General features: G+C 74.9%; 44 protein-coding genes. 28 read left to right on the top strand and 16 right to left on the bottom strand.

Annotated features, from left to right (window positions below; all coding sequences use genetic code 11):
- The coding region (locus PKA89_RS01540) for a cation:proton antiporter (protein ID WP_324415885.1) at window positions 1–1138 on the top strand (1138 nt) is incomplete at its 5' end.
- 7 nt (window positions 1139–1145) lie between these two features.
- On the opposite strand, the gene PKA89_RS01535 is transcribed toward PKA89_RS01540, so the two are convergent.
- From PKA89_RS01535 to PKA89_RS01525, 3 genes are read right to left on the bottom strand one after another with little or no spacing between them, the layout of a single operon-like run.
- Window positions 1146–2180, bottom strand: coding sequence for a dihydroorotate dehydrogenase-like protein (locus PKA89_RS01535; protein ID WP_324415883.1), 1035 nt, complete (start codon window positions 2178–2180; stop codon window positions 1146–1148).
- The gene (nifJ, locus tag PKA89_RS01530) at window positions 2177–5746 is read right to left on the bottom strand and encodes a pyruvate:ferredoxin (flavodoxin) oxidoreductase (RefSeq protein WP_324415881.1); all 3570 of its coding nucleotides are present in this window, start codon (window positions 5744–5746) and stop codon (window positions 2177–2179) included. The genes PKA89_RS01535 and nifJ overlap by 4 nt, the downstream gene beginning before the upstream one ends.
- Complete coding sequence (locus PKA89_RS01525; RefSeq protein ID WP_324415879.1) at window positions 5746–7383, bottom strand: NAD(P)-binding protein; 1638 nt, start codon at window positions 7381–7383, stop codon at window positions 5746–5748. The genes nifJ and PKA89_RS01525 overlap by 1 nt, the downstream gene beginning before the upstream one ends.
- Before the next feature lie 116 nt (window positions 7384–7499).
- Between PKA89_RS01525 and PKA89_RS01520 the strand changes: the two genes are divergently transcribed.
- The 3 genes from PKA89_RS01520 to PKA89_RS01510 are packed head-to-tail and all read left to right on the top strand — an operon-like array spanning window position 7500 to window position 9021.
- Window positions 7500–8162 (top strand): Maf family protein, encoded by a 663-nt coding sequence (locus tag PKA89_RS01520; protein WP_324415877.1) that lies wholly within the window; start codon window positions 7500–7502, stop codon window positions 8160–8162.
- Window positions 8163–8221: 59 nt separating this feature from the next.
- Window positions 8222–8707 (top strand): hypothetical protein, encoded by a 486-nt coding sequence (locus PKA89_RS01515; RefSeq protein ID WP_324415875.1) that lies wholly within the window; start codon window positions 8222–8224, stop codon window positions 8705–8707.
- Window positions 8704–9021: a transcriptional regulator gene (locus tag PKA89_RS01510; protein ID WP_324415873.1), complete on the top strand. Its 318-nt coding sequence runs from the start codon at window positions 8704–8706 to the stop codon at window positions 9019–9021. The genes PKA89_RS01515 and PKA89_RS01510 overlap by 4 nt, the downstream gene beginning before the upstream one ends.
- Window positions 9022–9158: 137 nt before the next feature.
- Here the strand turns inward: PKA89_RS01510 and PKA89_RS01505 are convergent, their stop codons facing one another.
- Both PKA89_RS01505 and PKA89_RS01500 read right to left on the bottom strand, forming a co-directional pair.
- A complete protein-coding gene (locus PKA89_RS01505) occupies window positions 9159–10715 on the bottom strand; it encodes an acyl-CoA carboxylase subunit beta (RefSeq protein WP_324415871.1) in 1557 nt (518 codons plus the stop codon).
- A complete protein-coding gene (locus PKA89_RS01500) occupies window positions 10712–11899 on the bottom strand; it encodes an acyl-CoA dehydrogenase family protein (protein WP_324415869.1) in 1188 nt (395 codons plus the stop codon). The genes PKA89_RS01505 and PKA89_RS01500 overlap by 4 nt, the downstream gene beginning before the upstream one ends.
- Before the next feature lie 100 nt (window positions 11900–11999).
- Between PKA89_RS01500 and PKA89_RS01495 the strand changes: the two genes are divergently transcribed.
- Window positions 12000–12443: a MerR family DNA-binding transcriptional regulator gene (locus PKA89_RS01495; protein ID WP_324415867.1), complete on the top strand. Its 444-nt coding sequence runs from the start codon at window positions 12000–12002 to the stop codon at window positions 12441–12443.
- A gap of 31 nt (window positions 12444–12474) precedes the next feature.
- On the opposite strand, the gene PKA89_RS01490 is transcribed toward PKA89_RS01495, so the two are convergent.
- Complete coding sequence (locus tag PKA89_RS01490) at window positions 12475–13395, bottom strand: PfkB family carbohydrate kinase (RefSeq protein ID WP_324415865.1); 921 nt, start codon at window positions 13393–13395, stop codon at window positions 12475–12477.
- 34 nt (window positions 13396–13429) lie between these two features.
- The gene (locus tag PKA89_RS01485; protein WP_324415863.1) at window positions 13430–14290 is read right to left on the bottom strand and encodes a tryptophan 2,3-dioxygenase family protein; all 861 of its coding nucleotides are present in this window, start codon (window positions 14288–14290) and stop codon (window positions 13430–13432) included.
- A gap of 165 nt (window positions 14291–14455) precedes the next feature.
- Between PKA89_RS01485 and PKA89_RS01480 the strand changes: the two genes are divergently transcribed.
- Window positions 14456–16609 (top strand): EAL domain-containing protein, encoded by a 2154-nt coding sequence (locus PKA89_RS01480; RefSeq protein ID WP_324415861.1) that lies wholly within the window; start codon window positions 14456–14458, stop codon window positions 16607–16609.
- A gap of 30 nt (window positions 16610–16639) precedes the next feature.
- Here the strand turns inward: PKA89_RS01480 and PKA89_RS01475 are convergent, their stop codons facing one another.
- Entirely contained in the window at window positions 16640–17668 is a 1029-nt protein-coding gene (locus tag PKA89_RS01475; protein WP_324415859.1) for a hypothetical protein, read from the bottom strand.
- Between the two features lie 77 nt (window positions 17669–17745).
- On the opposite strand from PKA89_RS01475, the gene PKA89_RS01470 reads away from it, so the two are divergent.
- Genes PKA89_RS01470 through PKA89_RS01460 form a run of 3 tightly spaced genes read left to right on the top strand, consistent with a single transcriptional unit; the run spans window position 17746 to window position 21100 of the window.
- On the top strand, window positions 17746–18708 hold the full coding sequence (locus PKA89_RS01470; protein WP_324415857.1) for a PfkB family carbohydrate kinase: 963 nt from the start codon (window positions 17746–17748) through the stop codon (window positions 18706–18708).
- On the top strand, window positions 18705–19712 hold the full coding sequence (locus PKA89_RS01465) for a LacI family DNA-binding transcriptional regulator (protein WP_324415855.1): 1008 nt from the start codon (window positions 18705–18707) through the stop codon (window positions 19710–19712). The genes PKA89_RS01470 and PKA89_RS01465 overlap by 4 nt, the downstream gene beginning before the upstream one ends.
- Window positions 19709–21100, top strand: a complete 1392-nt coding sequence (locus PKA89_RS01460) for an FGGY family carbohydrate kinase (protein ID WP_324415853.1) — start codon at window positions 19709–19711, stop codon at window positions 21098–21100. Before PKA89_RS01465 ends, PKA89_RS01460 begins: the two co-directional genes overlap by 4 nt.
- Before the next feature lie 13 nt (window positions 21101–21113).
- Here the strand turns inward: PKA89_RS01460 and PKA89_RS01455 are convergent, their stop codons facing one another.
- The 3 genes from PKA89_RS01455 to PKA89_RS01445 form a co-directional block, all read right to left on the bottom strand.
- Window positions 21114–21611 carry a GDYXXLXY domain-containing protein gene (locus PKA89_RS01455; protein WP_324415851.1) on the bottom strand — a complete coding sequence of 166 codons (498 nt, stop codon included), beginning with the start codon at window positions 21609–21611 and terminating at the stop codon, window positions 21114–21116.
- Complete coding sequence (locus PKA89_RS01450) at window positions 21608–22876, bottom strand: DUF2157 domain-containing protein (protein ID WP_324415849.1); 1269 nt, start codon at window positions 22874–22876, stop codon at window positions 21608–21610. The genes PKA89_RS01455 and PKA89_RS01450 overlap by 4 nt, the downstream gene beginning before the upstream one ends.
- Before the next feature lie 282 nt (window positions 22877–23158).
- Complete coding sequence (locus PKA89_RS01445; protein WP_324415847.1) at window positions 23159–24100, bottom strand: EamA family transporter; 942 nt, start codon at window positions 24098–24100, stop codon at window positions 23159–23161.
- A 40-nt stretch (window positions 24101–24140) separates the two neighbouring features.
- On the opposite strand from PKA89_RS01445, the gene PKA89_RS01440 reads away from it, so the two are divergent.
- A complete protein-coding gene (locus tag PKA89_RS01440) occupies window positions 24141–24626 on the top strand; it encodes a MarR family transcriptional regulator (RefSeq protein WP_324415845.1) in 486 nt (161 codons plus the stop codon).
- 57 nt (window positions 24627–24683) lie between these two features.
- Window positions 24684–26486: a biotin carboxylase N-terminal domain-containing protein gene (locus PKA89_RS01435; protein ID WP_324415843.1), complete on the top strand. Its 1803-nt coding sequence runs from the start codon at window positions 24684–24686 to the stop codon at window positions 26484–26486.
- A 22-nt stretch (window positions 26487–26508) separates the two neighbouring features.
- Here the strand turns inward: PKA89_RS01435 and PKA89_RS01430 are convergent, their stop codons facing one another.
- The 3 genes from PKA89_RS01430 to PKA89_RS01420 all read right to left on the bottom strand — a co-directional run bounded on the left by PKA89_RS01430 (window position 26509) and on the right by PKA89_RS01420 (window position 28532).
- On the bottom strand, window positions 26509–26751 hold the full coding sequence (locus PKA89_RS01430; RefSeq protein WP_324415842.1) for a hypothetical protein: 243 nt from the start codon (window positions 26749–26751) through the stop codon (window positions 26509–26511).
- Window positions 26748–27023 carry an antitoxin gene (locus tag PKA89_RS01425; protein WP_324415841.1) on the bottom strand — a complete coding sequence of 92 codons (276 nt, stop codon included), beginning with the start codon at window positions 27021–27023 and terminating at the stop codon, window positions 26748–26750. Before PKA89_RS01425 ends, PKA89_RS01430 begins: the two co-directional genes overlap by 4 nt.
- Window positions 27024–27113: 90 nt before the next feature.
- Complete coding sequence (locus PKA89_RS01420) at window positions 27114–28532, bottom strand: NAD(P)H-quinone dehydrogenase (RefSeq protein ID WP_324415840.1); 1419 nt, start codon at window positions 28530–28532, stop codon at window positions 27114–27116.
- Between the two features lie 167 nt (window positions 28533–28699).
- Between PKA89_RS01420 and PKA89_RS01415 the strand changes: the two genes are divergently transcribed.
- From PKA89_RS01415 to PKA89_RS01400, 4 genes are read left to right on the top strand one after another with little or no spacing between them, the layout of a single operon-like run.
- Window positions 28700–29845, top strand: coding sequence for an ABC transporter substrate-binding protein (locus tag PKA89_RS01415; protein ID WP_324415839.1), 1146 nt, complete (start codon window positions 28700–28702; stop codon window positions 29843–29845).
- Window positions 29838–30731: an ABC transporter permease gene (locus tag PKA89_RS01410; RefSeq protein WP_324415838.1), complete on the top strand. Its 894-nt coding sequence runs from the start codon at window positions 29838–29840 to the stop codon at window positions 30729–30731. Before PKA89_RS01415 ends, PKA89_RS01410 begins: the two co-directional genes overlap by 8 nt.
- On the top strand, window positions 30728–31579 hold the full coding sequence (locus PKA89_RS01405; RefSeq protein WP_324415837.1) for an ABC transporter permease subunit: 852 nt from the start codon (window positions 30728–30730) through the stop codon (window positions 31577–31579). Before PKA89_RS01410 ends, PKA89_RS01405 begins: the two co-directional genes overlap by 4 nt.
- On the top strand, window positions 31576–32658 hold the full coding sequence (locus PKA89_RS01400; RefSeq protein WP_324415836.1) for an ABC transporter ATP-binding protein: 1083 nt from the start codon (window positions 31576–31578) through the stop codon (window positions 32656–32658). Before PKA89_RS01405 ends, PKA89_RS01400 begins: the two co-directional genes overlap by 4 nt.
- Here the strand turns inward: PKA89_RS01400 and PKA89_RS01395 are convergent.
- Window positions 32645–33832, bottom strand: coding sequence for a low temperature requirement protein A (locus PKA89_RS01395; RefSeq protein WP_324415835.1), 1188 nt, complete (start codon window positions 33830–33832; stop codon window positions 32645–32647). The genes PKA89_RS01400 and PKA89_RS01395 overlap by 14 nt on opposite strands.
- 170 nt (window positions 33833–34002) lie before the next feature.
- On the opposite strand from PKA89_RS01395, the gene PKA89_RS01390 reads away from it, so the two are divergent.
- The 8 genes from PKA89_RS01390 (at window position 34003) to PKA89_RS01355 (ending at window position 43065) form a co-directional block, all read left to right on the top strand.
- On the top strand, window positions 34003–34842 hold the full coding sequence (locus PKA89_RS01390; protein ID WP_324415833.1) for a purine-nucleoside phosphorylase: 840 nt from the start codon (window positions 34003–34005) through the stop codon (window positions 34840–34842).
- Window positions 34843–34853: 11 nt separating this feature from the next.
- The gene (locus PKA89_RS01385; protein WP_324415830.1) at window positions 34854–36530 is read left to right on the top strand and encodes a phospho-sugar mutase; all 1677 of its coding nucleotides are present in this window, start codon (window positions 34854–34856) and stop codon (window positions 36528–36530) included.
- A 204-nt stretch (window positions 36531–36734) separates the two neighbouring features.
- On the top strand, window positions 36735–37724 hold the full coding sequence (gene deoC, locus PKA89_RS01380) for a deoxyribose-phosphate aldolase (RefSeq protein WP_324415828.1): 990 nt from the start codon (window positions 36735–36737) through the stop codon (window positions 37722–37724).
- A gap of 55 nt (window positions 37725–37779) precedes the next feature.
- On the top strand, window positions 37780–39228 hold the full coding sequence (locus PKA89_RS01375; protein WP_324415826.1) for an aldehyde dehydrogenase family protein: 1449 nt from the start codon (window positions 37780–37782) through the stop codon (window positions 39226–39228).
- Window positions 39225–40133 carry an aldehyde dehydrogenase family protein gene (locus PKA89_RS01370; protein WP_324415824.1) on the top strand — a complete coding sequence of 303 codons (909 nt, stop codon included), beginning with the start codon at window positions 39225–39227 and terminating at the stop codon, window positions 40131–40133. The genes PKA89_RS01375 and PKA89_RS01370 overlap by 4 nt, the downstream gene beginning before the upstream one ends.
- A 116-nt stretch (window positions 40134–40249) precedes the next feature.
- Window positions 40250–40774 (top strand): maleylpyruvate isomerase family mycothiol-dependent enzyme, encoded by a 525-nt coding sequence (locus PKA89_RS01365; RefSeq protein ID WP_324415822.1) that lies wholly within the window; start codon window positions 40250–40252, stop codon window positions 40772–40774.
- A gap of 108 nt (window positions 40775–40882) precedes the next feature.
- Window positions 40883–42406, top strand: a complete 1524-nt coding sequence (locus tag PKA89_RS01360) for a DUF222 domain-containing protein (RefSeq protein WP_324415820.1) — start codon at window positions 40883–40885, stop codon at window positions 42404–42406.
- Window positions 42403–43065, top strand: a complete 663-nt coding sequence (locus PKA89_RS01355; protein WP_324415818.1) for a Type 1 glutamine amidotransferase-like domain-containing protein — start codon at window positions 42403–42405, stop codon at window positions 43063–43065. Before PKA89_RS01360 ends, PKA89_RS01355 begins: the two co-directional genes overlap by 4 nt.
- A 24-nt stretch (window positions 43066–43089) precedes the next feature.
- Here the strand turns inward: PKA89_RS01355 and PKA89_RS01350 are convergent, their stop codons facing one another.
- Window positions 43090–43719 (bottom strand): maleylpyruvate isomerase family mycothiol-dependent enzyme, encoded by a 630-nt coding sequence (locus PKA89_RS01350; protein ID WP_324415816.1) that lies wholly within the window; start codon window positions 43717–43719, stop codon window positions 43090–43092.
- Between the two features lie 102 nt (window positions 43720–43821).
- Here PKA89_RS01350 and PKA89_RS01345 point away from each other — a divergent pair, with 102 nt between their 5' ends.
- From PKA89_RS01345 to PKA89_RS01325, 5 genes are all read left to right on the top strand, one after another.
- The gene (locus PKA89_RS01345; protein ID WP_324415814.1) at window positions 43822–44295 is read left to right on the top strand and encodes a MarR family winged helix-turn-helix transcriptional regulator; all 474 of its coding nucleotides are present in this window, start codon (window positions 43822–43824) and stop codon (window positions 44293–44295) included.
- A gap of 53 nt (window positions 44296–44348) precedes the next feature.
- Window positions 44349–45020, top strand: a complete 672-nt coding sequence (locus PKA89_RS01340) for an ATP-binding protein (protein ID WP_324415812.1) — start codon at window positions 44349–44351, stop codon at window positions 45018–45020.
- A 245-nt stretch (window positions 45021–45265) separates the two neighbouring features.
- Window positions 45266–46252 carry a hypothetical protein gene (locus tag PKA89_RS01335; RefSeq protein WP_324415810.1) on the top strand — a complete coding sequence of 329 codons (987 nt, stop codon included), beginning with the start codon at window positions 45266–45268 and terminating at the stop codon, window positions 46250–46252.
- A complete protein-coding gene (locus PKA89_RS01330; protein WP_324415808.1) occupies window positions 46249–46881 on the top strand; it encodes a DUF4129 domain-containing protein in 633 nt (210 codons plus the stop codon). Before PKA89_RS01335 ends, PKA89_RS01330 begins: the two co-directional genes overlap by 4 nt.
- Window positions 46878–47892: DUF4350 domain-containing protein (locus PKA89_RS01325; RefSeq protein ID WP_324415806.1), on the top strand; the 1015-nt coding region annotated here is incomplete at its 3' end. The genes PKA89_RS01330 and PKA89_RS01325, both read left to right, overlap by 4 nt.

The raw sequence follows: 47892 nt of genomic DNA, 5'->3' as shown, positions 1-47892 counted from the left end.
GCTCGCCTACCGGGCACCGGTCCTGCAGTCCGCCCCGTCGCGGCTCGCGGAGCGCATCAACTGGTCGAGCGTCACCTTCGTCCTCGAGAACGCCGTCTTCCTCCTCATCGGCCTCCAGGTCTGGAGCCTCGTGTCGGACACCCGCGACGGCGAGCTCGGCACCGGCCGCACGCTGGCCGTCGCCGCCGCCGTCCTCGTCACCGTCCTCGTGCTCCGGCCCCTCTGGCTGGTCGCGCAGTCGGCCGTCCAGGTCCTGCGCGGCCGCGCCGACCGCCGGGCCATGCTCGGCTGGTCGCTCGTCAGCGGCTGGGCCGGGATGCGCGGCGTCGTGACGCTCGCGGCCGCCCTCACCCTCCCGGAGGACGCCCCGATGCGGCCCGAGCTCGTCCTCATCGCGCTCGTCGTCACCGTCGGGACGCTGCTGCTGCAGGGGACGACCCTGCCGGCGCTCGCCCGCGCGCTCGACGTGCGCGGGCCGGACCCGCGCGAGGACGCGCTCCAGGAGGCGACCGTCCTCGGGGCGACGACCGGCGCCGGGCTCCGGCACCTCGAGGCCGACCCCGAGGCCGACGCGGCGGTCGTCGAGGTGATCCGCGGTCAGGCGAGCGACCGCGTCAACCGGGCCTGGGAACGGCTGGGCACCCTCGGTCCGGGCGACCGCGAGAGCCCGGCCGAGGCGCGGGCCCGGCTGCGGGCCGAGATGATCCGCGCCGAGCGTGAGGAGCTCCTGCGCATCCGGAGCGCCGGCACCGTCGACCACGCCGTGCTGACGAGCGTCCTCGGCCAGCTCGACGCCGAGGAGACCGCCCTCGCCTGGAGCGCGACGCGGACGGCCGGGGTGCGTGAGTCCGAGCTGCTGCGTCCCCCCGACCGCGTCGCCGGGGCGTGCGCCCACCTCGCCGACGACGCCGCGCCGACGCCCCCCGCGGAGGCCGACGGCTGCCCGGAGTGCCGCGCCGAGGGCCTCACCTGGGTCCACCTGCGCTCGTGCACGACGTGCGGGCACGTCGGGTGCTGCGACTCCTCGGTGGGCAAGCACGCGACCCGCCACTTCCACACCTCGCAGCACCCGGTCATGCGCTCGATCGAGCCGGGCGAGGCGTGGCGCTGGTGCTTCGTCGACGAGGTGCTCGGGTGACCCGGGCTCAGGGCGGACCGGCCGCGGCGCCGAGCTCGCCGTAGGTGCGCCGCGCCGCCTCGAGAGCCGCCACGTACCCCGCCCGCTCGTGGGCCTGCGGGTCGGTCGTCGCCGGGACCGCGAGCCGGCCGCGCACCTGCTCGAGGCTCGTCAGGCCGTGGCGGCGCATCCAGTCCTCGAGGCCGTCGAGGAGGACCCTGACGTGCCCCGTCCCGTGCCGGACCAGCGCGGACGCGGTCATCACGACGTCCGCCCCCGCGAGCAGGTAGGCCGCGACGTCGGCGGCGTCCTCGACACCGGTCGTCGCCGCGAGCGAGGCCCGCACCCGGTGGCGGAGGATGGCCACCCAGGTGCGGGCGAGCCGGGCCTCGGCGGGCGTGGAGAGCGCGAAGCCGGTCGTGACCGTCATCGCCTCGGGGTCGACGTCCGGCTGGAGGAAGCGGTTGAAGAGGACCAGCCCGTCGGCCCCGGCCCGGTCGAGGCGGGCGGCCATCTCGCCGGTCGCGCTGAAGTACGGGCTGAGCTTGACCGCGACCGGCACGGACACGACCGCACGCACCTCCTCGAGCACCTCGACGTGCCGGTCCTCGACGTCGCGCCCGCTCGTCGCCGGGTCGCCCGGCACGACGTGCACGTTGAGCTCCACCGCCGCGGCCCCGGCGTCGGCCAGCCGGCGGGCGAAGCGCGGCCACCCGGCGGCGGTGCTCCCGTTGAGGCTCGCGACGACCGGCACGTCGACGGCGCGGGCGCACTGCTCGACGAGCCGCAGGTGCCGGGTCACCCCGCCGGTCTCCGCCGTCGGCACGGCCGGGAAGTACGAGGCGGCCTCGCCGTGCACGTCCTCGGTCACCTCGGCGAGCGCGTGGTCGCGCAGCTGCTCACGCGCGACCTCCTCCTCGAAGAGCGAGGGCAGGACGACCGCCCCGATCCCGGCGTCCGCGAGGGCCCGCACCCGGTCGACACCGCTCGTCGCGGGCGACGAGCTCGCGACGAGCGGGCTGCGCAGCTCGAGCCCCAGGTAGCGGGTCGAGAGGTCGGTCACGGCGTCCTCCTCGGGTCCGCCGGGAAGCGCTCGGCGCCCCGGGTCGCCATCTCCTCGTAGGTCTGCCAGCGCTGGTCGACCGCCGCCTGTGCGAGCCCGAGGAGCCGGTCGGCCTCGGCGGGGTCGGCGTTGCGGACCATCCGGTAGCGCAGCTCGCGGTAGAGGTAGTCGGCGAGCGGGATGCGTGGCCGGGGAGAGTCGAGCTGGAACGGGTTCCCGCCGGCGGCCCGCACCAGCGGGTCGTAGCGCACGAGCGGCCAGTGCCCGGAGGCCACGGCCCGGTACTGCTGGTCGAGCCCGTCGCGCATCTCGATGCCGTGGGCGATGCAGTGGCTGTAGGCGATGACGAGCGACGGCCCGTCGTACGCCTCGGCCTCGCGCAGCGCGGTGAGCGTCTGGTGCGGATCGGCCCCCATGGCCACGCGGGCCACGTAGACGTTGCCGTAGGCGATCGCCTGGAGCGCGAGGTCCTTCTTCGCCGTGTGCTTGCCGGCGGCGGCGAACTTCGCGACGGCGCCGACCGGCGTCGACTTCGACGCCTGCCCACCGGTGTTGGAGTAGACCTCGGTGTCGAGGACGAGGACGTTGACGTTCCGGCCACTGGCGAGGACGTGGTCCAGGCCACCGGACCCGATGTCGTAGGCCCAGCCGTCGCCGCCCACGGCCCAGACGGTGCGGCGCAGCAGGTGGTCCACGACGCTGCGCAGGTCGGCCGCGTCCCGGCCCGGCATCCCGGCGAGCCGGCGGCCGAGCTCGGCGACCCGCTCGCGCTGGGCCTCGAGGTCGACCTCGCGGACCTGCTCGGCCGCGAGGACCGCGTCGACGAGGTCCGCGCCGACCTCCTCACGCAGTCCGGCGAGGCGCTCGCGGGCCATCGCGGTGTGCAGGTCGGCGGCGAGCCGCAGGCCGAGGCCGAACTCGGCGTTGTCCTCGAAGAGGCTGTTCGACCACGCCGGGCCGCGGCCGCGGGCGTCGACCGTCCACGGGGTGGTCGGCAGGTTGCCGCCGTAGATCGAGGAGCAGCCGGTGGCGTTGGCGACCGTGAGCCGGTCGCCGAAGAGCTGGGTGAGCAGCTTGAGGTAGGGCGTCTCGCCGCACCCGGAGCAGGCCCCGGAGAACTCGAAGAGGGGCTGGAGGAACTGGGTACCGCGCACCGTCCCGAAGTCGAGCCGGCGCCGGTCGTTGACCGGGAGGGTCTCGAAGAACGCGACGTTCTCGCGCTCGCGCTCCAGGACCGGCGCGAGCGGCTCGAGGTTCACCGCCTTGCGCTCGGGACGGCCGGCCGGGTGCACCGGGCAGGCCTCGACGCACAACCCGCAGCCGGTGCAGTCCTCGGCGTACACCTGGAGCGTGTAGCGCGTGCCGGGCAGCCCGGCGGCGACGAGCGGGGCGGACCGGAAGCCCGCGGGGGCCGCGACCAGGGCGTCGGGCTCGGCGAAGCGCGAGCGGATCACGCTGTGCGGGCAGACGAACGAGCAGGTTCCGCACTGGATGCAGGTCTCGGGGTCCCACTGCGCGACGAGGTCGGAGATGCGGCGCTTCTCGTACGCGGTGGTGCCGGACGGGTAGGTGCCGTCGACCGGCAGTGCGCTGACCGGCAGCTCGTCGCCGCGGCCGGCCATCATCGTCGCGGTGACGGTGCGCACGAACTCCGGCGCGTCGGACGGCACCGGGTCCGGCACTGGGCGGCTCGAGGTGACCCGACCCGGGACGGGCACCTCGTGCAGCGCGGCGAGCGTCGCGTCGACCGCTGCCTCGTTGCGGCGGACGACCTCCTCGCCACGGCGGCCGTAGGTGCGCCGGACCGCCGCCTTCACCCGGTCCAGGGCCTCGGTCCGCGGCAGCACGCCGGAGACCGCGAAGAAGCAGGTCTGCAGGACGGTGTTGGTGCGGCCGGGCAGGCCCGCCGCCCGCGCCACCGCCGTCGCGTCGACGGTGAACAGGCGCAGGTCCTTCGCGAGCACCTGCTCCTGGACCGGGCCGGGCAGGACGTCCCAGAGCTCGTCGGGCGGCTGCGGCGCGTTGAGCAGGACGGTGGCCCCGTGGTCGGCGACCCCGAGGACGTCGACCTTCTCGAGCAGCCCGAGCTGGTGGCAGCCGACGAACCGGGCGCGCGAGACGAGGTAGGGGGCGCGGACCGGGCTCGGTCCGAAGCGCAGGTGCGAGACCGTGAGCCCGCCCGACTTCTTCGAGTCGTAGACGAAGTACGCCTGCGCGTGCACCGACGGGTCGGACCCGAGGATCTTGATCGTGTTCTTGTTCGCGCCGACCGTGCCGTCGGACCCGATGCCGTAGAACACCGCGCGGAAGGTCCGGGGGTCCTCGATGTCGAGGGTCGTGTCGACGTCGACGCTCGTGCCGCCGACGTCGTCCGTGATGCCGACGGTCAGCCGGCGCCGGGGCTCCGGCCGGGCCAGCTCGGCGAGGACACCGGCGACCATCCCGGGCGTGAACTCCTTGGAGGACAGGCCGTACCGGCCACCCACGACCCGCGGCAGGGTGGCCCGCTCGCCGCGGTCGTGGGCCTCGGCCAGCGCGGCCGTGACGTCGAGGAAGAGCGGCTCGCCCTCCGACCCGGGCTCCTTGGTGCGGTCGAGGACGGCCACCGCGCGGACCGTCTCCGGGAGGGCGGCGAGCAGCTCCGTGGTGGGGAAGGGCCGGTACAGCCGCAGCTGCAGGACGCCGACCCGCTCGCCGGCCGCGACGAGGTGGGCCACCGTCTCGCGGGCCGTCTCGGCGCCCGAGCCCATGAGGACGAGGACCCGCTCGGCCTCGGGATGCCCGGAGTAGTCGGCGACCCGGTAGCCGCGTCCGGTGTGCGCCGCGAGCTCGTCCATCACCGCCTGGACCACCCCGGGCACGGCGGCGTGGAAGGGGTTGACCGTCTCCCGGGCCTGGAAGTACACGTCCGGGTTCTGCGCGGTGCCCCGCACCGCCGGCCGCTCGGGGCTCATCGCCCGCATCCGGTGCTCGCGCACCAGCCCCTCGGGGACGAGCGCCCGCAGCACCTCGTCGTCGAGCAGCTCGACCGTGTTCAGCTCGTGGCTCGTGCGGAACCCGTCGAAGAAGTGGACGAACGGGACGCGGGTGCGCAGCGTCGCGGCGTGGGCCACGAGGGCGAGATCGTGGGCCTCCTGGACCGAGGCCGAGGACAGCAGCGCGAAACCGGTCTGCCGCACCGCCATCACGTCGGAGTGGTCCCCGAAGATGGACAGGCCCTGGGCCGCGATGGACCGGGCCGCGACGTGGAACACCGTCGAGGTCAGCTCGCCGGCGATCTTGTACATGGTCGGGACCATGAGCAGCAGGCCCTGCGAGGCGGTGAAGGTGGTCGCCAGGGCACCGCCCTGGAGTGCCCCGTGCATCGCGCCCGCCGCCCCGCCCTCGCTCTGCATCTCGACGACGGTCGGCACGGTGCCCCACACGTTGGGCCGGGCGTGGCTCGACCACTCGTCGGCGAGCTCGGCCATCGCCGACGACGGTGTGATCGGGTAGATCGCGCACAGCTCGGTGAGGCGGTACGCCGTCGTGACCGCGGCCTCGTTGCCGTCGACGGTGGCGCGCATCAGGCCCGCACCTCCGGGACCATCTCGATCGCGTGGACCGGGCACTGGCGCGCGCACGTGCCGCACCCCGTGCACCGTGCGTCGTCGATCTCGTAGCGCAGCCCGGGGCCGAGCTTGACGACCGCGTCCTCGGGGCACGCCCCGAGGCAGCCGTCGCACTCGAAGCAGTTGCCGCAGGAGAGGCACCGGCCGGCCTCGAAGCGGGCCTCGTCGGCGGTGAGCCCGGACACCACCTCCTGGAAGGCGTGGACGCGCTCGGCCGGGTCCAGCACGGGCTGGTGGCGCTGCTCGTGCAGCCCGAGGTACCAGAGGTGGAGCAGGTCGAGGGAGGCCCGCGGGTGCGGCGCCGGTCGCGTGTGCACCTCGCCGCGCAGCCACGCGTCGATGCTGCGGGCCGCGCGCTTGCCGTGCCCGACGCCGACGGTGACCGTGCGCTGGCTCGGCACGGCGTCCCCGCCGGCGAAGACGCCGGGTGCGCCGGTCATGAGCGTCGAGGGGGTGACGACGACCGTGTCGCCGTCGAAGCGGACCCCGGGGACGGCGCGCAGGAAGGCGGTGTCGGACTCCTGGCCCAGGGCGAGGATGACGGTGTCGGCGGCGAGCGTCTCGAACCGCCCGGTGCCGTGCGGCCGGCCGTCGGTGTCGAGCTCCTGGACCTCGACGGTCAGGTCGTCCTCACCCATCGAGGCGATGGTGCGCAGCCAGCTGACGCGGATGCCCTCCTGCTCGGCGTCGACCGCCTCCTCCTCGTGGGCGGGCATCTGCTCGCGGGTGCGCCGGTAGACCACGACCGTGTCATCGGCGCCGAGGCGGCGGGCGACCCGGGCCGCGTCGAACGCCGTGTTGCCACCGCCGTAGACGGCGACCCGGCCCGAGATCGCGTCGCGCCCACCGGTGGCGACGTCCCGGAGGAAGGACACCGCGTCGAGGACGCGGCGGGCGTCCTGGTTCGGGATGTCGACCCGCTTGGACAGGTGCGCGCCGACGGCGACGAAGACCGCGTCGAACCGGCCGTCCCGTCGCTCGGCCTCGAGGTCGACGACACGGTGACCCTGCTCGATGACGACGCCGAGGTCGCGCAACCGGTCGACCTCGGCGTCGAGGACGTCGCGGGGCAGCCGGTAGGCGGGGATTCCGTAGCGCATCATCCCGCCGGGCTCGGCGCCGTGGTCGCGGACGACGACCTCGTGCCCCAGCCGGGCGAGGTGGTACGCGGCGGAGAGCCCGCTCGGCCCGGACCCCACGACGAGCACGCGTCGACCGGTGCGGCGGACCGGCCGCTCGAAGCGCCAGCCGCGGTCGACGGCGAGGTCGCCGAGGTGGCGCTCGACGGCGTGGATCGAGACCGCGCCGTCGAGGTCGGCACGGTTGCAGGCCGACTCGCACGGGTGGTAGCAGACGCGACCGTGCACGGCCGGGAACGGGTTGTCGGCGGTCAGCCTCCGCCACGCCTCCTCGTCGCGGCCGTCGCGCGCGAGCCCCAGCCAGCCCTGGATGTCCTCGCCCGCCGGACAGCCCGCGTTGCACGGCGGCAGGAGGTCGACGTACTCGGCCCGCCGGCGGCGGACCGGGCCGGACCTCGTGCGCCCCAGCCCGATCGGTGCCGGCGGGGTGAGGTCGAGCTCTCGGTCGGTCACCTCGTGAACCTCCTCGCCGGCTCCCGGCGGAGCCTGCCGAAATACTACGCTCTGTAGTTGACGCTCGGCCCCCGACCACGACGAGGCGCCGGTCACAGCCGGACTAGGTTCTTCCCATGCCCTCCCCCACCGTCGTCCTGCTCCTCGCCTCGGCCTCGCCGGCCCGCCTCACCACCCTGCGGGCCGCCGGCGTCGAGCCCCTGGTGCTCGTGTCCGCCGTGGACGAGGACGCCGCCGTCGCGGCCGCGGAGGCCGAGCACGGCCCGCTTCCCGCCGAGGACGTCGCGCTCCTGCTCGCCCGCGCCAAGGCCGACGACGTGGCGGCCCGGGTGGCCGCCCACGGCGAGCCGGACGCCGACCTGCTGCTCGGCTGCGACTCCGTCCTCGAGCTGGACGGAGAGGTGCACGGGAAGCCGGTCGACGCCGCCGAGGCGGTCGCGCGGTGGCACCGGATGCGGGGGCGCTCCGGGGTGCTCCACACCGGGCACTGGCTGCTCGACCTGCGCGACCCGGCTGACGGCGGCACCGGCGGGATGGTCGGCGGCACGGCCTCGACGACCGTGCACTTCGCCGACCTCGCGGACGCCGAGGTCGAGGCCTACGTCGCCACCGGCGAGCCACTGCGGGTCGCCGGCGCCTTCACCATCGACGGGCTCGGCGGTCCGTACGTCCGCGGCATCGAGGGCGACCCGGGCACCGTCGTCGGCGTCTCGCTCCCCCTGCTGCGCGAGCTCGTCGGCGAGCTCGGGGTGGCGTGGCACGACCTGCGGCTCGGATGACCGAGGGGCGCATCGGCAAGAACTTGACACTTTGGAAAGTAGTTGCCTAGGGTCGAGCCATGGACACGACCGAGGGGACCGCGACCGACGACCTGACGCCGCAGGAGGCCCGTGAGCGGCTGGCCCGCGCCGAGGAGGCCGACCGGCGCCGCGGGGGTGACCGCCGCGTTCACGGCCTGGCCACGGCCGGGTTCGGCCTGCTCATGGGCGGCTACCTCACCCTGTCCCGTCTCGGGCAGGGAACGAGGTGGGAGACACCGTTGATGGCTGCCTACGCCGCGCTCCTCGTGCTGCTGACCCTCTGGCAGTCGAGGGCCACGCGCAGCTGGCCGCGTCGCGCCCGGGTCGTCTGCTTCACCGGCCTCGGCGGGACCCTCGTCCTCTTCATGGCCGGGGTCATGACCTTCAACTACCGCGAGCACCAGCGCGAGCTGGCCGTGCTCGCGACCGGCGAGGACCCGCTGCTGCTCGTGCTGGCCGGCGCGCTGGCCGCCCTGCCGATGGTCCTCGCCGGCATCGTCGTCCGGCGCGGGACCCGGGCATGAGCGCCGACGGCACGACGCGCCCGGCGCACGCACGGCACCGGCTCGACGACGTGCTCCACGCGCCGGTGCGGTTCAGCATCGCCGCGACGCTGGCGGGGGTCGACGAGGCCGAGTTCGCCCTCGTCCGCGACGAGGTCGAGGTCTCGGACTCGGTGCTCTCCAAGCAGGTCTCGACGCTCGAGCAGGCCGGCTACGTGCGCGTCCGCAAGGGGTACGTCGGCAAGCGGCCACGCACCTGGCTGTCGCTGACCCGGGCCGGCCGGGCGGCGTGGACGGCCCACCTCGCCGCGCTGCGCGAGATCGCCGGCGCCTGACCACCCCTCCCCGCCCCCCACTCGCGAGCTACCCCGCAGTATGTGTCGTGATGACGGCACTTACTGCGGGGTAGCAGGCGGCGGAGCGGGCGGGGTAGCGGGCGGGGTAGCAGGCGGCGGGGCGGGCGGCGGGGCGGTCAGACCGGGGGGACGTCCCGGCGCTTGGTCGCGAAGTGCCGGTCGCGCCGGGCCGCGTAGCGCAGCCGGTGCAGCAGCTCGGCCCGCAGCGCCTCGGGCTCGACGACCTGGTCGACGACGAGGTCGGCGGCCAGCCGCTCGAGGTCGACGTCCTCGAGGTACTCGGCGCGCCGGGCGGCGACGAAGGCGTCGCGGGCCTCCGGGCCCTCGGCGGCCTCGACCTCCGCGATCTTGTTGGCGTACACGGCGTTCACCGCGGCCTCCGGTCCCATCACCGCGATCCGCGCGGTGGGCAGCGCGATCGTGGCGTCGGGGGCGAAGCCCGGCCCGCCCATCGCGTACAGGCCTGCGCCGTAGGCCTTCCGGACGACGACGCAGAACTGCGGCACGGTCGCCGAGGCCACGGCGGAGACCATCTTCGCGCCGTGCCGGATGATGCCGCCGCGCTCGACCTCGGAGCCGATCATGAAGCCGGGGACGTCGGCGAGGTAGACGAGCGGGATGGAGAAGGCGTCGCACAGCCAGATGAACCGGGCGGCCTTGTCGGCGGAGTCGGTGAAGAGGACCCCGCCCTTGACCGCGGAGTTGTTCGCCACGACACCGACGCTCTCGCCGGCCATCCGGGCGAAGCCGACGACGAGCTCGGGGGCGAAGAGCGGCTTGAGCTCGAAGAAGCTGTCGTCGTCGACGAGGCCGTCGATCAGCTCGTGGACGTCGAACGGCTGGCTCTCGCGCTCGGGCACGCTGGCCCGCGTCAACGGAGCCGACGGCTCCTCGGCGTGGTAGCCCGGCGCCGGGGTGCGCCACGAGTCCGGGACGTAGGAGAAGTACAGCCGTGCCAGCTCGATGGCCTCGGCGTCGTCGGCGGCGAGCAGGTCCCCGACCCCGGAGACGGTGCAGTGCATCCGCGCGCCGCCCATCTCCTCGAGCGAGACCTTCTCGCCGACGACCATCTCGGCCATCCGCGGGCTGCCGAGGTACATCGACGCGTTGCCCTCGACCATGATGACGAGGTCGCAGAAGCTCGGGATGTACGCGCCGCCCGCGGCCGACGGCCCGAAGAGGCAGCAGATCTGCGGCACCTTGCCGGACAGCGCGACCTGGTTGTGGAAGATGTGCCCCGCTCCGCGCCGGCCGGGGAACATCTCGACCTGGTCGGTGATGCGGGCACCGGCGGAGTCGACGAGCCAGAAGACCGGGAGCTCCTCGCGCAGGGCGGTCTCGGTGGCGCGGACGATCTTCTCGACCGTGCGGGCACCCCAGGAGCCGGCCTTGACCGTGGGGTCGTTGGCGATGACGACGACCGGCCGCTCGTCGACCGTGCCCCGGCCGGTGACCACGCCGTCCGCGGGCAGGCCGGCGGAGAGCGCGTTGGCGTAGCGGCCGTCCTCGACGAAGGACCCCTCGTCGAGGAGGAGGGCGAGGCGGTCGCGGACGTAGAGCTTGCCCTGGCTCGCGAGCTTGGCCGCGGCCTTCTCGCTCGGTGCCGCGCTGGCGGCGTGCGCGGCCTCGAGCCGGGACCGCACGTCGGCGACGCGAGGGTCGGTGTCGCTCATGCGGACAGGCCCAGCCCCTTCGCGAGGACCATCCGCTGCACCTCGGAGGTGCCCTCGCCGATCTCGAGGATCTTCGCGTCGCGGTAGAAGCGGGCGACGGGGTACTCCTCCATGAAGCCGTTGCCCCCGAAGACCTGGGTCGCGATGCGGGTGGCGGTGACGGCGGCCTCCGAGGTGTACAGCTTGGCCTTGGCGGCCGCCTGCGTGACCTCCGCGGCCGAGCGCCGGCCGGACTCGTGCTCGTCCTTGAGCCACGCGGCCCGGTAGGTGAGCAGGCGGGCGGCGTCCTCCATGACGGCGAGGTCCGCGACCGGGAAGGCGACGCCCTGGTTGGCCCCGATCGGGCGTCCGAACGCGGTGCGGCTCCTCGCGTACGCGGCCGCCTCCTCGCGCATCCGGGTGATGAGCCCGAGGGCGAGGGCACTGATCGCGATGCGTCCGTCGTCGAGCGTCTTGAGGAACTGGTGGAAGCCGCGGCCCCGCTCGCCGAGGAGGTTCTCACCAGGCACCCGGCAGCCGGCGAAGGAGAGGCCGTGGGTGTCGGAGATGTTCCAGCCCATCTTGTGGTACGCCGGCTCGACCGTGAATCCCGGTGTGCCGGAAGGGACCATGATCGCCGAGATCTCAGGACGCCCGTCGTCGAGGGTGCCGGTGCGGGCCGTGACGGTGACGACGGACGTGATCTCGGTGCCGGAGTTCGTGATGAACGCCTTCGCGCCGTCGAGGACCCACTCGGTGCCGTCGAGCACCGCCTTCGTGCGTGTGGCGCCGGCATCCGACCCGGCGTCCGGCTCGGTGAGGCCGAAGCCGGCGAGCGCCCTGCCGGCGACGAGGTCGGGGAGCCAGCGCTCCCTCTGGGCGTCGCTGCCGTAGGTGAGGACCGGGTTGATGCCGAGGCCGACGCCGGCCGAGAGCGTGATGCCGATCGACTGGTCGACCCGGCCGAGCTCCTCGATGGCGATGCACAGGCTGGTGAACGCGCCGCCCTCGGAGTGCTCGAGCGAGCCGCCGTACGCCTCGGGCACCACGAGCCCGAAGAGGCCGAGCTCCCCCATCCGCGGCACGAGGTCGGCCGGGAAGTGGTGCTCGCGGTCCCACTGCGCCACGTGCGGCTCGACGGCCTCGGTCGCGAACTCGCGGACCACCGCCCGGAAGTCCTCGTGGTCCTTGCCCAGCTCGTACATGGTGCGCCCCTTCGCGCTCGGGGTCCGGCTCCGGGTCGCGGTGGCCGGCGGATGGTCACGTTCTTGACGTTGACGTCAACGTAAAGCAATACTCGGGCCCGTGGCAACCCCGACGACGACCCGCACCGGCGCCCGGAGCGCTGGCGGCGACGCCGGCTCCGACGACGCCGCGCGCACCTGGAGCATCGCCGAGGTCGCCGACGAGTTCGGGGTCACCCACCGCACGGTGCGCCACTACGAGGACCTCGGGCTCATCTCCCCCGAGCGCCGGGGCACCACCCGCGTCTACCACCGCCGCGACCGCACCCGGCTCGGGCTCGTCCTGCGCGGTCGGCGGCTCGGGTTCCCGCTCGAGGAGATCCGCACGATCATCGACCTCTACGACGCCCCGCGCGGGCGGCGCAGCCAGCTCGAGTACGTCCTCGGCCAGATCGACGAGCGCCGCGCCGACCTCGAGCAGCGCCGGCGCGACCTCGAGGCCGCCCTCGCCGAGCTCGACGGCTTCGAGCGTCGGTGCCGCGACGACCTCTCCCGGATGGCCTGAGCGACCGACCGGACGGCCCGTCCACGCCGGGTCAGCGCGCGAGGAACGCGTCGATCTCGGCGGCCGTCGGGGCGGTGTCCGGCCCGCGCCGGGTCACCTTGAGCGCGCCGGCGGCGTTGGCCCGCGCCGCGGCGTCCGCCCAGGTGAGCCCGGCCGCGCGACCGGCGAGGAGCACGCCGGTGTGGGTGTCACCGGCGCCGTTGGTGTCGACCGGGCGCTGGGGGTGACCCGGCAGGACGACGGTCGCGCCGTCCTCGCGGACGAGGCACCCCCGCGGACCGTCACGGACGACGACGACCGCGCCGCCCGGAAGGAGACCGGCGACGACCTCGGCGGACTCGGCCATCCCGCGGACCCCGGCGAGGTGCTCGGACTCCTCGGCGTTGCCGGTCCAGACACCGGTGCGGGCGAGGACGGCGTCGCGCACCCGGGGGGCGAGCTCGGCGAACGTCGCTCCGGGGTCGAGGACGACATGGACGCCGGGCGGGAGGCCACCGAGCCACTCGAGCAGGGGGTCGCGGGTGCGGCCCACGAGGGAGTAGCCGCTGACGCACACGAAGTCGCCGGCCACCGGCTCGCTCGCGTCGAGGGACGCGACGGAGATCTCGCGCTCGGCCCCCTGCGTGGTGACGAAGGTGCGCTCGGCCGTCGGCTCGACGAGGACGACGCAGATGCCCGTGTCGAGGTCGGCGACCGCCGGTGCGGACACGGCGACCCCGTCCACGGCGAGCGCCGCCCGGACCAGGTCGCCGTTCGGCCCGGTGCCGATCGCCCCCGCGTGCACGGCCTCGGCGCCGGAGCGGGCCGCGGCGAGGAGGATGGTCACCGCTCCCCCGGCGTACCGGCGCGAGGAGGTGGCCATGACGTTCCCGCCGCGGCGGGGCAGCCCCGGCACCTCGACGACGACGTCGACGAGGGCCTGGGCCGTGTGGATGACGCGGGGACCGGCCATCCGCCGACCCTATCCGGGGGCCGGAACCGGCCGGTCAGCCGACGCTCGTGCGCACCTCGTAGAGCTCGGGGAAGAAGGTGAGGTCGAGGGCCCGGCGCAGGAAGTCGACGCCGCTCGACCCGCCCGTGCCGGTCTTGTGCCCGATCGTCCGGGTGACCACCTGCAGGTGCCGGAAGCGCCACTGCTGGAACAGGTCCTCGACGTCGACCAGCTCCTCGCACGTCTCGTAGACCCCCCAGTGCTCGTCCGGGGCGGCGTACACCCGGGCGAAGACGCCGACGAGGTCGGGGTCGAGCCGGTACGGCGCGCGGACGTCACGCTCGAGGACGGCGGTCGGCACGGCGTACCCCCGCCGCGCGAGCAGGCGCAGGAACTCGTCGTAGAGGGTCGGCTCGCCGAGCAGCCGCTCGAGCGCTCCTCGTGCCCGTTCGTCGTGCTCGAAGACCCGGACCATCTCGGCGTTCTTGTTGCCGAGGAGGAACTCGACCGCGCGGTACTGGTCGCTCTGGAAGCCCGAGCTCGTCGCGAGGAACGGCCGGATCTCGGCGTACTCGCTCGGGGTGAGCGTCGCGAGGACGTCCCACATCTCGACGAGCTGCCGCTGCACGTGCTTGACCCGGGCGAGCCGCTTGAGCGCGGGCGCGAGCTCGTCGGACGCCAGCAGCGCTCGCGCGGAACGCAGCTCGTGGAGCAGCAGCTTGAGCCACAGCTCGGAGACCTGGTGCTGGACGATGAACAGCAGCTCGTCGTGCTGCGGCGGCTCGCTGCGCGGGTGCTGCGCCGAGAGGAGGGTGTCGAGGTCGAGGTAGGCCCCGTACGACATCGCCTGGCTGAAGTCGCGGGAGATGCCCTCCTCGAGGGTGCGCTGGGCCCGGTCGACCGCGTCGTCGCTCATGGCGGCCATCGTGCCACCGTGCCGCCGGCGGGGCCGCGGCACCCGGCCCCATCGGCCGAACGGCCCCTCCGCCGGTGAAGCGACGCGCGTGCCGGCACCGCCTGCCTAGCCTGCTCGCGCAGGGTTCCCCCGGGTTCCGCCCGACCGACCGACCCGAGACCTCGCATGCCTGCCTCATCCCCGACGCGCCTCCGGACGACGGCCACCGTCCTCGGCACGCTGCTCGTCGTCCTCGTCGAGATGGCCCTGCTCACCGGGGTGTGGCACCTCGGCGACGGCCTGGAGCGGGAACGGGAGGCCACCGCGGCCGTCCGCGGTACGCTGGCCGCCACGTCCTCCCCGGCCACGCCCGCGGACGTCGCCGCCCTGCGCGGCTCCGTCGACGCCCTCGTGGCCACCGGCACCGACCGGGGCCGGCCCCTCGCCCGGCTGGTCGACGCGGCCGACCACCTGGCCGCCGCGCCCGGCGACGCCGAGTCCCTCGCCGCGGCCCGGACTGCCACCGCCGCGCTGGGCGCCGACCTCGACCGCGCCCGCACCCGGGTCGCCCTCACCGCGGCCGCCATCCACGCGGCACTCCTCCTCGTGGCCTCCGTCGGGTGGTTCGTCTGGTTCCGGCGGATCGTCGACCGGCACCGCGCGGTCGAGCGCCGACTCACCGCCCAGCAGGTCGTCGACCAGGGCGAGCGCCGGCTCCTCGAGCTGGTGCGCTACAGCGCCGACCTCCTCGTCGTCGTCGAGCAGGACGGCACCCTGAGCTTCGTGAGCCCGTCGACCCGGGCGGTCCTCGGCCGCGACCCCGAGCCCTACCTCGGCGCCGGCCTCTCCCGCCTCCTCGGTGACGAGGCCATCCCGGTCATCCGTCTCATGGAGTCCGGCCGGGCCGGCGTCCACCCGGCGACCGCACGGGTCACGCACGCCGACGGCCGCCGGCTCGTGCTCGAGGGCACCGCCAGCAACCTGCTCCACGAGGAGGCCGTCGGCGCCTGGGTCCTCGCCCTGCACGACGTCACGGACCAGCAGGCGCTCGCCGAGCAGCTGAGCCACCAGGCCTTCCACGACCCCCTGACCGGGCTGGCCAACCGCGCCCTGTTCACCGACCGCCTGGCGCACGCCCTGCAGCCGCGGACCGAGCCGGTACCGACCGCCGTGCTCTTCCTCGACCTCGACGACTTCAAGAACGTCAACGACTCCCGGGGCCACTCCGTCGGTGACCGTCTGCTCGTCGTCGTCGCGGACCGGCTCCGCGGCACGGTGCGGCCGTCGGACACGGCGGCGCGGCTCGGCGGCGACGAGTTCGCCGTCATCGTCGAGCAGGCCGACGCCGCGGAGGCCACCGCCCTCGCCGAGCGGATCCTCCTCGCGATCTCGGCGCCGATCGAGGTCGAGGGGACGGTCTGGGCCGTCCACGGGAGCGTCGGCGTCGCGACCGCCGCCTCGGGCCAGACGAGCACCGAGGAGATGCTCCGCAACGCCGACGTGGCCATGTACTGGGCCAAGGAGGCGGGGAAGAACACCGTCGCCCGGTACGACGACGCCCGGCACGCGGCCTCGCTCGACGTGCGCGCCCTCGAGCACGAGCTCGCCCGGGCGATCGACGGCGACGAGCTGGTCCTGCACTTCCAGCCGACGGTCGACCTCGACACCGGGCGGGTCGCCGGCTTCGAGGCACTCGTCCGCTGGCAGCACCCCCAGCGCGGGCTGCTGCCCCCCTCGGACTTCATCCCGCTCGCCGAGCGCACCGAGCTCGTCGTGCCGCTCGGCTCCTGGGTGCTGCGCGAGGCCTGTCGGGCCGGCGCGACCTTCGGTGCGGGCCCGGACGTGCCGACCGTCGCCGTCAACGTCTCCGCGCGCCAGCTGCTGCGGCCGGGCTTCGCGGAGGAGGTCGCCTCGGTGCTCGACGCCAGCGGGATGCCGGCGGAGCGGCTCGTCCTCGAGCTGACCGAGTCGGTGCTGCTCGACGACTTCGCCGGAGTGGAGCGGACCCTCACCCGGATCCGCGCGCTCGGTGTGTGGATCGCCATCGACGACTTCGGCACCGGCTACAGCTCGCTGTCCTACCTCTCCCAGCTGCCCGTGGACATCCTCAAGGTCGACAAGTCGTTCATCGACCGGGTGACCACCGAGGACCACGCCGCGTCGGTGACCCTCGCGATCCTCGAGATGAGCCGCAGCCTCAAGCTCCTCACGGTCGCCGAGGGTGTCGAGACCGACGAGCAGGCGGCCTGGCTGCAGGCGCGGGCCTGCGGTCGCGGCCAGGGCTTCCTCTGGTCGCGGCCGGTGCCGCTCGCGGAGGCCCGGGCGATGCTCGCCGCCTGACCGGCGCGGGGCCGGACGCGGCGGCGAGGGTCAGCCGGCCGTCGCGGCGCGGTACCACTGCGGCCCGATGGCGCCGGCCACCTCGGCCGGGTCCAGGGGCGTCCACGCGGGCGCGCCCCGGCCCTCGAGCACCTCGGCGAGCTCGTCGAGCCGGCGCGCGGCGAGTGCCGCACCGTCGGCGCGGGCGGCGGAGTCCATCCGGCCGACGGCGTCGCCCCAGATGGCCCGGCCGGCCATGAAGCCGCTGCAGCCGTGGTCGGCCGCGACGTCGAGCTGGGTGCGGAACCCCTCGAAGGTCACGCCGGCCGAGAGGAGCACCCAGGGGCCGGAGACCGCCTCGTCGAGGGCGTCGCAGGCCGTGTGCGCGGCGTCGAGGTCGTCGAGGTCGAGGAGCGGGAACTCCATCTTCATGACGTCGGCGCCGGCCTCGCGGAAGGACCGGGCGGCCGAGAGGACGCTGCGCCGGCGCCGGTCGCGCACCTCGGGGTCGGCGGTGTCCTCCTCGCCGGTCGGGAACCACAGCGGCTCGACGACGAGCGGCAGCTGGAGCGCCGCACACTGCGCCGCGGCGGTGGCGACGGCCGCGTGCTGCTGGGCGACGACGTCGGCCGGCTGGTCCTCGCGGTGGAAGACGACGAGCTTGGCGGCGTCGGCGCCGAGCGTGGCGAGGACCTGCGGGTCCCAGCCCTCCTTGAGGTGCAGGCCCGTGTCGAACCCCACCGCGCTGCTCGGTTCGTAATAGAGCTCCTCGATGCCGCTGATCACGCCGACGTCCCCGGGGACCGCTCCCGACGCGACCGCCTGGCCGAAGCTCCACACCGGGTCGACGAGCACCGAGGTCGCGTGCCGCGCGAGCGCCCGCACCATGTCGAGCTTGGACTCCACGACCTCCTCGAACGACACGGCCGACAGGTCGGCGTCGAAGAGCCGGAGGTAGTTCTCCGGGTGGTCGATGGCCATCGTCCGGATGTGCCCGGCGTCGTCGCTGATGCGGGCCATCCGGCGGGTGCGGCCGATCGCCGCGGGGGTCGGGGTGCGTCCTGTTGACAGCGCTGTCATGCCGCCCTACGGTACGCGGACCACCCCGGCCCGACAAGGGCCGGCCCGACGGCGCCGTCGCACCCCGAGGAGGTCCCGTGCTCGTCGTGACCCCCAACACCTGCCTCGACGTGACGACGTGGCTCGGCGCCCTCGTCCCCGGCACGGTCTCGCGCGCGACCCGGACGGTCACCGTCGCGGGCGGCAAGGGGGTCAACGTGTGCCGGACGCTGCGGCTGCTCGGTCGCGCACCCCGGCTGCTCGGGCTGTGCCCTCACGACGACGACCGGCTCCCCCGGCTCCTCGCGGCCGAGGGCATCCCGTTCCTCCCGGTGCCGCACGACGGCCAGGGCCGCCTCTGCCTCATCCTGCTCGAGGACGGCGGCCGGGCGACCGTCGTCAACGGGCTCGGCCCGGACCCCGCCGGATGGGAGCCGGCCACCTTCCTCGACCGGGTCGACGCCGCACTGGCCGAGGAGCCGGAGGACACCCCGCTCGTCGTGTGCTCCGGGTCGCTGCCGCCGGGGCTGCCCGACGACACCTACGGCCGGGTGGTCGCGCTCGCCCACGCCCGGGGCGCCCAGGCGCTCGTCGACGGCTCGCCCGCGGTGCTCGGCGCGGCGCTCCCCCTCGGCCCGGACCTCGTGAGCCCCAACCTCGGCGAGGCCGAGGCCCTGATCCACGGCCGGGCCGACGAGCACGTCGAGGAGTCCGGCGACGAGGTCGTCGAACGGTGCGTCGCCGCCGCCCGCGCGCTGCACGCCCGGGGCGCCCGGCGCGCGGTCGTCACCGCCGGCTCGCACGGCGCGGCCCTCGCCACCGCCGGCGGGGCGTGGTGGCTCGGGGCCACGCCCGTGCCGGTGGCCAACCCGATCGGCGCCGGCGACTCCTTCCTCGGCGGCACGGCCGACGCCCTGCTCGCCGGCGCACCCGACGCCGAGGCGGTGCGCCGCGGGATGGCCGTCGCGGCCGCCGCGGTGCAGCACGAGTCCGGCGGGGTGCTCGACCCCGCCCTCGTCGCCCCGGCCCTGGCCGCGCTCCCCGCACGGGTCCCGGCATGAGCCGGCCGACGATCTACGACGTCGCCCGCGAGTCCGGGGTCTCCATCAAGACCGTCTCACGGGTCATCAACGACGCGCCGAACGTCCGCCCCGAGACGGTGGCCCGGGTCCGCGGCGCCATCGAGCGGCTCGCCTACCACCCCGACCCGGCGGCGCAGCGCCTCGGCGGGGGGCGGTTGCCCACCGTCGGCGTCGTCGTCGACTCCATCGCCGACCCGTTCTTCGCCCGGCTCGCGGCCGTCGTCGAGGACCGCGCCACCGCCGTCGGGATGGACGTGCTCGTCGCGTCGACCGGCCTCGACGAGCACCGGATGCGCACCCAGATCCAGCGGCTGGACCGGCGCGGCGTGGCAGGGCTCGTCGTCGCGCCGTTCGGCGAGCCGGACGCGGTCGCCGCGGCGCTGCCCGACGACGTGCCGGTCGTCGTCGTCGACCGCCCCTGCGGGGTCACCGGCACCGACGTCGTCCGGGTCGACGACGAGGCCGCGGCCCTCGGCGCCGTCCGGCACCTCGTCGCCCACGGGCACCGGCGGGTCGCGTTCCTCGGGCGCAGCGGCTCGTTCGCGACGCTCCGAGACCGGTACCGCGGGTACGAGCGGGCGCTCGCGGAGGCCGGGGTGGCGCTCGACCCCACGCTCGTCGAGACGCGCGCCTGGACCGCGGAGGAGGCCTACCCGCACGCGCTGGCGATGCTCGCGTCGCCCTCCGCCCCGACCGCGGTGTTCGCGGCGACGCCGATGATGGGCCTCGGGGTGCTGCGGGCCCAGCAGCGGCTGCACCGGCAGGACGTCGCGCTCATCGTCTTCGGCGACCACCCCGGCTCCGAGCTGATGACGCCGCCGACGACGGTCGTCGACCAGCGCCCGGAGGCGTTGGCCGAGACCGCGTTCGACCTGCTCGTCCGGCGCATCCGCGAGCCCGGGGCCGAGGTCCTCGACCGGGTGCTGCCCACCCGGCTCGTCGAGCGCGGCTCCGGCGAGCTCGCCCCGAGGGTCGCGTCGTGACCGCCGTCGACCTCGGGGTCGACCTCGGGACGACGGTCACCAAGGTCGCCGCGGTCGCCGACGACGGCACGCCGGTGCTCGACGGCTCGGTCGCGACGGCGTGGGAGGAGCGCGGGGGCGGCCGGTTCGAGCGCTCTCCGGCCTCGGTCGTCGACGCCGTCGAGCACCTCCTCGCCGAGGTCGTCGCCGGGCTGCCCGCCGGGACGTCGGTGCGCTCGGTCGGCTTCACCTCGATGGCCGAGGCGGGCACGCTGCTCGACTCCTCCGGGGCCGCCCAGTCTCCCGTCATGGCCTGGCACGACCCCCGGGGCGACGACCAGTCCGCCGCGCTCGATGCGACGCTGGCCCGCGAGTTCCTCTCGCGCACAGGGCTGCCGGTGGGCCATGTGGCCACCCTCTTCAAGCTGCTGTGGCTGCGCGACGAGGGCCTCGGGCTGCGTGGTCTCCAGTGGCTCGGCGCCCCGGAGCTCGTCGTGCACCGGCTCGGCGGCCGGCGGGTGGCCGAGCGCTCCCTGCTGGGCCGCACCGGGCTGCTCGACGTGCACACCGACGGCTGGTGGCGGCCGGGGCTCGACCTGCTCGGGGTGGGCGCGGACCTGCTGCCCGAGCCGGTGGGCGCCGGGGCCCCGGTCGGGACGGTGCGCGGCGACCACCCGGTGCCCGCGCTCCGTGGCGCCGTGCTCACCGTCGCCGGGCACGACCACGCGGTCGCCGCGGCGGCCACCGGCTGCGGGGCGCCGGGCTCCGCCCTCGACAGCTTCGGCACCGCGGAGGCGTACCTCGCGGCGGCCGACCACGTGCCCGACCCCGACGTCGTGGGACGCCTGTCGGCCGCCGGCATCTCGGTGTACCCGCACGTGGTGCGCGGCAGCACGGCACTCATCGGCGGAACCCGGACGGGGTTGGTGCTCAAGCGGGTCCAGCAGGTCCTCGGTGCCGAGTCGGAGCCGGCGCGGTCGGCCCTCGACGCCGCGACCCTGCTCCTGGCCCCGGGCGACACGGCCGAGGTCCGGGTGACCGGCTACGGCATGGAGGACCACGAGGTCGGGGTGCACCTCGGGTCCGAGCACCACACGCCCGCCCACGTGTGGCGGGCGGCGCTCGACGGCGGCACGGACCGGGGTCGCGCGCTCCTCGCGACGCTGCGCGACGCCGGGGTGCCGGTCGAGCGCCTCGTCGTCGCCGGCGGCTGGACCCGGATGGCCTCGGTCCTCGCCGCCCGCCGCGACCTCGCGCCGACGGTCGAGGTCTCCGACGTGGCGCAGCCCGGCACGTGGGGCGCGGCCCGGTTCGGCGCCTGGGCCGCGACCCACGGGGCAGCGGCCGCGGCGAAGCACCGGGACCCGCGCCCGCCCGCCGGGTGGTTCGACCGCCCCCACGCCGGGTGAGCCCGGGCGGCGCTCAGGGTCCGACGTCGACGCCGAGCAGGGCCGCGTGCCCCGCGGAGTCGACGCGGACGGTCGCGACCGCCGTCCCGGCGTCCACCGCGTCCTGCACCGCCGCCGCCCGGTCCTGCGGGAGGAAGAGGCTCTCGATGCCGCACCGCAGCCGCCATCCGGAGTCGTCGCAGCGGAGGTAGGGCCCGTCCTCCGGCACGGTGCGCTGCACGGGTCCGCCGACCCAGTGGGCGCCCTGTCGGGTCAGCGGCACGAACGCCGTGCCGCGAGCCTCGTCGGCGGGCGGGACCGACCCGTCGCCGGGGTCCGGGACGGCCGGCAGGTCCGGGTAGGAGAGGTCGACGTAGGCGCCGCGGAACGCGTCCACCGGGTCGACGGCGGCCACCCGCAGCCGCACCACCTCACCGGTCAGCCGGGCCGACAGCGGTGCCCACACCGCGGCCCCGACGAGGACGAGCTGGACGGCGGCGGCGATGACGACCCGGGTCGTGCGGGAGGTCATGACCGGGCCTCCCGTCCCTCGGCCACGAGCCGACGCCGGCCGCGGTCGGCGAGGACGCCGGTCGCGAGGAGGACGACGCCGACGGCGAGGAAGAGGACCGCCCCGGAGAGGATCGGGGCGAAGACGGCGAAGGCCTGGACGGTGGTGAAGAGGACGAGCGCGGCGGTGGCGGCCCAGGTGAGCCGGTCGGAGTCGCGCATCCCGCCGAGGACGGCGTAGCCGCTCGTCACCGCGAGGTAGACGAGGACGGCCACGACGGCCCGGGCCCAGTCGGCGGCGGTCAGCGAGGACGTGCTGCCGAGGTCGCCGGACGTCCGCCACAGACCGAGCCCGACGACGGCCACCAGCGCGCCGGCGGCGAGGCCCACCTCGAGGCGGTCGAGCCGCTCGCCGGTGACGGCGGCCGCGGCCGCGAGCACCACGGCGACGCCGAGGGCGACCCACGGCGTCGCGCCGACCGCGCCGCGGTCGTGCCCGACCGGCAACGCGGCGAAGAAGAGGCCGCCGAGGGCCAGCAGGGCCCCGACCTCGCGCCACGGGAGTCCGAGCGGGCGCCACTCGCGCAGCCGCTCGGGCAGGCGCTGGTGCCCGGTCCCCAGGGCGACGCCGAGGAGGGCGGCCGAGGCCACGGTGGTGGTCAGCCCGAGGACGGTACGAGTGCTCTCGGACGCGTGCCAGACGAGCCAGTAGGCGGCGAGCCCGATGCCGAGCACGGTGGGGCCGAGCCCGACGACGGCGTAGGCGTAGGCCAGCACGCCGAGCGCCCACACGCCGACGAGGACCGGTTCGTAGGCGGGGACCTGCAGGCTCTGGGCCGCCTGGAAGACGACGGCGCCGAAGGCCGCGGCGGCGAGGAGCCGGACCGCCCCGACCACCGGGGACGCGGTGTCCCCGACGCGTTCCCGTCGTGTCGCGAGGACCTCGGCGACCGCGACGAGGCCGACCCACACGGCCGCCACGAGGAGGAAGCGCACGAGTGGCGACATCGTGTCGAGGTTGGCGGCGACGGTCCAGATCAGCCCGATGCCGACGAACGCCGCACCGAGGGTGAGGACGATCCGGGCCAGGGTCACGCGGCGGTGGGCGACGTAGCGGGCCCGCAGCGCCGTCGCGGTCGGCTCGTCGAGGAGGCCCTCGGCCTGCCAGTCGGTGAGCTGCTGGTCGAGCCAGGCCAGCTGGCGGGGGCTGGCGACGTGCCGTGTCGGGGCCGGGGGGCGGTCCGGGCCGGACGGGAGCGGGATGTCGGTGGCGGGTGGCGAGGTCATCGCGGTGCTCCTCGGGGAGAGCGGACCCGGGTCCGGGCTCGCCGCCAGTGTCCCGCCACGGTCGGTCCACCGCCATGAGGTGCGTTACTCAGGCACTCGCCGGACCGGCCGCCGTCCAGGTCGCGCGATCGGCCGGCCACGCCACCGTCCGGGTCGCGTCCGGGTCGCGTGGCACACCACACCACCGTCCAGGTCGCGCGACATGCGGAGCGAGCGGTCCCGGCCTCCGCATGTCGCGGGACCTGGATGGCCGGCGTCCTCCGAACGCGCCCTCGAGCGTGCCTACACGGGCGCCTCGACGGGTAGCTCGATGGCCGGCTCCGCCGGCGTCGCGTCCCGCCGCCCGACGAGCCGCCGGACCGCCGCCCGCACCGGCGCCTGCGCCACGAGGACCCCGCTGAGCACGAGCGCCACGGCCGCGAGGTGCACCCACCCGAACGGCTCGCCGAGCAGGACCACCCCGAGCACCGTGCCGACCACCGGGTTGAGCAGTCCGACGACCGCCACCGCGCCGGCGTCCATCCGGGTCAGCCCGCGGAACCACACGACGTACCCGAGCACCGAGCCGGCGAGCCCCAGCCACAGGAGCGCGAGCACCGCGGCGCCGTCCAGCGCCGGTGGTGCCCCTTCGGCGACGAGGGCGACCGGCACGAGCAGCACCCCGCCGGCGACGAGCTGCCACGCGGTCGTCACGAGCACGCCGTCGGGCGCGGTCCACCGCTTGACGAGGACGAAGCCCACCGACGCCGAGACCACCGCCCCGACCGAGGCCGCCACCCCGACGAGGTCGACCGACCCGCCCCGCTCGCCCTGCCAGACGAGGAGGACGACCCCGGCGATGCCGACGACCGCGCCGCCGACGGCCACGGGCGCCTGCCGCTCGCCGATGGCCAGCCACGCCACCGCCATGACGACGAGCGGCGAGATCGCGGTGAGCGTCGAGGCGAGCCCGCTCGGCAGGCGGTACGCGGCGACGTAGAGCAGGCCGAAGAAGACCGCGTGGTTGAGGGTGCCGAGGACGAGTGCCCGCCCCCACCACGCACCGCGGGGCAGCCGCCGCAGCCACAGCAGCATGAGCAGCCCGGCGGGCAGCAGCCGCATGACGGCCGAGAAGAACGGCCGGCCCGGGGGCAGCCACAGCTGGGTCACCGCGTACGTCGAGCCCCACACGACCGGGGCGACGGCGGTGACGAGGACCGTCAGGAGCCCGCCGATACCTTCCATGGAAGAGACATTACCTTCCGCGGAAGATATTGTCGAGGCCATGGACCACGTCGTGACCGTGCACGAGCAGTGGCGCACCGAGCGCCCGGACCTCGACACCTCCCCCGTGCTCGTCATCGGCCGCATCCACCGCATCGGGGCGGCCCTGACCCCCGAGCTGGTCGCCGTCTACGCGCGCTTCGGACTCGGGGAGGGCGAGTTCGACGTCCTCGCCACCCTCCGCCGTCAGGGCGAGCCGTTCACGCTCTCCCCCGGCGACCTCGCCGAGCGGACGATGGTGACCTCCGGCGCGGTGAGCAAGCGGCTCGACCGGCTCGAGGCCCGCGGCCTCGTCGAGCGCCGCACGAGCGCCGACGACCGGCGCGCACGCACCGTCCACCTGACCCCCGCGGGCCGTCGCCTCGTGGACGACGCGATGACCGCCCACGCGGAGAACGAGGCCCGGCTCCTCGCCGCGCTCCCCGCCCGCGACCGCGAGACCCTGGCCCGCCTGCTCGGCCGGCTCGCGGAGTCGCTCGGCGTGTGAGGGAGGCCTCGCCGAGGCGCCCGACCCGCCCGGGGGGGGACCGCTAGAGTCCGAGACATGCCGATCACCAAGGTCCTCATCGCGAACCGGGGCGAGATCGCCGTGCGCATCGCCCGCGCCTGCAAGGACTCGGGCATCACGTCCGTGGCCGTGTACGCCGACCCCGACCGCGACGCGCTCCACGTCAAGGTCGCCGACGAGGCCCACGCCCTCGGCGGGTCCACCCCCGGCGAGTCCTACCTGCGCCAGGACAAGCTGATCGAGGTCGCGCACGCGGCCGGTGCCGACGCCGTGCACCCGGGCTACGGGTTCCTCGCCGAGAACGCCGGCTTCGCCCAGAAGGTCATCGACGCCGGGCTCACCTGGATCGGCCCGGGCCCGGAGGCCATCGACTCCCTCGGCGACAAGGTCAAGGCGCGGCACATCGCCCTCGCGGCGAACGCCCCGCTCGTGCCCGGTACCCCCGACCCGGTCGACGGCCCCGACGAGGTCGTCGCCTTCGCACAGGAGCACGGGCTCCCCGTCGCCATCAAGGCCGCGTACGGCGGTGGCGGGCGCGGCCTCAAGGTCGCCCGCACGATGGAGGAGATCCCCGAGCTGTTCGACTCCGCCGTCCGCGAGGCCGTGACCGCGTTCGGCCGCGGCGAGTGCTTCGTCGAGCGCTTCCTCGACCACCCGCGGCACGTCGAGACCCAGTGCCTCGCCGACCAGCACGGCAACGTCGTCGTCGTCTCCACCCGCGACTGCTCCCTCCAGCGTCGCAACCAGAAGCTCGTCGAGGAGGCGCCCGCGCCGTTCCTCACCGAGGAGCAGCACACCGAGCTGCTGCGCGCGTCCAAGGAGATCCTCAAGAAGGCCGGCTACGTCGGCGCAGGTACCTGCGAGTTCCTCGTCGGGCCGGCCGGCGACATCAGCTTCCTCGAGGTGAACACGCGCCTCCAGGTCGAGCACCCGGTCTCCGAGGAGGTCACCGGCATCGACCTCGTCCGCGAGCAGTTCCGCATCGCGGACGGCGAGACCCTCGACTACCCCGACCCCGAGCCGCACGCCCACTCCATCGAGTTCCGCATCAACGGCGAGGACGCCGGCCGCGGCTTCCTCCCGGCGCCCGGCACCGTGACCCGGATGCAGGTGCCGCACGGGCCCGGCGTGCGCTGGGACGCCGGCATCGTCGAGGGCGACACCGTCGCCGGCGCGTTCGACTCGATGATCGCCAAGCTCGTCGTCACCGGGCGCACCCGTCAGCAGGCGCTCGAGCGGTCGCGGCGCGCGCTCGCCGAGCTCGTCGTCGAGGGGATGCCGACCGTCGTCCCCTTCCACCGGAAGGTCGTCTCCGACAGCGCCTTCGCGCCGGCCGACCCGGACGAGAAGTTCTCGGTGCACACCCGGTGGATCGAGACCGAGTTCGACAACGACATCGAGCCCTACTCGGGCCCGGTCGGCGAGGCCCCCGACGCCGAGGAGCGCCAGACCGTCGTCGTCGAGGTGGGCGGCAAGCGCCTCGAGGTCTCCGTCCCCGGAGGCCTCTCCTTCGGCGGCGGCGGCGGTGGCGGGAACCACGGCGCGAGGAAGAAGGCGCCGCGTCGCTCGGGCGGCGGCTCCGGTGGGGCCGCCGCCTCCGGTGACTCCCTCACCGCGCCGATGCAGGGCACCATCGTCAAGGTCAGCGTCGAGGAGGGCGCCACCGTGGCGGCCGGCGACCAGGTCGTCGTCCTCGAGGCGATGAAGATGGAGCAGCCGCTCACCGCGCACAAGGCCGGGGTCGTCACCGGGCTCAGGGCCGAGGTCGGTGCGACGGTCGCCAACGGCGCTGTCATCTGCGACATCAAGGACGCCGAGGGCGACGCCGCCGACGCCTGACCGGCCCCCACCCGCCGGCGCCTCACCCGGTCGAGCGAGACCCGAGGGTGCGGCGCGGCTGCGGGTCGTCACTCGTCCCCGGTGCCGGGTTGGGCGCGACCGGCGACGGGTCGGCCGGGTCGTGCGGGTGCCAGGGCTCGACAGGGTCCGGGTCGAGGGGGTCCGGCTCGTCGGGGTCCGGGTCGCGCGGGTCCGGCGCCTCGGGCGACGCCGGCAGGTCCTCACCGGGGAGGTCTGGGTGCTCCGGGGCCGGGACGTCGCTCACCGCCCGTCACCGGTCCCGCGGGGCGGGGGCGGCGGCGCCTGGCCGGTACCGGTGACACCGGGTCCCGCGGACCCGTGGGGTGGCAGACCGAGGCCCTTGCGCAGGGCGTCACCGCCCTTGTCGACCTTCGCCGAGTGCGTCGGCCCGGCCTTGGACCGCACGAAGCCCTCGACCTTCTCGATCGCCTCGGACGCCTTCTCCGGGTTCTGCCGGGCGTAGTCCTTGACCTTCGTGACGGCGGCGATGAGCGCCGCGGCGCGACCCCTGGCCATGTCGTCCTCCTCGGATGGGGTGTCTGACAGGTCAACCCACTCTGCCGGCAGCAGGGTTCCCGATGGGGCCCGCGGAGCCGACGAGCCGGGTCAGGCGATGGGGTGCAGCCGGCGGGCCGCCTCGGCGATCGAGCCGGACAGCGACGGGTACACCGTGAAGGTCGACGCGACCTGGTCGACGTTGAGCCGGTGCTGCACCGCGAGGGTCACCGGGAAGATCAGCTCGGAGGCCCGCGGCGCCACGACGACCCCTCCGACCACCGCCCCGGACCCCTTCTGCGCGAACAGCTTGACGAAGCCGTCGGTGATGCCGAGCATCTTCGCGCGCGGGTTGCGCGACAGCGGGAGCATGAGCACCTCGGCGTCGACCCGCTCCTCGTCGACGTCCTTCTGGGTGATGCCGACCGTCGCGATCTCGGGGTCGGTGAAGATGTTGGCCGAGACGACGCCCAGCTGGAGCGGAGCCACCGCGTCACCGAGCGCGTGCGACATCGCGATGCGACCCTGCATCGCCGCGACCGAGGCGAGCGGCAGCACCCCCGTGCAGTCGCCGGCGGCGTAGACGCCCCGCACCGACGTGCGCGAGACCCGGTCGACGGCGACGTGGCCGGAGGGCAGCAGGTCGACCCCGACCTCCTCGAGGCCGATGCCGCGGGTCGAGGGCACCGAGCCGACCGCGAGCAGCGCGTGGGTGCCGGTGACCTCGCGGCCGTCCTCGAGCCGGACGACGACGCCGCCCTCGACCCGCTCGACGGCGGCCATCCGCGAGCGCCCGAGCACCTCCATCCCGCGCTTGCGGAAGACGTCCTCGATGACCGCCGCGGCGTCGGGGTCCTCGCCGGGCAGGACCCGGTCGCGCGAGGAGACGAGGACGACCTCGGACCCGAGCCCGAGGTAGGCCTGGGCGAGCTCGGCGCCGGTGACGCCGGACCCGACGACGACGAGCCGCTCGGGCAGCTCGCGCAGGTCGTAGATCTGCTGCCAGGTGAGGATGCGCTCGCCGTCGGGCACCGCGGTCGGCACCACCCGGGGCGAGGCGCCGGTGGCGACGAGCACGACGTCGGCGTCCAGCCGGCCGTCGTCGGCGCCGTCGGCCCCCTCGACGCGGACCGTCCCGGGAGCGACGAGGGAGGCCGCCCCCTCGACGACCCGCACCCCGACCTCACCGAGCCGGGCCGTGATGTCGCTGCTCTGGGCGCGCGCCAGCTCGAGGACGCGACGGTTGACCTCGGGCAGGTCGGCCCGGGCGTCGGCGACCTCGTCACCCTCGTCGTCCTCCAGGTGCACCCCGAGGTCGGCAGCGGTCTCGAAGTCGCTGAGGTAGTCGGCGGTCGAGATGAGCGTCTTGCTCGGGACGCAGTCGGTGAGGACCGCGGCGCCGCCGATGCCCGTGCGCTCGACGACGGTGACCTCGGCCCCGAGGTGCGCGGCGACGAGGGCGGCCTCGTAGCCGCCCGGGCCGCCGCCGAGGATGACGACTCTGCTCGACCGCGCGTTCACGGCCCCCATCCAACCACCCGCCCGCGGACGGCCCGGCCACCGCCGGTCCACCCACCGGACAGGTCACGGTGTTGCAAAGGTCCCTTTCCGAACCACTGCGCTCGACCATAGAGTGCCAGCGTGGCCGTCGTCGGCCCCCGGCTCCCCCGCCGTCCTTCGCCCCAGGAGGTCTCCTCATGTCCCGTCCCCTCGGCCGTCGCGCGGCTGTGCTCGCCGCGGCCGGCGTCACCGCCCTCGCGCTCGTCGCCTGCTCCCCGCCGACCGACAGCGGGTCCGGCGGCGGCAGCTCGTCGGGTGGCGGCTCGGACGCCAAGACCGCCACCTCCGCCCAGGACCTGGGCGGGATGGACGCCCTCGTCGCCGCGGCGAAGAAGGAGGGCGCGCTCAACGTCATCGCCCTCCCGCCCGACTGGGCGAACTACGGCGAGGTCATCAAGGCCTTCCAGGCGAAGTACCCCGAGATCAAGATCACGAGCGACCAGCCGGACGCCAGCAGCGCCGACGAGATCGCCACCGCCAAGCGGCTCAAGGGCCAGTCCGGCGCCCCGGACGTGTTCGACCTCGGCGCCGCCGTCGCCCTCGCCAACGTCGACATGTACGCGAAGTACAAGGTCTCGACGTGGGATGACGTCCCCGCCGACTTCAAGGACGCCGACGGCGCCTGGGTCAACGACTACGGCGGCTACATGAGCATCGGCTACGACTCGGCCAAGGTGCCGGCGCCGACGAGCGTCAAGGACCTCCTCGGCTCCGCGTACAAGGGCAAGGTCGCCCTCAACGGCAACCCGACCGAGGCCGGCGCCGCCTTCGCGGGCGTGCAGATGGTCTCGATCGCCGAGGGCGGGAGCGCCGGCGACCTCAGCAAGGGCGTCGAGTTCTTCAAGCAGCTCAAGGCCGCGGGCAACTTCCTGCCCGTCGACCCGACCCCGGCCACCGTCGAGTCCGGCCAGACGCCGATGGTCATCGACTGGGACTACCTCAACGCCTCGCTCAGCGCGAAGGTCCCGACGTGGAAGGTCTTCGTCCCCAAGGAGGCCGTCGTCGCCGGCTACTACTACCAGGCGATCAACGCCGACGCCCCGCACCCGGCCGCCGCGCGGCTGTGGCAGGAGTTCCTCTACAGCGACGAGGGCCAGAACCTCTGGCTCAAGGGCGGCGCCCGACCGGTCCGCTTCGACGCGATGAAGACCGCCGGGACGCTCGACCAGGCCGCCGCCGCGGCGCTGCCGCCCGTCGAGGGCACGCCGGTCGTGCCGACGCAGGCCGACGCCGACAGCGGCAAGAAGTACCTCGCCGACAACTGGGCCAACGCCGTTGGCTGACACGACGGTCGCCCGCCCCACGGGGGCGCTGCGACGGCTCCGGCCGTCCGGCGCCCTCGCGGGGGTCGTCCCGTTCTTCGCCTACACGACCGTCTTCCTCCTCATCCCGACGCTCGTCGTGGCGATCGGGGCCTTCCTCGACGGCTCGAACCGCTTCACGCTGGGCAACGTCTCCGCGCTGACCCAGCCCGCGGTCGTCCGCGGCCTCGTCCAGTCGGTCGTCCTGTCGGCGGTCACCTCGGTCGTCGGCGCGGTCGTCGGCGCCGTCCTCGCCTACGCCGTGAGCACGGCGCGGGCGGGGTCGGTGACGCAGCGCTTCTTCACGTCACTCTGCGGCGTCCTCGCCCAGTTCGGCGGTGTCGCACTGGCCTTCGCGTTCATCGCCTCGTTCAGCGCCCAGGGCCTGCTCAGCGTGCTGGTCTCCAAGGTCGGCATCGACACCGGAGCCGGGCTCTGGCTCTACGAGTGGGACCGCGGGCTGATGCTCGTCTACCTCTACTTCCAGATCCCCCTGATGCTCATCGTGTTCCTCCCCGCGGTCGAGGGCCTGCGCCCGCAGTGGCGCGAGGCCACCGAGACCCTCGGCGGCACGACGTGGACCTACTGGCGCCGGGTCGCCGGCCCGATCCTCCTGCCGTCGTTCGTCGGGGCGACGCTCCTGCTCTTCACGAACGCGTTCTCCGCGTACTCGACCGCCAAGGCGCTCGTCCCGCAGGCGAACCCGCTGCTCCCGCTCCAGATCGGCAGCTCCCTCTCGTCCGAGGTCATCCTCGGCCAGGAGAACGTCGGCAAGGCGATGGCCCTCGAGATGGTCGTCGTCGTCGCCATCGTCATGGGTCTCTACGCGTGGCTCGACCGCCGAGCCGGTCGCTGGACGAGCCGATGAGCGGCCGCTCGAGGTTCCGGCGGCGGCAGCGGGTCTTCCGCTGGGTGACCCTCACCCTGCTCCTCGCCTTCTTCGTCCTGCCACTGCTCGGCATGCTCGAGTTCACCGTGCAGGGTCCGGGCGGCAACGGCCGCAGCCTCGAGACCTGGCGCACCCTGGCCGACGTCTCGCAGATCTCGCTCGAGTACCCGGCGCTCAAGGAGGGCTTCCTCGCCTCGGTCGGGCTCGCCGTCGTCACACCGCTCGTCATGCTCGTCCTCCTCGTCCCGACGATGACGTGGGTGCGCCTGCGGCTGCCCGGCCTCTCGCGCACGGTCGAGTTCGTCTGCCTCCTGCCCCTCACGGTGCCGGCCATCGTCCTCGTCGTCGGGCTGACCCCGGTGTACGCCTGGGTCTACTACCTCCTCGGCTCCTCGACGATGTGGCTGGCGCTGGCCTACGTCGTCCTCGTCCTCCCGTACGCGTACCGCTCGCTCGACGCCGGGCTGCGGGCCATCGACGTGCGCACCCTCTCCGAGGCCGCCCGCTCGCTCGGCGCCGGTTGGCTCACCGTGATGTGGCGGGTCGTCCTGCCCAACCTGCGCACCGCCGTGCTGTCGGCCTCGTTCCTCTCGGTCGCGCTCGTCCTCGGCGAGTTCACCATCGCCAGCCTGTTCAGCAAGAAGAACCTCCAGGTCGCCATGTACGAGCTCGGCAAGTCCGACGCCAAGATCTCGGTCGCCGTCGGCCTGTCCGCGCTCGTCTTCGGCTTCGTCGTCCTCTTCGCGATGTCGTTCGTGGGCACCCGTCCCGCCGGCGCCGGTCGCGTCACCCGCCTCCGCCGCCGCCGATCCCAGGAGACCCCATGACCGCGTCCACCGAGGCCGCGACGACCCGCGGCACCGCCGTCCAGCTGACCGACCTGCGCCGGGTGTACGGGGGGGTGTCCGCCCTCGACGGGCTGACCCTGCACCTCGAGCCGGGCGAGCTGGTCTGCCTGCTCGGCCCGTCCGGCTGCGGCAAGACGACGGCGCTGCGCTGCCTCGCCGGGCTCGAGGACCCGGACTCGGGGACGATCGAGGTCGGCGGCCGCGACGTGACCCGCATCCCGACGAACAAGCGCGACATGGGGATGGTCTTCCAGGCCTACAGCCTCTTCCCGCACATGACGGCCCGCCAGAACGTCGAGTTCGGCCTCGAGCTGCGTGGCCGCGACAAGGCCTCGCGGCGGGCCCGGGCCGGCGAGATGCTCGACCTCGTCGGGCTCCAGGAGCACGCGGACAAGTACGCGCACCAGATGTCGGGTGGCCAGCAGCAGCGCGTCGCCCTCGCCCGCGCCCTGGCCATCGAGCCGCAGGTGCTCCTGCTCGACGAGCCGCTCTCCGCGCTCGACGCCAAGGTCCGGGTGCAGCTGCGCGACGAGATCCGGCGCATCCAGCTCGACGTCGGCACGACGACCCTGTTCGTCACGCACGACCAGGAGGAGGCCCTCGCGGTCGCCGACCGCGTCGGGGTGATGTCGACCGGCCGGCTCGAGCAGCTCGCCGCCCCGGCCGAGCTGTACTCCGCCCCGGTGAGCCCCTTCGTGGCCGACTTCGTCGGGCTGACCAACCGGCTGCGGGCCCGGGTGTCCGACGGTCGGGCGCACGTCCTCGGCGGCAGCGTGCCGCTGCTCCCCGGCTCGGCCGACGGCCCGGAGGTCGTCGTGCTCGTCCGGCCCGAGGGCGTGACCGTGGCGCCGGCCGACGGCGCGGGCACGGGCGCGGGTGCGGCGACCGTCGTCAGCGCGAGCTTCCTCGGCGGGCACGGGCGGGTCATCGCGCGCACCGGGTCCGACGAGCTGGTCACCATCCAGGTGCCCAACACCGACGTCACCCGCTACCGTCCGGGCGACGCGGTCACCCTCGCCCCCCGCGGCGACGCCGCGCTCGCCGTCACGGCCGGCTGACCGCCGGCGCGGACGGCCGGGGGCCTTCGAGCGCCGCGCCGAGGAGCGCCGCGGCCACGACGAGGAGTCCGACCGGGCTGGGCAGCCCGGCGAGCGGTGCCGCGAGGGCGAGGAGCACGACGGTCCCCGCGACTCGACCCGCCGGCCACGCCGCTCCGGTCCGCCGCTCGGCGAGGGCCATCGCGCCGAGCGCCAGCGCGACGCCGCCCGCGAGTGCCCAGGCCGCGCCGCCCCCCAGGTGCCCGTCGTCGAGGTGCGCGACCGCCTGCTCGACCCCGAACGCGGCGAGGACGATGCCGGCGACGACGGGCAGGTGCAGGTAGGTGTAGAGGTCGCGTCCGAGGTGCGCTCGGGCCGGGCCGTCGAGGGCCTGGAGGGCGCCCTCCAGGACGGGTGCGGAACGCTGGAAGTAGTTGAACCACAGGCCGACCGAGACGAGCACGGCCAGCACCGACACGCCGGCCAGCCGCAGCGAGACCGGCCGCTCGGCGGCGCCCACCCCGATGGCGACGAGCGACTCGCCGAGGGCGAGGATGACGACGAGCCCGTGCCGCTCGGCGAAGTGCGCCGCCGAGGTGAGGACCCAGCCTCCGCCCTCGCGGGAGGTGACGTAGATGACGACGAGGTCGTAGAGGACCGCCGCCAGCCACACCGGCCGCTGCCACGGTTCGTGGAGGAGGGCGCCGACCACGAGCAGCACCGAGGCCGGCCCGGCCGAGGTGGCGAGCGAGAGGACGACCTGCCGCCGCAGCCGCCGGTCCTCACCGGCGACGACGAGGTAGACCGCGAGGTGGACCACCCGGACCGCGGCGTAGCACCCGACGAGGACCAGCGGACCCGAGAGGCCGCCCGGCTGGTCGTGGAAGGCCTCGGGGATGGCGAGGCTCGCGACGAACATCACCGCCGTCGCCACGACGAGGGCCAGCCGGAGGACGCCCACGTCGGCGCGCGCCCCGTTGGCCAGCCAGGCGTACGAGCACCAGGTCCACCACAGGAGCGCGAGGACCACGAAGGCGTCGAGCGCCGAGCCGGGCGCGTCGCCGTGCGCCAGCAGCGCCGACACCTGGGTGAACGCGAGCACGTAGACGAGGTCGAAGAAGAGCTCGAGCGTCGTCACCCCGTCGCCCTCGCGGGCGGGACGCAGCCCGAGCAGGGACTCGCGGACCGTCGCCATCGGCACCTCCACGGTGAGTGCCCGACCGGCCCGGGGTCCCGGGCGGTCGCGTCACGGCCGCAGCCGTGTCGCGGGAAACATCCCGCCCGCCCCCGCGTGTTCCCGCGACCGGGTTCCCGGCACCGGACGGGGCGGTGCGCACCCCGCTCACCCGTCGCTACGCTGCCCCGGTGACCGACACCGCCGCCGCCCACGACCTCTCCGACCCCGCGACCGACCCGTTCGAGGTCGCCCGGGCCGCCGCCGCCGTCATCGCCGAGCGCACCGGCGCCGAGCGCCACGACGTCGCCCTCGTCCTCGGCAGCGGATGGGGGCAGGCCGGCGACCTCGTCGGGGAGACGCTGGCGACGGTCGAGAACACCGACGTACCGGGCTTCGGCCGGGCCGCGGTCGCCGGGCACAGCGGCTCGATGCGCTCGGTCGCCATCGGGGACACCGGCCGTCGCGCGCTCGTCTACGGCACCCGCACGCACTTCTACGAGGGGCGTGGCGTGCGCGCGGTCGTCCACGGGGTGCGCACCGCGGCGGCCGCCGGCTGCACGACCATCGTCATCACCAACGGCTGCGGCGGCCTGCGCCCGGAGTGGGCACCGGGCACCCCGGTGCTCATCAGCGACCACATCAACCTCACCGCCCACTCCCCCATCGAGGGCGCGAACTTCGTCGACCTCACCGACCTCTACTCGCCGCGGCTGCGGGCCGTCGCCCGGGAGGTCGACGACACCCTCGACGAGGGCGTCTACGTCCAGTTCCGCGGCCCGCACTACGAGACCCCGGCCGAGGTGCGGATGGCCAAGGTGCTCGGTGGCGACCTCGTCGGCATGTCCACCTCGCTCGAGTCCATCGCCGCCCGCCAGAGCGGCCTCGAGGTCCTCGGCATCTCGCTCGTCACGAACGCGGCGGCCGGCATCTCGCCCGACCCGCTCAGCCACGAGGAGGTCCTCGAGGCCGGCCGGGCCGCCGCCGACCGCTGTGGCCGGCTGCTCGCCGACGTCGTCGGCCGCATCTGAGGAGTCCCGCCGTGAGCACGACGACCGACCTCGACAGCCTCCTCACCGCCGCCCGGGCGTGGGCCGCCGACGACCCCGACCCCGTCACCCGCGCCGAGCTCGAGCAGCTGGCCGACGCCGCGGCCGCGGGCGACGACGCCGCCCGCGACGAGCTCGCCGACGCGATGGCCGGGATGCTCGAGTTCGGCACCGCCGGCCTCCGGGGAAAGCTCGGTGGTGGCCCGAACCGGATGAACCGTGCCGTCGTCGTCCGGGCCGCCGCAGGGTTGACGGCCTACCTGCAGACCCTCGACCCGGAGCCGTTCGTCGTCGTCGGCTACGACGCCCGCACCAACTCCGACGTCTTCGCCCACGACACGTGCGCCGTCGTCACCGGGATGGGCGGGCGCGCCGTCGTCCTCCCGCACCCGCTGCCGACCCCCGTGCTCGCGTACGCCATCCGGTACCTGGGCGCGGATGCCGGCGTGATGGTCACCGCGTCGCACAACCCGCCGCAGGACAACGGGTACAAGGTGTACGTCGGCGACGGCTCGCAGATCGTGCCGCCGGTCGACGGGCTCATCGCGGCCGAGATCGCGCGCGTGCCGTCGGTGGCGTCGGTGCCGCGGGCCGACGACGGCTGGGAGACCCTCGGCGACGACGTCCTCGAGGCCTATCTCGCCGACGTGGCGACGGTCGTCTCCCCCGACGCGCCGCGCGAGCTGATCGTCGTGCACACCGCGCTGCACGGCGTGGGTTCCGAGACGGTGCGACGGGCCTTCGCCGCGGCGGGCTTCGCCGAGCCGCTGCCGGTGCCGTCGCAGGCCGAGCCGGACCCGATGTTCCCGACCGTGTCCTTCCCCAACCCCGAGGAGCCCGGCGCGATGGACGCCGCCCTCGAGCTCGCCGAGCAGACCGGCCCCGACCTCGTCGTCGCCAACGACCCGGACGCCGACCGGTGCGCGGTCGCGGTCCCCGGCCCGGGCGGCTGGCGGATGCTCCGGGGCGACGAGGTCGGCGCGCTGCTCGGGTCCCACGTGCTGTCGCGGGGGGTCGAGGCCGACTCCGCCGGGGCCGTGTTCGCCAACTCGATCGTCTCCTCCCGGTTGCTCGCCGCGATGTGCCGGGCCGCGGGGGTGCGCCACGAGGAGACGCTCACCGGCTTCAAGTGGATCGGCCGCGTGCCGGGGCTGCGCTACGGCTACGAGGAGGCACTCGGCTACTGCGTCGACCCGGGGCACGTGCGCGACAAGGACGGCGTCTCCGCCGCCCTGCTCGTCGCCGAGCTCGCCGCGACCCTCAAGGCGGAGGGCCGAACGCTGAGCGACCGGCTCGACGACCTCGCCCGCGCGCACGGCGTGCACGCCACCGACTCCTTCTCGGTGCGCGTCGACGACCTCTCCCTCATCGGCACGGTGATGGACCGGCTGCGCTCGGCGCCGCCGGCGTCGGTCGCCGGGGTCGACGTGGCCCGGGTCGACGACCTGGCCCGCGGCGACGGCGGGCTGCCCCCGACCGAGGGCCTGCGCTGGTACCTCGCCGACGACTCGCGGGTCATCGTCCGGCCCTCCGGCACCGAGCCCAAGCTCAAGGTCTACCTGGAGGTCGTCGAACCGGTGGCGGGCGAGGACCTGCGCGGCGCCCGCGAGCGCGCGGCGTCCCGGCTGGCGGCCATCCGGGCCGACCTCGAGGCCGCGACCCGCCTCTGACGCCCCCGCCCCACCCGTCGAGTGAACAGAACACGCCGTATGCACCCGCCGCGACACGTCGTGTTCTGTTCACTCGACGGGGTTCAGCGGGGCGGGAGGGTCGCCCGCCGGTGGCAGAACGTGACAGGACTCGCGTCGCGGAGTCGTGCGCAGGTGCCCCGTCCGGCCGTGACCGGCACGCCCGGGCGCCCGTAGACTCCCGGGGTGAGCACCGCCACCGACGTCGACCCGACGGCGCGCGCCCGGGAGATCCTCGGCGTCTCGCGCCTCACCAACTCCGCCCTCACCGGCTGGCTGCACGGCCTGCCGGGGGTCGACCAGGTCGGCTGCGAGGCCCGGGCCGCGGCCCTGTCCACCCGCTCGGTCAAGACGACGAGCAAGGCGTGGGCCATCGACACCGCCATCTCGATGATCGACCTCACGACGCTGGAGGGCGCCGACACCCCCGGCAAGGTCCGCGGCCTCTGCACCCGGGCCCTCGTCCCGGACCCCACCGACCCGAGCACGCCGAGCCCCGCGGCGGTCTGCGTCTACGGCGACATGGTCGGCACCGCACGAGAGGTCCTCGGCGGCAGCGGCGTCCGCATCGCCGCCGTCGCCACCGCGTTCCCGAGCGGCCGGGCCAGCCGCGTGGTCAAGCTCGCCGACGTCCGCGACGCCGTCGAGGCCGGGGCCGACGAGATCGACATGGTCATCGACCGCGGGGCGTTCCTCGCCGGGGACTACCTCACCGTCTTCCGCGAGGTCGCCGAGACCAAGGAGGCCTGCGGCGACGCCCGCCTCAAGGTGATCATGGAGACCGGCGAGCTCGCCACCTACGACAACGTCCGCCGCGCCTCGTGGCTCTCGATGCTCGCCGGCGGCGACTTCATCAAGACCTCCACCGGCAAGATCTCCCCCGCCGCGACCCTCCCGGTGACCCTCGTGATGCTCGAGGCGGTCCGCGACTGGCGCGACGCCACGGGCGAGCAGGTCGGGGTCAAGCCGGCGGGCGGCATCCGCACGAGCAAGGACGCCATCAGGTACCTCGTGACGGTCAACGAGGTCGCCGGCGAGGAGTGGCTCGACAACCACTGGTTCCGGTTCGGCGCCTCGAGCCTGCTCAACGACCTCGTGCTGCAGCGCCAGAAGATGACGACGGGTGCCTACTCCGGCGCCGACTACGTCGCCGACGACGCCCCCAGCGGCTACTGACCACCCGACGCCACCAGACGCCACCAGACGCCACCAGACGCAAGGACAGCAGCGAATGCCCACCTTCGAGTACGCGCCGGCCCCCGAGTCCCGGGCGGTCGTCGACATCGCGAGCAGCCACGGCCTGTTCATCGGCGGCGAGTTCGTCGAGGCCACCGGCGGGAAGCCGTTCAAGACGGTCAACCCGGCCACCGAGGAGGTCCTCTCCGAGGTCTCCGAGGCGAGCGCCGACGACGTCGACGCCGCCGTCCGCGCGGCCCGCACCGCCTACACCCGCGTGTGGTCGCGGATGAGCGGCGCGGACCGCGGCAAGTACCTCTACCGGATCGCGCGGATCATCCAGGAGCGGGCCCGCGAGCTCGCCGTGCTCGAGACCCTCGACAACGGCAAGCCGATCAAGGAGAGCCGCGACGTCGACATCCCGCTCGTCGCCGCGCACTTCTTCTACCACGCGGGCTGGGCCGACAAGCTGTCCTACGCGTCGCTCGGCGAGAACCCGCGCCCGGTCGGCGTCGTCGGCCAGATCATCCCGTGGAACTTCCCGCTGCTCATGCTCGCGTGGAAGGTCGCGCCGGCCCTCGCGTGCGGGAACACGGTCGTCCTCAAGCCGGCCGAGACCACGCCGCTCACCGCACTGCTCTTCGCCGAGATCTGCCAGCAGGCCGAGCTGCCGCCGGGCGTCGTCAACATCGTCACCGGCGCCGGCGCCACCGGGCAGGCCATCGTCGACCACCCCGGCATCGACAAGCTCGCGTTCACCGGGTCCACCGGCGTCGGCAAGATGATCGCCCGCTCGATCGCCGGCACCCGCAAGAAGGCCACGCTCGAGCTCGGCGGCAAGGGCGCGAACATCATCTTCGACGACGCCGCCATCGACCAGGCCGTCGAGGGGATCGTCACCGGCATCTTCTTCAACCAGGGCCACGTGTGCTGCGCCGGCAGCCGGATCCTGGTGCAGGAGAACGTCACCGACGAGGTCGTCCGCCGCCTCAAGCGCCGCCTCGGCACGCTGCGCGTCGGCGACCCGATGGACAAGAACACCGACGTCGGCGCCATCAACAGCCGCGCCCAGCTGCAGCGCATCGAGGAGCTGACGGCGGTCGGCGAGAAGGAGGGCGCGGAGCGCTGGGACTCCGGCTGCGCCCTGCCGACGAACGGGTTCTGGTTCCGCCCCACCGTCTTCAGCAACGTCTCGCAGACGCACCGCATCGCCCAGGAGGAGATCTTCGGGCCGGTGGTCTCGGTGCTCACCTTCCGGACGCCCGGCGAGGCGGTCGCCAAGGCGAACAACACGCCGTACGGCCTGTCGGCCGGCATCTGGACCGAGAAGGGCAGCCGCATCCTCTGGATGGCCGACCAGCTGCGGGCCGGCGTCGTGTGGGCCAACACGTTCAACAAGTTCGACCCGACCTCGCCGTTCGGCGGCTACAAGGAGTCCGGCTACGGCCGGGAGGGCGGCCGACACGGGCTGGAGGCCTACGTGAAGACCGGGACCGAGCAGTGAGCGCGCGCGTCGACGTCCGCAAGACGTACAAGCTCTACATCGGCGGCAAGTTCCCCCGCTCCGAGAGCGGCCGCTCCTACGAGGTGGTGGCCGCCCCGACCGGGCGCCGCACGACGCCGCGCTTCCTCGCGAACGCCGCCATGGGCTCGCGCAAGGACGCCCGCGACGCCGTCGTCGCCGCCCGCAAGGCGCAGCCCGGATGGGCCGGGGCGACCGCGTACAACCGCGGCCAGGTGCTCTACCGCGTCGCCGAGGTGATGGAGGGCCGCCGCGCGCAGCTCGTCCAGGACGTCCGCGACTCCGAGGGGCTGACGCCGGCCCGCGCCGAGGCGGTCGTCTCGGCGGCGATCGACCGGTGGGTCTGGTACGCCGGCTGGGCCGACAAGTACCCGCAGGTGCTCGGCGGGCTCAACCCGGTCGCCGGGCCGTACTTCGACATCTCGGCGCCGGAGCCGACCGGGGTGGTCGCGGTGCTCGCGCCGCAGGCGTCCTCGCTGCTCGGGCTGGTGTCCGTCGTGGCGCCGGTCGTCGTGTCCGGCAACACCTGCGTCGTGCTCGCGTCCGAGGAGCGGCCGCTGCCGGCCATCGACCTCGCCGAGTGCCTCGCGACCTCCGACGTGCCGGGCGGCGTGGTCAACGTCGTCACCGGGCGCACCGCCGAGGTCGCGCCGTGGCTGGCCTCCCACCGCGACGTCAACGCCATCGACCTCACCGGCGCCGCCGACGCGCCGGGGGTCGAGTGGGGCGAGCTCGAGCTCGCGGCGGCCGAGAACCTCAAGCGGGTGCTGCGCCCCGGGGGGTCCGGTCCGGAGGCGGTCGAGCCCGACTTCGAGCCGACCCCCGACCTCTCGCGGCTCTCGGCGTTCCTCGAGACCAAGACCGTCTGGCATCCCAAGGGCCGCTGACTCCCGTTCTCCTCCCCGAACGTGTGTGAAGGACGTCGGCATGTCGACGGTCTTCACACACGTTCGAGGGAGGACTAACCCCCTGAAGGGGGGTCGAGTGGTCATACGGTCCGGGGATGGCTGACACGACCACCCTCTCGACCGCGCTCGACCAGCTCGTCGACCTCCTCGGGGACGTCGACGACGACACCGCCGCACGCACGACCCCCTGCTCCGACTGGACGGTGGCCGAGCTCGCCGACCACGTCGTCCACGGCACGCACAACTTCGCCCGCGGGGTGCGCGGGGAGGACGTCGACTGGGCCGCCGCCGCGCCCTCGGTCTCGGGCGGCCGCGCCGCCGCGATGCGCGCCGCGGCCGACGACCTCCTCGCGGCGTGGGCCGACGCCCCCGAGGATGCGGACGGTCCCCCGCGGGAGTGGCAGTGCTCCGAGCTGGCGGTGCACACGTGGGACCTCGCCCGGGCGCTCGGGGTCGACACGGCGGACCTCGACCAGTCGGTCGCCGAGAAGGGTGGCGAGTTCATGCGTCCGTCGCTGACCGACGAGAACCGGGGCAGCGCGTTCGGCCCGGAGCGCCCGGCGCCGGAGGGGGCCGACGCGTACACGAGCCTCGCCGCGTTCGACGGCCGCGAGGTCTGATGGAGCGCGTCCGCGAGTCGATGCCCTGACAGTGAATCCCGTTCTGCTGAGGGCGAACTGTCGTCCACAGGGGCTTGTCGTTCGAACGTGAGTTCGGTACGATGAGGCATGGACAGGGGGAGCATCTCGAGCCGCATCGCGGCACTCCGCGAGGAGTGCGCGCGGCTGGGTCGTGAGCTGGCCGAGGACGGGTCGGGGCTGGCGCCGGAGGACGCGTTCGCGCTCGCCGGGGAGGCCCAGCACCTGGCCAACTCCGCGGACGGCCTGGTCGCGGTGGCTGCCTCGTGGGGGGCTCGGGTCGAGGTGCGCCTGTCCGGGAGCGGTCCGGTGGAGCGGGTGCACCCGGTGGGGTTCGTGGACCCGATGTCGGCGTCGATGTTCTGCCTGGAGGCCGGGCTGACCGAGGGGGTTGCCGGTCGGAAGGTGACGCTCGGTGCCACGCTCGGCGAACGGTTCCCTCACGTGCGCCGCCTGCTCTTGCAGGGCGAGGTGACGGCCGTATCGGCGCAGAAGGTCGTCGACGCGTGCGCCGGCCTCGACGTCGACGCCTGCCTGCGGGTGGATGCCGAGCTCGCTGGCCGGCTGGCGGGGATGGACCCGGCCCGGGTGACCTCGGAGGCGCGACGGGTGGCGACGCGGGTGGCGGCCGACCAGGTCGCCGCCCATGCCGCGACCACGAAGCGGGGCCGGTGCGTCGAGGTGCGGGCCGGGGTGGACGGGCTGACCGACTGGTTCGGCTCGCTCCCCACCGCCACGTCGGCGGCGATGTGGTCGGCCGTGGAGAAGCTCGCCGGGCAGTACCGGCAGGTCGACGCCGACCTGTCGCTGCCCGAGTCACGCGCGGATGCGCTGGCCGACCTGGTCCTGCGGAACGTGACCGTCTCCGCGCAGGTGACGCTCGGGGTGCCAGTCGTCACCGACCAGTCCACCCCGGAGCCCACACAGGGTGAGCGGTTCCGGGTCGAGTGGGACGACGAGGACACCGTCGTCGACGCCGTCACCGGTGAGGTGACCCGGTACGCCGACCTCGAGCCCGGCTCCCGCGAGGAGCTGTCCTGGCGGGAGGAGCCGCCGGAGCCGACCGGGGACCTCATCACCGTCATGGCCGCGCTGGGGCCGGGGTCCTGGGTCTCGGGGGCGCAGCTGCCGGGCGTCGGCTGGGTGGACGCCACCACGATGGCCAGCCTCCTCAAGACCCTCCCGCTGGAGGTCGCCCGAGCCGTCCTCGACGCCCCGACCGGCACCCTGGCCTCCCTGACCACCGCCGCCTACCGGCCCACCAAGGCCATCGCCGACTTCGTCAGGACCCGCGACGGCACCTGCCGGATGTGGGGCTGCTCGAGACCGGCTGCGCGCTGCGACGTCGACCACTGCCGACCCTGGCCCGACGGGCAGACCATCCCCACCGAGCTCGAGTCCCTGTGCCGGCACCACCACCGGTTCAAGCAGACCGGCCGATGGCGACCGGTCCTCGACCCCGACGGCACCCTCACTTGGCACGGCCCCAACGCCGCGACCCGCACCACCGAACCCGAGCACCGCCGTGTGCCCGGCCCTGGAGCGGTGAGTTCGCGTCCCGAGACCGGTCAGATCATGGACCACCCGTTTCCGCACCACCGAGGAGAGCCGTGAAGCTGTTGCTCACGTCAGGCGGCGTCACGAACGCCACGATCCACGCCGCGCTCGTCGAGCTGCTCGGCCGACCCGTCGAGGAGGCCCGCGCCCTCTGCATCCCGACCGCGCAGTGGGGCCACCCGATGTGCGGGCCCGGCAGCGTGCAGCGGGTCGTGGGCGGCGGGGCCGGGTCGCCGCACCTCACCGGGCTCGGCTGGGGGTCGCTCGGCGTCCTCGAGCTCACCGCCCTGCCGAGCATCGGCGAGGAGCGCTGGCTGCCGTGGGTGCGCGACGCCGACGTCCTGCTCGTCGACGGCGGCGACGCCACCTACCTCGCGCACTGGATGCGCGGGTCCGGACTCGCCGCGCTGCTGCCCACCCTCACCGACACCGTGTGGGTGGGCGTCAGCGCAGGAAGCATGGTCCTGACCCCGCGGATCGGCGACGACTTCGTCGAGTGGCCGGGCGCCCCCGACGACCGCACCCTGGGCCTCGTCGACGTCGCGATCTTCCCCCACCTCGACGCCTTCCCGCACAACACGATGGCCGACGCCGAGCGATGGGCGGCGTCCCTCGACGTCCCGGCCTACGCGCTCGACGAGCAGAGCGCGCTGCGCGTCGTCGACGGTGCGGTCGAGGTGGTCTCCGAGGGCCGGTGGCGGTACTTCGAGCGCTGACCCTCCTCGGACGACGCGTCGACGTCAGCGCCGCAGGGCCTCGACCCCGGGACCGGTCAGCTCGTCGAGGACCACCCCTCGCCCGGTGAGACCGAGGGCCAGCGCCTCGAGCGTCCCGGCGACCTCGGCGCTGTCACCCCAGTGCCAGTCGGCGTCGGTGGCGCGCAACGAGATCCCGGCCAGGCGGCCGGGGTCGAGCAGGCTCGGCAGCGGCGCCGGACCGGTGAGGTGGTCGAGCACCTCGACCCAGTCCGCGGCCGGGACGTCGGCGTCGAGGCCGAGCGGCCGGGCCAGGTCACGCAGGTGGATGCACGTGTCCGTGAACGGGCCGACCGGGCCGACCCGCGGCGGGTCGACCTCGTCACCGGCGTGCCCACGGAGCAGTCGGACGAGCTCGGCGGGCTCCCGCCGGGCCAGCCGGCGGGCGACGGCGTCGACCGTGGCGTCGGTGTCGCCACGGTGGCGCAGCGCGACGAGGACGAAGCGACCGAAGCCGACGAGCACCGGCTGGAGCAGGTGGCCGGCCAGGTGCCGGACCGTCCAGCCCGCGCAGAGCGTGTCGGCCTCCCACTGTGTGGGGGCCAGGCCGTCGAGCACGTCGGCCACGAGGAGCCGGTTGCGCGTCGTGCGGTCGAACAAGTCTCGGCGGTCCATCGCGGCCCCCTCGTCGTCACGCCCCCGGGTCCCGGTGGCCAGTTGACACCCAAGGTGTCATACGCCCGAGGCGGATGACAACCCCGGTGCCAGACTGGGCGGGTGTCCGCCCCGCTCACCCCCGACCGCCTCGGCCCCCGGCTCGCCGAGGTCTACCACCTGCTCGGCACCGTGTACCGCCAGGTGCAGCGCCGCGTCGAGACCGACGAGCCCGCGATGGGGATGTCCGTCGGCGTCCGGGCCGTCCTCGACGCCCTGCACCGGCGCGACCGCCCCACGACCGTCCCGCGGCTCGCCGCCGACCTCGAGCTGAGTCGCCAGTTCGTCCAGCGGATGGTCAACGACGCCCTCGACGCCGGATGGCTCGAGCGCCGGGACAACCCGTCCCACCGCCGCTCGGTCCTCCTCGCGCTGACGCCCGCGGGCCGGGCAGCCATCGACGCTGTGGTCGGTCGGGAGCACGCCCTGATGGGCGCCACCCCCGGCGGGCTGACCGAGGAGGACGTGGCGACGACGCTGCGGGTCCTCGCCGCGATGCGCACCGCCCTCGACCGGCTGGACCGGGCGCCGTCCTGAGCCCTCCCGGCCACGTCGCCGGGTACCGCACCGCGCGCCTAGGATGGTCGCCCGTGGAGGATCCGGACGACGCGCGCGAGAAGCCCGGACCGTCCCCGGAGAGCACCCTCGACAGCACTCCGCACGCCACGCCCGACCGGCGCCGCGTCGTCGTCCTCGCCGGCCCGAGCGGCGCCGGCAAGTCCCGCCTCGCCCACCGCCTGCACGCGGCCCGCGGCTGGCCGGTCTTCCGGCTCGACGACTTCTACCGCGACGAGGACGACCCGGCGATGCCCCGCCACCCCGAGCTCGGCATCGTCGACTGGGACCACCCGGACAGCTGGGACGGCGAGCGAGCGGTCGCCGCCCTGCACGAGCTGCTCGCCACCGGATGCACCGAGCTGCCGGTGTACGACATCTCCCGCAGCCGGGCGGTCGGTGCGCACGAGGTCACGGCGCGGCCCGACGACCTCGTCCTCGCCGAGGGGATCTTCGCCGCCGAGGTCGTCGCGCGGCTCGACGCCGAGGGGATCCTGCACAGCGCGTGGTGCGTGCACCACCGGCCCGCCGTGACGTTCGTGCGCCGGCTGCTGCGCGACCTGCGCGAGCGCCGCAAGGCCCCCGCGGTGCTCGTCCGGCGCGGGTGGCGGCTCATGCGCGACGAGCCGGGGATCGTCGCCCGGCAGACCGCCCTCGGGGCCGTGGGATCCCGCGCAGCGGCCGTGGAGGCGCACCTCCTCGGTTAGGGTGGCGCCGTGACCGTCGAGGGGGCCCGAGGATGAGCGACCAGCCCTGGGTGGCACCGGGCTCCGAGCCCACGCGGCCGGTCCCGCCCCCGCCACCACCCCCTCCCGGAGCACCGTCCGCAGCCCCTCCCGCGGCCCCTCCGGTCGCGGCTCCGCAGGGACCCCCGCCCGGCGCGTGGCCGCCTCCGCCGCCCGCCGGCCCGCCGCCCGTCCCCTACCGCGCGGTCGAGTTCCGCCCGGGCATCGTGCCGCTGCGGCCGCTGACCCTCGGCGACCTCTACGGCGGCGTCCTCAAGGCCGTCCGCGGCAACCCCGCGGCGACCATCGGCCTCGCCGCCCTCACCTCCTTCGTCCTCCTCCTGCCGACGACAGCGCTCGGCGCGTTCCTCGCCGGGGTCAGTGGCACCGATGCCCTCGGCACCGCCTTCTCCGGGAGCGACACCCTCCCCGACGGCTACGCGCTCTCCCTCGTCGGGCAGTACCTCCCGGGGATCGGCCAGCTCCTCGCCGGCATCCTCCTCGCGGGCTTCCTCGCCCAGGTCGTCGGCCAGGCCGTCCTCGGCCGCAAGGTCGGGATGGGTGAGGTGTGGCGCGCCACCCGCGGCCGCGTGCTGCCGATGGTCGGCGTCGTGCTCGTCACCGGCGCCGCGTTCCTCCTGCTGCTCGTCGCGGCCGTCCTCGTCTGCGTGGTCCTCGTCATGGCCGTCGACCCGCAGGGTGGCGGCGGGATCGCCGCGGTCGTGCTCCTCGTCCTCCTCGTCGTGGTCGTCACCGTCGCGCTGCTCGTCCTCCTCTGGGTCCGGTGGTCCTTCGCCACGCCGGCCGTCGTCCTGGAGCGGATGGGGGTGTTCGACTCGCTGAGCCGCAGCTGGGAGCTCGCCGGCAGCCCTCGCCGTGGCCCGTTCTGGCGCATCTTCGGCATCCGGCTGCTCACCGCCGTCATCGTGGGCATCGCCTCCTCGATGATCACCTTCCCGATCTCCCTGGCCCTGGTCGCCGTCGTCGTCGCGTCCGCATCCGGTGACGTCGACCCCGGCACGCTCGCGGTGGCCCAGACCGTCGTCTCCGGCATCACCGCGCTGCTCACCGGCGCCCTGACGACGCCGTTCACCGCCGGCGTCGACGCCCTGCTCTACGTCGACGTCCGGGTGCGCACCGAGGGCCTCGACATCCGGCTCATCCAGGCCGCCCAGGGAGCCGCCGAACCGCCGTGGCCGGTCACCTCCCCGTGACCCCGTTCGACGCGCCCCTCGACCCGACCGGCGAGGAGGCCCGGCGCTGGCTCGAGGACGAGCTGTCGAGCGCGCGCTACCACGCCCAGCCGGGGCTGCTCGACCGGCTCCGCGAGCTCCTCGACCGGTTGCTCTCCGCCAGCCCGGACGGCGGCCTCCCGTCGGTCGCGGTCCCCGTCGCGGTCGGCCTCGTCCTCGCCGTCCTCGGGCTCGTCCTCTGGCGGGTGCTGCGCCGCGACGTCGGGGCCACCGGGTCCGGTCGGGGACGGCAGGTCCTCGACGTGCCGGACGTCCCGGCCGCCACCCTGCGCGCGCAGGCCCGGGCGGCCCTGGCCCGCGGCGACTGGGACACCGCCGTGCTCGACGGGGTGCGCGCCACCGCCCGCGCGGCCGTCGAGCGGGTCGTCCTCGACGACGCCCCGGGGCGGACCGCGCACGAGGTGGCCGTCGCCCTCGCCGAGCGCTTCGCCGACGAGCGCGACGCCCTCGTCGCGGCCGCCGACGCGTTCGACGCCGTCCGCTACGGCCACCGCGCCGCCTCCGAGACCGCGGCCCGGGACGTCGTCGCCCTCGGCGACCGGCTCGCCGCCGCCCGGCCCGACGCCGCCCGGCCGGAGCCGGTCCGATGACCACGACGGTCGCGCCGGCCGGCGTCGACACCGGACGCGCGGTGCGCCGCACCCGAGCCGTGCTGCTCTGGGCGCTGGCCGTCGTCCTCGGTGGCGCCCTCCTCGCCCTCGTCGCCGGGGGCGAGCCCCCCGAGGAGTACCTGCACCCGGACGGCACGGGACAGGGCGGCGCCCGCGCCGTCGTCGAGGTCCTCGGCGACCACGGCATCGACGTCGAGGTGGTCACCACCTCCACGGCAGCCGTCGACGCCACCCGCGACGGCGACACCCTCGTCGTCGGCAACTCGGACCTGTTGACCGACACCGCGTTCGAGCGCCTGCTGCGCGGCACCCGCTCCGCCGACCGCGTCGTCCTCCTCGACGCCGCCCCCGGCGTGCTGCGCTCGGTCGACCTCGGCGTCGTCGCGAGCGCGGCCGACGGCGACTCCGACCGGCCCGACTGCTCGCTGCCCTGGGTGCACGGCGGCGAGCGGGTCACCCGCATCTCCCGGGCGATCACCGCCTCCGGCGACGCCCTGCCGAGCGGGGCCCGCGGCTGCTGGCCGACGACCTCCGGCCGAGGCGGTGAGCCGCCGGCCTACGCGGCCGTCGACCTGCCGGCCACCGGCGACCACGCACCGGTGACCGTCGTCGGCTTCCCGGACGCCGCGACCAACCGCTTCGTCACCGAGGGCGACAACGCCGCCCTCGTCCTCCGCCTGCTCGGCGGCTCGTCGCACCTCGTCTGGTTCCACCCCGGCCCGCAGGACGCGACGGCCAACCCCGCCCGCGACGCCCCGTCGGTCTGGCCCGGGTGGACCGCCCCCGGGCTCGTCGTCGTGGCCCTCGCGTTCGTCGCGTTCGCCGTGGCCCGGGGCCGACGGCTCGGCCGGCTCGTGCCCGAGCCCCTGCCCGTCGTCGTCCGCGCGGCCGAGACGACCGAGAGCCGCGCCGAGCTCTACCGCGCCACCGCCGACCGGTGGCGGGCCGCGCGCGTCCCCCCCTCGGCGACCACCCGCCGGCTCCCCACCC

It is taken from the genome of Phycicoccus sp. (assembly GCF_035325325.1).
Classification (GTDB): domain Bacteria; phylum Actinomycetota; class Actinomycetes; order Actinomycetales; family Dermatophilaceae; genus Phycicoccus.
This window is presented reverse-complemented; position numbering and strand designations above follow the sequence as displayed.

What these genes read in the sequence shown, in the direction of transcription:
- PKA89_RS01510 (WP_324415873.1), top strand. Translation starts at nt 8,704, where the DNA reads ATGAGCGCCGACGGCACGACGCGCCCGGCGCACGCACGGCACCGGCTC.
- PKA89_RS01490 (WP_324415865.1), bottom strand. Translation starts at nt 13,395, where the DNA reads ATGGCCGGTCCCCGCGTCATCCACACGGCCCAGGCCCTCGTCGACGTC.
- PKA89_RS01400 (WP_324415836.1), top strand. Translation starts at nt 31,576, where the DNA reads ATGACCGCGTCCACCGAGGCCGCGACGACCCGCGGCACCGCCGTCCAG.
- nifJ (WP_324415881.1), bottom strand. Translation starts at nt 5,746, where the DNA reads ATGCGCGCCACCGTCGACGGCAACGAGGCCGCGGTCACGACGGCGTAC.
- PKA89_RS01480 (WP_324415861.1), top strand. Translation starts at nt 14,456, where the DNA reads ATGCCTGCCTCATCCCCGACGCGCCTCCGGACGACGGCCACCGTCCTC.
- PKA89_RS01360 (WP_324415820.1), top strand. Translation starts at nt 40,883, where the DNA reads ATGGACAGGGGGAGCATCTCGAGCCGCATCGCGGCACTCCGCGAGGAG.
- PKA89_RS01500 (WP_324415869.1), bottom strand. Translation starts at nt 11,899, where the DNA reads ATGTACGAGCTGGGCAAGGACCACGAGGACTTCCGGGCGGTGGTCCGC.
- PKA89_RS01420 (WP_324415840.1), bottom strand. Translation starts at nt 28,532, where the DNA reads ATGGGGGCCGTGAACGCGCGGTCGAGCAGAGTCGTCATCCTCGGCGGC.
- PKA89_RS01350 (WP_324415816.1), bottom strand. Translation starts at nt 43,719, where the DNA reads ATGGACCGCCGAGACTTGTTCGACCGCACGACGCGCAACCGGCTCCTC.
- PKA89_RS01365 (WP_324415822.1), top strand. Translation starts at nt 40,250, where the DNA reads ATGGCTGACACGACCACCCTCTCGACCGCGCTCGACCAGCTCGTCGAC.
- PKA89_RS01515 (WP_324415875.1), top strand. Translation starts at nt 8,222, where the DNA reads ATGGACACGACCGAGGGGACCGCGACCGACGACCTGACGCCGCAGGAG.
- PKA89_RS01440 (WP_324415845.1), top strand. Translation starts at nt 24,141, where the DNA reads ATGGACCACGTCGTGACCGTGCACGAGCAGTGGCGCACCGAGCGCCCG.
- PKA89_RS01405 (WP_324415837.1), top strand. Translation starts at nt 30,728, where the DNA reads ATGAGCGGCCGCTCGAGGTTCCGGCGGCGGCAGCGGGTCTTCCGCTGG.
- PKA89_RS01520 (WP_324415877.1), top strand. Translation starts at nt 7,500, where the DNA reads ATGCCCTCCCCCACCGTCGTCCTGCTCCTCGCCTCGGCCTCGCCGGCC.
- PKA89_RS01445 (WP_324415847.1), bottom strand. Translation starts at nt 24,100, where the DNA reads ATGGAAGGTATCGGCGGGCTCCTGACGGTCCTCGTCACCGCCGTCGCC.
- PKA89_RS01425 (WP_324415841.1), bottom strand. Translation starts at nt 27,023, where the DNA reads ATGGCCAGGGGTCGCGCCGCGGCGCTCATCGCCGCCGTCACGAAGGTC.
- PKA89_RS01415 (WP_324415839.1), top strand. Translation starts at nt 28,700, where the DNA reads ATGTCCCGTCCCCTCGGCCGTCGCGCGGCTGTGCTCGCCGCGGCCGGC.
- PKA89_RS01455 (WP_324415851.1), bottom strand. Translation starts at nt 21,611, where the DNA reads ATGACCTCCCGCACGACCCGGGTCGTCATCGCCGCCGCCGTCCAGCTC.
- PKA89_RS01505 (WP_324415871.1), bottom strand. Translation starts at nt 10,715, where the DNA reads ATGAGCGACACCGACCCTCGCGTCGCCGACGTGCGGTCCCGGCTCGAG.
- PKA89_RS01395 (WP_324415835.1), bottom strand. Translation starts at nt 33,832, where the DNA reads ATGGCGACGGTCCGCGAGTCCCTGCTCGGGCTGCGTCCCGCCCGCGAG.
- PKA89_RS01435 (WP_324415843.1), top strand. Translation starts at nt 24,684, where the DNA reads ATGCCGATCACCAAGGTCCTCATCGCGAACCGGGGCGAGATCGCCGTG.
- PKA89_RS01485 (WP_324415863.1), bottom strand. Translation starts at nt 14,290, where the DNA reads ATGAGCGACGACGCGGTCGACCGGGCCCAGCGCACCCTCGAGGAGGGC.
- PKA89_RS01375 (WP_324415826.1), top strand. Translation starts at nt 37,780, where the DNA reads ATGCCCACCTTCGAGTACGCGCCGGCCCCCGAGTCCCGGGCGGTCGTC.
- PKA89_RS01475 (WP_324415859.1), bottom strand. Translation starts at nt 17,668, where the DNA reads ATGACAGCGCTGTCAACAGGACGCACCCCGACCCCCGCGGCGATCGGC.
- PKA89_RS01450 (WP_324415849.1), bottom strand. Translation starts at nt 22,876, where the DNA reads ATGACCTCGCCACCCGCCACCGACATCCCGCTCCCGTCCGGCCCGGAC.
- PKA89_RS01465 (WP_324415855.1), top strand. Translation starts at nt 18,705, where the DNA reads ATGAGCCGGCCGACGATCTACGACGTCGCCCGCGAGTCCGGGGTCTCC.